The 57,671-nt window shown below is 43.4% G+C and carries 52 protein-coding genes and 1 pseudogene (1 of these 53 running past the window's edge); 38 read left to right on the forward strand and 15 right to left on the reverse strand.

Translation table 11 applies throughout. From position 1 onward, the window contains the following. The first annotated feature begins 238 nt into the window (after positions 1 to 238). The 7 genes from rsmH (at position 239) to NI469_RS06105 (ending at position 8,229) form a co-directional block, all read left to right on the forward strand. On the forward strand, positions 239 to 1,150 hold the full coding sequence (gene rsmH / locus NI469_RS06075; RefSeq protein ID WP_086044378.1) for a 16S rRNA (cytosine(1402)-N(4))-methyltransferase RsmH: 912 nt from the start codon (positions 239 to 241) through the stop codon (positions 1,148 to 1,150). A 76-nt stretch (positions 1,151 to 1,226) separates the two neighbouring features. Then, entirely contained in the window at positions 1,227 to 1,493 is a 267-nt protein-coding gene (ftsL, locus tag NI469_RS06080) for a cell division protein FtsL (protein WP_370940785.1), read from the forward strand. 15 nt (positions 1,494 to 1,508) lie between these two features. Next, positions 1,509 to 3,332: a penicillin-binding protein PBP3 gene (gene ftsI, locus NI469_RS06085; RefSeq protein ID WP_253146332.1), complete on the forward strand. Its 1,824-nt coding sequence runs from the start codon at positions 1,509 to 1,511 to the stop codon at positions 3,330 to 3,332. Between the two features lie 11 nt (positions 3,333 to 3,343). After that, a complete protein-coding gene (locus NI469_RS06090) occupies positions 3,344 to 4,840 on the forward strand; it encodes a UDP-N-acetylmuramoyl-L-alanyl-D-glutamate--2,6-diaminopimelate ligase (RefSeq protein ID WP_253146333.1) in 1,497 nt (498 codons plus the stop codon). An 8-nt stretch (positions 4,841 to 4,848) separates the two neighbouring features. Then, the gene (locus NI469_RS06095) at positions 4,849 to 6,252 is read left to right on the forward strand and encodes a UDP-N-acetylmuramoyl-tripeptide--D-alanyl-D-alanine ligase (RefSeq protein ID WP_253146334.1); all 1,404 of its coding nucleotides are present in this window, start codon (positions 4,849 to 4,851) and stop codon (positions 6,250 to 6,252) included. Next, positions 6,253 to 7,371: a phospho-N-acetylmuramoyl-pentapeptide-transferase gene (gene mraY / locus NI469_RS06100; RefSeq protein WP_004644946.1), complete on the forward strand. Its 1,119-nt coding sequence runs from the start codon at positions 6,253 to 6,255 to the stop codon at positions 7,369 to 7,371. A 54-nt stretch (positions 7,372 to 7,425) separates the two neighbouring features. After that, on the forward strand, positions 7,426 to 8,229 hold the full coding sequence (locus NI469_RS06105; RefSeq protein ID WP_253174606.1) for a putative RNA methyltransferase: 804 nt from the start codon (positions 7,426 to 7,428) through the stop codon (positions 8,227 to 8,229). Positions 8,230 to 8,279: 50 nt separating this feature from the next. Here the strand turns inward: NI469_RS06105 and ponA are convergent, their stop codons facing one another. Then, positions 8,280 to 10,805 carry a penicillin-binding protein PBP1a gene (gene ponA, locus NI469_RS06110; protein WP_253174607.1) on the reverse strand — a complete coding sequence of 842 codons (2,526 nt, stop codon included), beginning with the start codon at positions 10,803 to 10,805 and terminating at the stop codon, positions 8,280 to 8,282. A gap of 165 nt (positions 10,806 to 10,970) precedes the next feature. On the opposite strand from ponA, the gene NI469_RS06115 reads away from it, so the two are divergent. The 16 genes from NI469_RS06115 (at position 10,971) to NI469_RS06190 (ending at position 30,793) form a co-directional block, all read left to right on the forward strand. Continuing rightward, positions 10,971 to 12,029 (forward strand): pilus assembly protein PilM, encoded by a 1,059-nt coding sequence (locus NI469_RS06115; protein ID WP_004644949.1) that lies wholly within the window; start codon positions 10,971 to 10,973, stop codon positions 12,027 to 12,029. Then, a complete protein-coding gene (locus tag NI469_RS06120; protein ID WP_253174608.1) occupies positions 12,029 to 12,667 on the forward strand; it encodes a PilN domain-containing protein in 639 nt (212 codons plus the stop codon). Before NI469_RS06115 ends, NI469_RS06120 begins: the two co-directional genes overlap by 1 nt. After that, on the forward strand, positions 12,664 to 13,386 hold the full coding sequence (locus NI469_RS06125; RefSeq protein WP_180086805.1) for a type IV pilus inner membrane component PilO: 723 nt from the start codon (positions 12,664 to 12,666) through the stop codon (positions 13,384 to 13,386). Before NI469_RS06120 ends, NI469_RS06125 begins: the two co-directional genes overlap by 4 nt. Further along, positions 13,386 to 13,913 carry a pilus assembly protein PilP gene (locus tag NI469_RS06130; protein WP_253174609.1) on the forward strand — a complete coding sequence of 176 codons (528 nt, stop codon included), beginning with the start codon at positions 13,386 to 13,388 and terminating at the stop codon, positions 13,911 to 13,913. The genes NI469_RS06125 and NI469_RS06130 overlap by 1 nt, the downstream gene beginning before the upstream one ends. A gap of 17 nt (positions 13,914 to 13,930) precedes the next feature. Beyond that, a complete protein-coding gene (locus tag NI469_RS06135; protein WP_253174610.1) occupies positions 13,931 to 16,081 on the forward strand; it encodes a type IV pilus secretin PilQ in 2,151 nt (716 codons plus the stop codon). A 36-nt stretch (positions 16,082 to 16,117) separates the two neighbouring features. Then, on the forward strand, positions 16,118 to 16,654 hold the full coding sequence (aroK, locus tag NI469_RS06140; protein ID WP_253174611.1) for a shikimate kinase AroK: 537 nt from the start codon (positions 16,118 to 16,120) through the stop codon (positions 16,652 to 16,654). Positions 16,655 to 16,682: 28 nt separating this feature from the next. Next, positions 16,683 to 17,762: a 3-dehydroquinate synthase gene (gene aroB / locus NI469_RS06145; RefSeq protein WP_253174612.1), complete on the forward strand. Its 1,080-nt coding sequence runs from the start codon at positions 16,683 to 16,685 to the stop codon at positions 17,760 to 17,762. Between the two features lie 10 nt (positions 17,763 to 17,772). Beyond that, positions 17,773 to 18,651, forward strand: a complete 879-nt coding sequence (locus NI469_RS06150) for a hypothetical protein (RefSeq protein WP_253174613.1) — start codon at positions 17,773 to 17,775, stop codon at positions 18,649 to 18,651. Positions 18,652 to 19,100: 449 nt separating this feature from the next. Then, entirely contained in the window at positions 19,101 to 23,576 is a 4,476-nt protein-coding gene (gene gltB, locus NI469_RS06155; RefSeq protein ID WP_253174614.1) for a glutamate synthase large subunit, read from the forward strand. A gap of 72 nt (positions 23,577 to 23,648) precedes the next feature. Then, positions 23,649 to 25,070, forward strand: a complete 1,422-nt coding sequence (locus NI469_RS06160) for an FAD-dependent oxidoreductase (protein WP_005101370.1) — start codon at positions 23,649 to 23,651, stop codon at positions 25,068 to 25,070. Between the two features lie 182 nt (positions 25,071 to 25,252). Then, a complete protein-coding gene (locus NI469_RS06165) occupies positions 25,253 to 25,843 on the forward strand; it encodes a LemA family protein (RefSeq protein ID WP_253174615.1) in 591 nt (196 codons plus the stop codon). Between the two features lie 29 nt (positions 25,844 to 25,872). Then, positions 25,873 to 26,913 (forward strand): TPM domain-containing protein, encoded by a 1,041-nt coding sequence (locus tag NI469_RS06170; protein ID WP_253174616.1) that lies wholly within the window; start codon positions 25,873 to 25,875, stop codon positions 26,911 to 26,913. After that, complete coding sequence (locus tag NI469_RS06175) at positions 26,907 to 27,467, forward strand: TPM domain-containing protein (RefSeq protein WP_253174617.1); 561 nt, start codon at positions 26,907 to 26,909, stop codon at positions 27,465 to 27,467. The genes NI469_RS06170 and NI469_RS06175 overlap by 7 nt, the downstream gene beginning before the upstream one ends. 220 nt (positions 27,468 to 27,687) lie before the next feature. Beyond that, positions 27,688 to 28,212 (forward strand): pilin, encoded by a 525-nt coding sequence (locus NI469_RS06180; protein ID WP_253174643.1) that lies wholly within the window; start codon positions 27,688 to 27,690, stop codon positions 28,210 to 28,212. Between the two features lie 123 nt (positions 28,213 to 28,335). Continuing rightward, positions 28,336 to 29,070 (forward strand): TfpX/TfpZ family type IV pilin accessory protein, encoded by a 735-nt coding sequence (gene tfpZ / locus NI469_RS06185; RefSeq protein ID WP_253174618.1) that lies wholly within the window; start codon positions 28,336 to 28,338, stop codon positions 29,068 to 29,070. A gap of 88 nt (positions 29,071 to 29,158) precedes the next feature. Then, positions 29,159 to 30,793 carry a PglL family O-oligosaccharyltransferase gene (locus tag NI469_RS06190; protein ID WP_253174619.1) on the forward strand — a complete coding sequence of 545 codons (1,635 nt, stop codon included), beginning with the start codon at positions 29,159 to 29,161 and terminating at the stop codon, positions 30,791 to 30,793. Between the two features lie 47 nt (positions 30,794 to 30,840). On the opposite strand, the gene bfr is transcribed toward NI469_RS06190, so the two are convergent. The 6 genes from bfr to gmk all read right to left on the reverse strand — a co-directional run bounded on the left by bfr (position 30,841) and on the right by gmk (position 35,718). Then, the gene (gene bfr / locus NI469_RS06195) at positions 30,841 to 31,305 is read right to left on the reverse strand and encodes a heteropolymeric bacterioferritin subunit Bfr (protein WP_253174620.1); all 465 of its coding nucleotides are present in this window, start codon (positions 31,303 to 31,305) and stop codon (positions 30,841 to 30,843) included. Between the two features lie 236 nt (positions 31,306 to 31,541). Continuing rightward, complete coding sequence (locus tag NI469_RS06200; protein WP_253174621.1) at positions 31,542 to 31,736, reverse strand: bacterioferritin-associated ferredoxin; 195 nt, start codon at positions 31,734 to 31,736, stop codon at positions 31,542 to 31,544. A 220-nt stretch (positions 31,737 to 31,956) separates the two neighbouring features. Then, positions 31,957 to 32,340, reverse strand: a complete 384-nt coding sequence (locus NI469_RS06205) for a RidA family protein (RefSeq protein ID WP_004644973.1) — start codon at positions 32,338 to 32,340, stop codon at positions 31,957 to 31,959. A gap of 75 nt (positions 32,341 to 32,415) precedes the next feature. After that, positions 32,416 to 34,521, reverse strand: coding sequence for a RelA/SpoT family protein (locus NI469_RS06210; protein WP_253174622.1), 2,106 nt, complete (start codon positions 34,519 to 34,521; stop codon positions 32,416 to 32,418). A gap of 215 nt (positions 34,522 to 34,736) precedes the next feature. Next, complete coding sequence (gene rpoZ / locus NI469_RS06215) at positions 34,737 to 35,018, reverse strand: DNA-directed RNA polymerase subunit omega (protein WP_004281186.1); 282 nt, start codon at positions 35,016 to 35,018, stop codon at positions 34,737 to 34,739. A gap of 76 nt (positions 35,019 to 35,094) precedes the next feature. Next, on the reverse strand, positions 35,095 to 35,718 hold the full coding sequence (gene gmk / locus NI469_RS06220; RefSeq protein WP_005249796.1) for a guanylate kinase: 624 nt from the start codon (positions 35,716 to 35,718) through the stop codon (positions 35,095 to 35,097). Positions 35,719 to 35,851: 133 nt separating this feature from the next. Here gmk and ispH point away from each other — a divergent pair, with 133 nt between their 5' ends. From ispH to rplS, 12 genes are all read left to right on the forward strand, one after another. Next, positions 35,852 to 36,802 carry a 4-hydroxy-3-methylbut-2-enyl diphosphate reductase gene (gene ispH / locus NI469_RS06225; RefSeq protein WP_247143132.1) on the forward strand — a complete coding sequence of 317 codons (951 nt, stop codon included), beginning with the start codon at positions 35,852 to 35,854 and terminating at the stop codon, positions 36,800 to 36,802. A gap of 160 nt (positions 36,803 to 36,962) precedes the next feature. After that, positions 36,963 to 37,409, forward strand: coding sequence for a pilus assembly FimT family protein (locus NI469_RS06230; protein WP_253174623.1), 447 nt, complete (start codon positions 36,963 to 36,965; stop codon positions 37,407 to 37,409). Beyond that, entirely contained in the window at positions 37,409 to 37,915 is a 507-nt protein-coding gene (gene pilV / locus NI469_RS06235) for a type IV pilus modification protein PilV (RefSeq protein WP_253174624.1), read from the forward strand. Before NI469_RS06230 ends, pilV begins: the two co-directional genes overlap by 1 nt. Beyond that, a complete protein-coding gene (locus NI469_RS06240) occupies positions 37,916 to 38,920 on the forward strand; it encodes a PilW family protein (RefSeq protein WP_253174625.1) in 1,005 nt (334 codons plus the stop codon). Beyond that, positions 38,917 to 39,690 carry a pilus assembly PilX family protein gene (locus tag NI469_RS06245; RefSeq protein ID WP_253174626.1) on the forward strand — a complete coding sequence of 258 codons (774 nt, stop codon included), beginning with the start codon at positions 38,917 to 38,919 and terminating at the stop codon, positions 39,688 to 39,690. The genes NI469_RS06240 and NI469_RS06245 overlap by 4 nt, the downstream gene beginning before the upstream one ends. Before the next feature lie 15 nt (positions 39,691 to 39,705). Further along, entirely contained in the window at positions 39,706 to 43,281 is a 3,576-nt protein-coding gene (locus NI469_RS06250) for a PilC/PilY family type IV pilus protein (RefSeq protein WP_253174627.1), read from the forward strand. Positions 43,282 to 43,288: 7 nt separating this feature from the next. Continuing rightward, positions 43,289 to 43,732, forward strand: a complete 444-nt coding sequence (locus NI469_RS06255) for a type IV pilin protein (protein WP_253174628.1) — start codon at positions 43,289 to 43,291, stop codon at positions 43,730 to 43,732. Further along, the gene (locus tag NI469_RS06260) at positions 43,726 to 44,184 is read left to right on the forward strand and encodes a type IV pilin protein (RefSeq protein WP_253174629.1); all 459 of its coding nucleotides are present in this window, start codon (positions 43,726 to 43,728) and stop codon (positions 44,182 to 44,184) included. The genes NI469_RS06255 and NI469_RS06260 overlap by 7 nt, the downstream gene beginning before the upstream one ends. 143 nt (positions 44,185 to 44,327) lie before the next feature. After that, positions 44,328 to 44,585, forward strand: coding sequence for a 30S ribosomal protein S16 (gene rpsP / locus NI469_RS06265; RefSeq protein WP_085064356.1), 258 nt, complete (start codon positions 44,328 to 44,330; stop codon positions 44,583 to 44,585). Positions 44,586 to 44,615: 30 nt separating this feature from the next. Next, positions 44,616 to 45,164, forward strand: a complete 549-nt coding sequence (gene rimM / locus NI469_RS06270; protein WP_004281200.1) for a ribosome maturation factor RimM — start codon at positions 44,616 to 44,618, stop codon at positions 45,162 to 45,164. Positions 45,165 to 45,192: 28 nt separating this feature from the next. Continuing rightward, entirely contained in the window at positions 45,193 to 45,927 is a 735-nt protein-coding gene (gene trmD / locus NI469_RS06275; RefSeq protein WP_253174630.1) for a tRNA (guanosine(37)-N1)-methyltransferase TrmD, read from the forward strand. Between the two features lie 185 nt (positions 45,928 to 46,112). Continuing rightward, complete coding sequence (rplS, locus tag NI469_RS06280; RefSeq protein WP_004281205.1) at positions 46,113 to 46,487, forward strand: 50S ribosomal protein L19; 375 nt, start codon at positions 46,113 to 46,115, stop codon at positions 46,485 to 46,487. Positions 46,488 to 47,010: 523 nt separating this feature from the next. Here the strand turns inward: rplS and NI469_RS06285 are convergent. From NI469_RS06285 to NI469_RS06305, 5 genes and pseudogenes are all read right to left on the reverse strand, one after another. After that, positions 47,011 to 47,991: pseudogene (locus NI469_RS06285) on the reverse strand (esterase/lipase family protein). A gap of 69 nt (positions 47,992 to 48,060) precedes the next feature. Next, positions 48,061 to 49,029, reverse strand: a complete 969-nt coding sequence (locus NI469_RS06290; protein ID WP_253174631.1) for an esterase/lipase family protein — start codon at positions 49,027 to 49,029, stop codon at positions 48,061 to 48,063. A gap of 133 nt (positions 49,030 to 49,162) precedes the next feature. Next, entirely contained in the window at positions 49,163 to 50,134 is a 972-nt protein-coding gene (locus tag NI469_RS06295) for an esterase/lipase family protein (protein WP_253174632.1), read from the reverse strand. Positions 50,135 to 50,219: 85 nt separating this feature from the next. After that, on the reverse strand, positions 50,220 to 51,230 hold the full coding sequence (locus NI469_RS06300) for an esterase/lipase family protein (protein ID WP_253174633.1): 1,011 nt from the start codon (positions 51,228 to 51,230) through the stop codon (positions 50,220 to 50,222). A 390-nt stretch (positions 51,231 to 51,620) separates the two neighbouring features. Further along, positions 51,621 to 52,649: a lipase secretion chaperone gene (locus NI469_RS06305; RefSeq protein ID WP_253174634.1), complete on the reverse strand. Its 1,029-nt coding sequence runs from the start codon at positions 52,647 to 52,649 to the stop codon at positions 51,621 to 51,623. A gap of 187 nt (positions 52,650 to 52,836) precedes the next feature. On the opposite strand from NI469_RS06305, the gene truB reads away from it, so the two are divergent. The 3 genes from truB (at position 52,837) to NI469_RS06320 (ending at position 55,121) form a co-directional block, all read left to right on the forward strand. Beyond that, positions 52,837 to 53,742, forward strand: coding sequence for a tRNA pseudouridine(55) synthase TruB (gene truB / locus NI469_RS06310; protein WP_253174635.1), 906 nt, complete (start codon positions 52,837 to 52,839; stop codon positions 53,740 to 53,742). 12 nt (positions 53,743 to 53,754) lie between these two features. Then, positions 53,755 to 54,525, forward strand: a complete 771-nt coding sequence (locus tag NI469_RS06315) for a sulfite exporter TauE/SafE family protein (protein ID WP_253174636.1) — start codon at positions 53,755 to 53,757, stop codon at positions 54,523 to 54,525. A 128-nt stretch (positions 54,526 to 54,653) separates the two neighbouring features. Continuing rightward, positions 54,654 to 55,121, forward strand: a complete 468-nt coding sequence (locus NI469_RS06320) for a hemerythrin domain-containing protein (protein WP_253174637.1) — start codon at positions 54,654 to 54,656, stop codon at positions 55,119 to 55,121. 410 nt (positions 55,122 to 55,531) lie between these two features. On the opposite strand, the gene NI469_RS06325 is transcribed toward NI469_RS06320, so the two are convergent. The 3 genes from NI469_RS06325 to serA all read right to left on the reverse strand — a co-directional run. Then, positions 55,532 to 56,410 (reverse strand): EamA family transporter, encoded by an 879-nt coding sequence (locus tag NI469_RS06325; RefSeq protein WP_253174638.1) that lies wholly within the window; start codon positions 56,408 to 56,410, stop codon positions 55,532 to 55,534. 235 nt (positions 56,411 to 56,645) lie between these two features. Continuing rightward, positions 56,646 to 57,527: an EamA family transporter gene (locus NI469_RS06330; protein ID WP_253174639.1), complete on the reverse strand. Its 882-nt coding sequence runs from the start codon at positions 57,525 to 57,527 to the stop codon at positions 56,646 to 56,648. Positions 57,528 to 57,651: 124 nt separating this feature from the next. Beyond that, positions 57,652 to 57,671, reverse strand: the 3' end of a protein-coding gene (gene serA / locus NI469_RS06335; RefSeq protein ID WP_253174640.1) for a phosphoglycerate dehydrogenase. 1,213 nt of this gene lie beyond the right edge of the window; the window shows 20 of its 1,233 coding nt (coding positions 1,214–1,233); its start codon lies off the right edge, out of view; it ends in the stop codon at positions 57,652 to 57,654.

The following is a 57,671-nucleotide window of genomic DNA, read 5'->3' on the forward strand; positions in this document are numbered from 1 at the left end:
CAGATAAAGTCATAAAAAAAATGAGCGTATTGGCATACACTCATTTTTACTACATTTTTCTAATGTCTGCTTAACTGACTGGCATTACTCCGAAACCGGAGGCTTTTTTGTATTAAAAAAATGCTAAAACGGTTTTCTCTATGGAAAGTAATATTTATCTACAAAAAGTCGTTTGGAGCTTTGCCTAAACAGGGTGATAATGTGCAGTTAAATTTTTCCCCCTATTGATTGAGTTTTTATGTCACATATTTCTGTATTACTTCACGAAACGATTGATGCCTTGTTGGCGGGTCGCAATACGGGAACTTATGTGGATGGGACCTTTGGTCGTGGTGGACATACGCGTTTATTGCTGTCCAAATTAGATGAACATGCACGCGTTTATGCCTTTGATAAAGATCCACAGGCACTGGCGGTGGCGGCTGAACTCGAACAAGAAGATTCACGTTTTAAAATTATTCATGCCAGCTTTGCTGATCTGAAAGATGCATTGGCTGAGTTGGGCATTGAACAGGTCGATGGGGTGATGGCGGATCTTGGTGTTTCTTCACCGCAGCTGGATCAGGCTGAACGTGGTTTCAGTTTTATGAAAGATGGCCCGCTGGATATGCGCATGGATAACTCGCAAGGTCCAACTGCAGCAGAATGGCTGACCCAGATTGAAGAAGAAGCACTGGCGAATATCATTTTTAAATATGGTGAAGAGCGTTATAGTCGCCGTATTGCCAAAGCGATTAAAGCTGCCGGATATATTGATACCACGGCAAAGCTGGCTGAGATTGTAAAAGTAGCGCACCCGAAATGGGAAAAAAATAAGCATGCTGCGACCCGTACTTTCCAGGCGATTCGTATTGCTATTAATAAGGAATTAGAAGATATTGAAATCTTCTTGCCTCAGGCCGTTGAAATCTTGAAACCTGAAGCACGTTTGGCGGTGATTAGCTTCCATTCACTGGAAGACCGTTTGATTAAACAATTTATTCAAAAAGAGTCAACGCTTGAAGAGGATTCAGGCTGGGGAATGCCACAACAACAGAAAGATACGCGACGTTTAAAGAAAGTTTCTCGTGTTAAAGCCAGTGATGAGGAGGTTAAAGCCAATCCTCGTTCGCGTAGCGCATGGCTCCGGGTAGCAGAACGTTTAGCTTAATAGGCAGATCATGAAAACGGAAGTGGTTGATAAAAAAACAGAAAAATTGTGGCTGAAAAAAGTTACAATCTATCTCATGCTGATACTGATGGTCTTCATCAGTGCAGTATTTGTGGTATTTCAGGTATTTGAATACCGTCAGGACAACAGAAAGCTGAGTACCTATCTGCGTGAAAGGGATGACCTGAATGCAGAGTGGGGGCGTTTGCTGATTGAGCAGCAAACTTTCGGCGCGACGGCACAGATCGGTACGCGTGCAGTGACACAGCTGCGTATGTATTCACCTCCGGTTTCACAAAGTGTCGTGATTTCCTTACCACAAACTTCAGATGAGAAAAAATAAGGCTAGCGTTCCGACATGGTAGACAAGAGAAAGAAGCAACCGGTACGTAAAAAACAATCGGTCACCGACAAAAATGCCTCAAATGTTTATATCAATCGTTTTTACATCATGTGGGCGGTGGTGCTGCTGTGTTTTGTGACACTGATTTGCCGTGCTTTCTATGTACAGATTATTAATAAAGATTTTTTGCAAAATAAAGCCAATGCCAATATTTTAAGAACCAATACCATCAAGGCGATGCGTGGCGTGATTTATGATCGTAATGGCATTCCATTGGCGATCAGTACTCCGATCATGAAAATTGTGATTGATCCACGTGATTATTTTGACAATAAAAAACTCTATGACGAGACCATGCTGGCGCTGGAAAAAGAACCGAATAGCCGCAAGCTCAAACGTCAGTTACCCGATAAAAACCTGAATCTGGATGAGCTGGCTGATGCAGTCGGTATGGATCGGGCAGAACTGCGCAAAAAAATGGAAGAACGTCCGCGTTCACGTTATCTGATCCTGAAAAAAGAAGTTCCGCCACAACAGGCCGAACTGATCATGAAACGTAATTTTCAGGGCGTATATACCGAGAAAAACTATAAACGTTATTATCCGCAGCCGCAGCCAAACTCTCAGATTATTGGCTTGACCAATAGCGAAGGCAGCGGCATTGAAGGTCTGGAAATGCAGCTGAATAGCCGTCTTTCCGGAAAGGATGGCGAGCAGCAGATCATTCGCGATAAAAAAGGCAACCGGGTCAAAGAACCTGAAGTGATTAAAGAAGTTGAGCCGGGCGAAAATATTACCTTAAGTATCGACTCGCGTCTCCAATATATTATGTACCGTGAGCTGACGGCGGCCGGTGTTGCCAATAATGCCCGTTCAGCGACTGCGATTGCGGTAGATGTCAAAACCGGTGAAATTCTGGCGCTGTCCTCATGGCCATCCTATAACCCGAATGATAAAAACAGCCTGCTCAATAAGGATGCCATGCGTAACCGCGGTGCAGTCGATTCTTTCGAGCCGGGCTCGACCATGAAGCCGCTCACTGTAGCGATGGCCTTGGAAAGTGGCAAATATACGGCGAATTCAGTCGTGAATACCACACCGGGCAGTATGCGAGTCGGCAATCATACCATTCGTGATACGCATAACTATGGTCAGTTGACTTTGGGTGGCATTATCCAGAAATCCTCTAACGTTGGTGTGGCGAAACTGGCCTTGTCGCTGCCGTATGAAACCTTGCCGACCTTTTATAAACGCCTCGGTTTTGGTCAGCGTTCAGCGGTGAAATTCCCGGGGGAAAGTGCTGGTCTGATTCTGCCGCCAAGCAAATGGAATGTATCAGAAGTGGCGACCATGTCCTATGGTTATGGCCTGAATGCGACCGTCCTTCAGCTGGCTGACGCCTATGCCATGCTGGCCAATAAAGGCGTAAAAATGCCGCTAAGTCTGTATAAGCTGGAAGAACAGCCGCAGGGTGAACAGATGATCGATGCCAATATTGCCGATCAGGTGCTGATGATGATGGAAACCGCAACCTTGCCAGGTGGTACGGCGACTCGCGCAACCATTCCAGGCTATCGTGTGGCAGGTAAAACCGGTACTGCACATAAGCTGCGTGCTGACCGTAAAGGTTATTCGACCAATGAATACCGGGCTTTATTTGCCGGTGTAGCACCCGTCAGTGATCCACGGATCGCCATGGTGGTGGTGGTAGAAAACCCACAGGGCACCTACTATGGGGGTACCGTATCTGCACCGGTCTTTGCCCGCGTGATGCAGGAATCTCTGCGTCTCCTGAATGTCCCTTTGGACAAACCTTTAGAAACTCCCAAAGTCCAGTAAATAGGTGATCAATGTCTATTACATTTCAAGATATCTACACCTCTCATGAGGCCGCTGACTGGATGAAGCAATCCTTTCAGGGCTTCGAGCTGGATAGTCGTAAAGTTAAACCGGGACAGATTTTTATTGCCTTGACCAGTCTGTCACAACCGGAAAAAACTGCTCAATTTGCCCAGAAAGCTTTGGATCATGGTGCATTGGCTGTGATTTCAGAAACTGAGCTGGATGTATCTCCAAATTTGGTGGTGGCAGATGTACGTCATCTAATGGGGCAATGGCAAAAGCAGTATTTGCAAGCAACCCAACCCGTCACTGCTGCGCGTATTCTTGCAGTCACCGGCACCAACGGTAAAACCACGATTTCTCGCTTGGTGGTTGAATTCATCATGCTGCAAGGCAAAGCTTGTGCAGTGATGGGCACAACAGGTAACGGCATTCTGCCAAATCTGGAAGCATCTTCGCATACCACCCTGGATGCCTTGCAATTGCAAAATGCCTTGCATGGCTATGCGCAGGCCGGTGCGGAATTTGCCTCGATTGAAGCCAGCTCACATGGTCTGGAACAAGGTCGCTTGAATGGCTGTGATATCGAGATTGCGGGTTACAGCAATTTGAGCCGTGACCATCTGGATTATCACGGTACGTTGCAAGCTTATGCAGAAGCAAAATCACGTTTATTCCGGTTTGAATCTTTAAAAGTGGCTGTCATCAATATTGATGACGAACATGCACAGATCATGCTGGATGCTGCGAAAAATAATCCGGCACAGCCTAAAATTTTGACTTATTCCACCACACAAAAAGCGGATTATCAGGTTCAGGATATTCAGTACAGCATTTCAGGTGCGACCTTTAAGCTGAAAACTGCCTCTGCTGAATATGTGGTTAACAGTCCATTGCTGGGCCATTTCAATATTGAAAATCTGGTCGCCAGTCTGATCATGGCGGAACAGGCGGGATTTGACTTGGAAAGTTTGATTGCGACTGTGCCACAGCTTAAAGGTGCGCCAGGTCGGATGCAGGTGCTGCGTGATGGAGAGCGCCTGTTTGTGGTGGATTATGCGCATACCCCGGATGCTTTGACCCAGGTTCTGGTGACCTTGAAACGGCATGTCTCGCAAAATCTCTGGGCAGTTTTCGGCTGTGGCGGCGACCGTGACCGCGGTAAACGTCCACTGATGACTCAGGCTGCTTTAGACGGTTCGGATATCGCAGTACTCACTTCGGATAACCCACGAACCGAAGATCCGGCACAAATTTTTGCTGATATGAAAAATGATATCGACTTTTCCGGCAAAATCTATCATGAAATTCATGACCGTCGTGAAGCGATTAAGTTCGCCGTTAAACACGCACAGGCGGGTGATATTGTCGTAATTGCCGGAAAAGGGCACGAAAATTATCAGGAAATTGATGGCGTACGTCACTGGTTTGATGACGTGGTCGAAGTGCAAGCTGCGATTGATGCCCAGTATTGCAACACAGATTCAGCCTATTCAGCGCATTAGGATTCAATATGCATACCTCAACAACAAGTACTGCGGCGCTGGAGCCGTGGAGCATAGAACAATTACAGCAGGCTACTCAAGGTTACTGGTTGAATGATAAAAAGCCTGTAGGCCAGATCAAGCGGATTTTGACTGATTCACGTGATGCAGAATCAGGTGATGCTTTTCTTGCGCTGAAAGGCGAGCGTTTTGACGCGCACGACTTTATTGCTCAGGTGGCCGCTCAGGGCTGTGAAATTGCCATTGTCAGCCATTCGGTGGATGCTGATATTTGTCAGTTGGTGGTAGAAGATACCCGTCTGGCATTGGGATTGTTGGGTGCTTATCGCCGTCAGCAGAATCCTCAACTTAAAGTCATTGCCTTGACCGGCAGCAGTGGCAAGACCACGACCAAAGAAATGCTGGGGAGCATCTTGTCTCGTCTTGCGCCGACCTTGGTGACGCGTGGTAATTTGAATAATGACCTCGGCGTGCCGGTAATGTTGCTGGAGCTCCGTCCTGAACATCAATATGCGGTGATGGAACTCGGTGCGAGTCATCAGGGTGAAATTGATTACACCTCGAAAATGGTGCAGCCGCATGTGGCCGGAATCATTAATATCGGGACTGCACATTTAGGTGAATTTGGTGGCCGTGACGGAATTTGCCGTGCAAAATCCGAGATTTATGCACATATCTCTGAGACTTCGATTATTCCTGCTGCCGATGATTTTGCTGAAACCATTCGTGCCGCAGTAAAAACTGAAAAAAGCTTGAGTTTTGGTGCTGGTGGTGAAGTCTATGCCAGCGATGTAGTCCTTGATGCTCAATCTTCAACCTTTACCCTGAATACAGCGCAAGGCTCGAAAACAGTTCAGTTGCCGTTTGCCGGCGAGCATAATGTTGAAAATGCGACTGCAGCAGCAGCTTTCGCCCTAGCGATCGGTATTGGTCTAGATAATATCGTGGCAGGTCTGGAACAGGCAGTCGGTGCTAAAGGTCGTCTGAACTTTATTCCGCACAAAGAATTTTTATTTATTGATGACACCTACAATGCCAATCCGGGTTCGATGCGTGCAGCGGCTGAAGTTCTGGCGCAGCAGCAGGGTATCCGGGTCATGATCACCGGCGATATTGGTGAACTCGGTTCATCTGCCGCAATCGAGCATTACAAGCTCGGTCGGGATCTGGTCTCGGTAAAAGGCATTAATTTTGTGGTGGCTGTAGGTGAATTTGCGCCTGCCGCACAAGAAGGTGCTCGTAGTACACAATATGGTAAAAAAATGCAGGCTTTCCTGAATCAGGAGCAGGCATTACCGTTTTTAATTCGTTTGATTGAAACACATCAACCTCAGCCGATGTCATTCCTGTTTAAAGGGTCGCGTTTTACCCATATGGAAACATTGATGGCTGCATTGATGGAGAAACTCTAAATGCTGTTATGGCTCTTTGAACATTTGGCGGGCTTTGACAGCACGTTTCAGGTGGTTCGTTATTTAACTTTACGTGCTTTGCTCAGTGTCTTGACGGCATTGACCATCGGTCTGGTGCTCGGTCCTGTAATGATTCGCAAGCTTCAGGCGCTGAAATATGGTCAGGCAGTCAGCTCGTATGCCCCTGAAAACCATGCCAAGAAAATGGGCACGCCGACCATGGGCGGGGTGCTGATCCTGCTTTCGATTGGTATCTCAACTCTACTCTGGGCAGATCTTTCCAATCCTTATGTCTGGATTGTACTGGGTGTGATGGTGATTTTCGGTGCCGTTGGCTGGGCCGATGACTGGATTAAAATCCGTTATAAAGACAATGCGGGTTTGCCTGCGAAGAAAAAATTCTTCTGGACTTCAGTTGGTTCTTTGGGTGCTGGTATTGCTTTGTATGTGATTGCACAGCAACAGACCAATCCGGTGCATACCGCGAATATGCTGGATCTGTTGATTCCATTCTTTAAAGACCTAAGCATTCCATTGTCGATGATCCCATTGGGCATTGGTTTTATTATCTTTACCTATTTCGTGATTAATGGTGCATCCAATGCGGTGAACCTGACCGATGGTCTGGATGGTCTGGCGATTATGCCAATCGTGCTGGTCGCTACAGGTCTGGGCGTATTTGCCTATCTGGCCGGTGATGTGCGCTTTGCCAATTATCTGCATATTCCTTATGTGAAATACTCGTCTGAATTGGTGGTGGTCTGTGCGGCTATGATCGGGGCGGGTCTGGCTTTCCTTTGGTACAATGCCCATCCGGCTCAGGTATTTATGGGTGATGTCGGTGCTTTATCTCTCGGTGCGATGCTCGGTACGATTGCCGTCATGGTTCGTCAGGAAATCGTATTTGCGATTATGGCCGGTGTCTTTGTGGTGGAAGCGGTTTCAGTGTTCTTGCAAATCGGTTCATTAAGAATGCGCAATAAGCGTGTATTCCTGATGGCGCCGCTACATCATCATTATGAAAAGAAAGGCTGGCGTGAAACCCAGGTGGTGATCCGTTTCTGGATTATTACGATTATGCTGGTAGTTTTGGGCCTAATGACCTTAAAATTGCGTTAAGAAATGCATGAGAAAAAGTCGGCGCATGCCGGCTTTTTTGTTTTGGAGAAAATGATGAATTTACTCATGTGCCCAGTCTGTCGCCAGCAGTTGAGCTTAAATGAAAGAACATGGCGCTGTGAGAATCATCATAGTTACGATGTCGCCAAACAGGGCTATGTGAACCTGCATGTGGTTCAGCACAAGCACAGCAAAAACCCGGGAGATACACCTGAGTCTGTGCAGGCACGTCGCGCATTTCTCAGTGCAGGTCATTATGCGCCTTTGCAACAGGCTGTTGTAGAAAAGATTCGCGAGTTGCGGATTGAGAATCTTTTAGATATTGGCTGTGGCGAAGGCTATTACACCAATGCCATGCAGGCTGAAGTGCTGCAATGTGTGGGAGTTGATATTGCCAAGAATGCAGTTCAGGTGGCTGCCAGACTGAATAAAGACATTACTTGGGTCGTAGGAACCGGGGCGACTTTACCAGTATTAGATGAGTTGATTGATCTGTGTACCAGCTTATTTAGTCCAATTCCCAAACAGGAAATCCTGCGAGTCCTAAAACCAAAATCTTATTTGATGGTGGTGACACCGGCCCCACAACATTTATATGCTATGCGTGAGGCTTTATTTGAAGAAGTGAAACCACACGAGCCGCAGAAGTTTGTTGAGCAGTTACAAGATGAATTTAATCTGGTTAGTGAGCAGGTGATTGGTGCGCCAATGGTTTTGCCACAGGCTGATTTAAAAAACCTGATTGCCATGACACCCTATGCTTATAAGGCCAAGCCGGAACACCGTTTAGCACTCGAACAGCAGGATCAGTTTGAATTGCTGGCGCAATATCAGATTTATCTGTTCCAAAAGAAATAAAAAATGCATATAAAAAAGCCCTCAACTGAGGGCTTTTTTATATCTTCAGATTACTGGACTTCTTCGATCAGATTTTCCAGTGAGTCTACCCGGTTTGGCTGAAGAGGCTGTTCTTGAGGTGCAGAACTTTCATTATCTGGTAAACGAATCGGTTGATCCGGTAAATCCTCAAAGTCAGTTTCTGTACGTTTCGGGACGACCACAGGTGCAGGACGGTAAAGCGCTGTCGCCAGAGGCGGAGAAGACGGATCATTCTGTGCTTCATCAGCCTGAACCCCCTTGTTGCGATTTACCGGTGCCTTGGCATTGCGGTCTAAACGTACCCATGCTTCCGGCTGGCCTTTTAATGCCTTGCCCATAAAATCGGTCCAGATCGGTAGAGCTGCCACACCACCATATTCACGGCGACCTAAGGTGGTCGGCTGGTCAAAGCCTACCCAAGTCACGGTAACTAACTTACCATTGAAACCTGCAAACCAGGCGTCTTTGGCATCGTTCGTGGTACCGGTCTTCCCGCCAATATCGCTGCGACCAATTCTTAATGCAGCACGACCAGTACCATGTTGAATTACGTCACGCAAAATGTTGGCCATGTCATAGGCAGAGCTGGATTTTAAAATACGCTGTGCCTGACGATAATTACTGTCTTCGGCAGAGACTTTAGGTGGGGCCTGTTGTTGCTCTAAAGTTGTATTGTTGATTGCAATTGCTTCGTCATCTGCGGTAATAGGGTCAGTGGCTTGAACTGTTTCTTCTTTTTCATTAATACATGAAATACAGGCATATTCAGGCTTGGCTTCAAAGATGGTATTGCCATAGGCATCTTCAATACGGGTAATAAAGTGCGGCTGAATTCGGTAACCGCCATTGGCAAAGGTAGCATAGCCAGTCGCCATCTGAATCGGGAGGACCTGCGGGGTGCCTAAGGCAATGGTATAGTTACGTGGAATCTGACTGTCCTGTAAACCAAAATCCATGAATAACTGACGTGTACGTTCAATCCCGACGGCCTGTAATAAGCGCACTGAAACTGTATTACGTGACAGATAAAGTGCACGACGTAGCGGGATCATGCCCAGATAACGGCCATCCGAATTACGTGGGGTCCATTTGCCAATGGTAATGGGTGCATCATTGACCATTGTATGCGGTGTCATGCCACGTTCTAAAGCCAGGGCATAAACAAAAGGTTTAATGGTTGAGCCCGGCTGACGCCAGCCTTGGGTTGCACGGTTAAATTTCGACTGATAAAAATTATATCCCCCGACAATGGCTTCAATCGCACCATTATTTGGGTTGATGGCAATCAATTGTCCTTGCACATTGGGAATCTGCACCAATGACCAAGAGGTTTTATTTTCATTAGGTCTTAAACGAACAATGTCTTTGACTTTGACAATCTCGGACGCTTTGTTCGGTGCACCACCTACACTATTGACGTTACGAAAGCGACGTGCCCAGGACATACCTGACCAGGGAACAGTCACGCTGCTTCCGTCCTGCATGAGGGCTTCAAAACTGGAATTACCCACCTGAGTTACTTGCGCAGGATAAGTGTTGGCATAAGCACGGAACTTGTCGAGGGGTTGATCATGTGCTTCAGCACCACGCCAGCCATGTCGACGGTCATAGGCTTCTAAACCTTCCTGTACTGCTTGTTCTGCATAGGTCTGACGTTCACTATGAATGGTGGTATAGACTTTATAGCCGGAATCTACCGCCTGTTCACCAAAGTTTTGTACCAGTTCAGAACGTACCATTTCGCCGACATACGGGAATTTATTACGGGTACTCCGATCAGGCATATCTAAATTTACCGGTTCAGCAATGGCTTGCTGATACTGGCTTTGATTTAAATAGCCCAATTGCAGCATACGCCCCAAAATCCAGTTACGACGTTCCAATGCGCGCTTGGGATTGGCGACCGGATTGTATCGAGAGGGGGCTTTAGGCAGACCAGAGATCATGGCCATTTGTGCAATTGAAAGCTCTTCTAAACTCTTGTTATAGTAAATTTTAGCTGCTGCTGCGATGCCGTAAGCATTTTTCCCCAGGAAAATTTTATTGACATACAAGGTCAGAATTTCTTCCTTACTTAAGTTTTGCTCAATTTTACGGGCCAGAAAAATTTCCGTCAGTTTGCGCTTCAGCGTCCGTTCAGGACTAAGGTAATAGTTTTTTGCCACTTGCATGGTAATGGTCGAACCACCGGTCTGTACATCCGAGCCGGTCACCGTCTCACTGAGTGCGCGTCCCAAACTTTTAAAGCTGATTCCGCTATGCTCAAAAAAGCTGGAATCTTCAGCGGCGAGGAAAGCATGAATAAACTCGGGCGGAATTTGTTCATATTTCACAGGAACAGAAAGCTTGCCTCCATATTCGGCAATTAATTCATTATCTGAACTAAAAACTTGTAAAGGCTTTAATAAAGGGGCCTTTTTAAGCGTAGACATTTCAGGCAAAGATGGGGCAATATAGAGATACATGCCATAGAAACCCATCGGAATTGAGATCAGTATAATGATAATGATCAAAAAAAATGGATGAACAAGGCCTGAACAAGATAGCTTTTTCATAACAAGTAAGTTTTAATAAGAGCTAATGGCGAACTAATTACCGGTCAGTATATCCTGTCGATATCCATATTGTTAGATGAGTTATTGTATCTATATAAAATTATAGACTGGACCAATTGGTAAGTTAGATTGAATTGGGGACAAAAAAATAATAGGAAGTATATTGTGCGCAGGTTATATCGTAAACCAAATAAGGGGTTAATAGGAGTCGATATTAGTTCGACTTCTGTTAAGGTTTTAGAACTTTCTGTAAAAAGTGGCCGTTACTGGGTAGAGAGCTATGCTTTGATCCCATTATCGGAAAACAGTGTGGTTGAAAAAAACATCTTAAACCCAGAAGCTGTCGCTGATGCCCTTGGGCGTGCAATTAATTTGGGTAATACCCAGTCGAATCAGGCCGCTTTTGCGATTCCAACTTCAATGGTCATCACCAAAATCATTGAGATGGATGCAGACATGTCGGATGATGAACGTGAAGTTCAGATTCGTGAAGATGCAGAACAATATATTCCTTTTCCACTCGATGAAGCGAGTCTGGACTTTGAAGTTCTGCCAGACCGCCTTTCCAATCCGAACCGGGTCAATGTGCTGCTGGTCGCGACACGGATCGAAAATGTCGAAGCACGTTCTGAAGTTTTAGAGATTAGCAGTCTAACGCCTAAGATTGCAGATGTAGAAAGTTTTGCGCTGGAAAATGCCTTTAAGGTATTTTCGGACACTTTGCCGATGGGGGTCAATACGGTTGGTATTTTAGACATTGGTCATAGTATGACGACCTTGTCGGTGATGCAGAACAACAAGATTATTTATACCCGTGAGCAGGTGTTTGGTGGCAAGCAATTGACTCAGGAAATTCAGAATCGTTATGGATTGTCTTTTGAAGAAGCTGGACGTGCTAAAAAAACCCGTGCCTTGCCGGATGATTATGATATTGAAGTGCTAGAACCATTTCTGGATGCCGTCGTACAACAGGCAGCCCGTTCATTGCAGTTCTTCTTTTCATCTTCTCAGTTTAATGAGATTGACCATATTTTACTGGCCGGCGGGAATGCCAATATTCCAGGTCTGGCAAAATTATTACAACAAAAACTCGGTTACCGTGTCACGATCGCGAATCCATTTTTGCAAATGGGCTTTTCTCCTCAAATTGATATTAAAAAAATTGAAAATGACGCGTCATCACTCATGGTTGCATGCGGTTTGGCATTAAGGAGTTTTGATTAATGGCAAGAATTAACTTACTTCCTTGGCGTGATGAGCTAAGAATTAAAAGAAATAATGAATTCGTGGCAATCTGCTTGGGGGCGCTGTTCTTAGGATTAGCAGCAGCAGGTTCTACCTGGTTTTATTATGATCACAAGCTTCAGGATCAGGAACAGGCCAATCAGCTGATTCAAAGTACCAACCAGAATCTGGATGTGCAGTTAAAGGCGCTTGAAGGTTTACAAGAACAGCGTAATGCAATTGTTGAACGGATGAAACTGATTCAGGGCCTACAAACCCAACGTCCGATTGCAGTGCATCTGATTGATGAAATTGTGCGGGTGACCCCAAGCAATATGTATATCACCAAATTCCAGCGTATCGGTGATAAGTTTACCATTGAAGGTCGAGCTGAGAGTCCAAATACGGTAGCAGAACTGCTCCGTAATCTGGAAGCTTCATCTTGGTATCGGAATGCCTTTATGAATGCCTTCCTGGTGGCTGAAGAAGCAAAAGAAAAGGCACCGAGCTCGATTATTCCACGTGTGGAAGAATCTTATGGCAGTTTTACTGTAACTGTGGATCTGGATCAGATCGCTCAGCCAGTACTTAACGAAGAACAACAAGCAGTCGCTACAACTACGGGGGCATCATCATGAGTAATGAAGAATTCGATGAGTTCGGCCAAGATGTCGTCGCTGTACCCAAAAATAAAATGACTGTTGAAAAGTTTTTTCAGCAATTCAATACATTAGATCCAAATAACTATGGTAGCTGGCCTTTGTCGGTCAAAATTACCTGCTGGATTTTTATTGCGGCACTGGCATTTGCGGTGATTTACTTTGTCATGATCAGAAGCACGATTGAGTCAATTTCACAAGCCAGTGCTCAAGAACAAAACCTGCTGAATGAATTTCGCGAAAAAGAATCCAAATTACGCAATTTACAACAATATCAAATCCAGCTTCAGGAAATGGAAGCCCGTTTTAACCAGCAGTTAGAACAGTTGCCGAAAGAAACTGAAATTCCGGGTCTGGTTGAAGATATTAACCTGAGCGGTGTGAATTCAGGCCTGAAGTTTAAAAATATCCGTCTGGAACCTGAAATTAAACAAGAATTCTTTATTGAACAGCCGATTGCGATTGAAGCGACTGGGGATTATCACGCTTTTGGCTCTTTTGTCAGCAGTATTGCCGGCTTGTCGCGTATTGTAACGCTGCATGATTTCACCATTACCGGTACTGAAAATAAAGAGAAAAAATCTGAAATTCCAGTCATTGATTATGTGGTAAAAGCCAAAACTTACCGTTATGTCGGTAATGCTGAAGGTGCTGCAGCACAGCCTGAAGCTAATAGCACTACTCAGGGGGCGCAGTAATGAAGAACATTAAAATTACTTCAGCTTTAACACTTGGGTTTTTATTGTTGGGATGCGATTCACGCATTGATGCAGTCAATCAGGAAATGGCTAATATTCGTAATCAGCCACCTTTGCCAATTGAACCGGCTCCTGATTTTATGCCAGTTGAAACCTTCAACTATGCAGCACATCAGATCAAAAGCCCTTTTTTACCAAGCTCTCTGGCTGCTGAACTGAAAATTATGGCGGGGAAACGGGTTTATCCAAACCTATCACGTCAACTGCAACCGCTAGAAAGTTATCCGCTCGAAACATTGACCATGAAAGGCAGTATGCGCAATCAGGCAGGACAAATTCTGGCTTTAATCCAGACTCCTGATGGTGAGGTTGAGCGGATTCAGCGTGGAAGTTATATGGGGCTTAATCATGGTCGTGTGATTGGAATTACACCTACACAGATTGATTTGATTGAGATTATTCCAGATGGCCGTGAAGGATATGTGGAACGTCCGCGAAGTCTGGTTCTTATCGGGCCGGCGCCATAAGTTTTAAAGGAATAACAATGAATAAGAGTATTAAAGAATTTATTTTTGGGGATGCTAATACAATGAATCGTGTGTTTCGTCAGTTTTCAATGGGTGCTGTTGCGATTGCGGTGATGCAAGCGGCTAGTGCACAGGTTTCCATGACCAATGTGGTACCCATGCAGCTTCCTGGACAAGGAACTGAGATTCGGGTGATGTTCAATGGCCTGCCGCCACAACCACAAGCTTATCAACTAGAATCACCGTCACGCTTGATTCTGGACTTTGATAAAGCGCAACAGAATTTAAAACAAAATAATATTCCGGTTGCAACACGTGAAGCCAGTTCGGTAGATGTCACTTCGGATGCGCAACGTGCCCGTTTGACGGTTAATCTGACTGAGGCAGGAGCATTTACCACACGCGTGGAAGGCAATACCTTTATTCTTAAAATCAACTCCGTCACTCCAGTTGCAACAGCTCAACCTGTACAACAACAGGTCACTCAGGGCATTAGTAATATTGGTTTTCAGCGCGGTGCTCAAGGTGAAGGCCAAGTGGTGATTGATCTGGCAGGAAATAATACGCCGGTTGATGTACAGCAGCAGGGCACTAAAGTTATTGTGCGGACTTTAGGTTCCAAGATTCCTGCACATTTGACCCGCCGACTGAATGTCAACGATTTCGCAACGCCTGTATCGAGTGTGGATGCAGTGAATCAAAATGGTTCAGGGGTAATTACCATCCAGTCTGCGGAAAGCTATGAATATATGGCTTATCAAACGGATAATAAGTTGACCATCAGCTTGAAACGACCGGAAGTCAAAAATCCGTTACGTCCAAAAACCGTTGCTTATACCGGTAAGAAAATTTCACTAGATTTTCAGGATATCGAAGTTCGTCGTGTACTACAGCTCTTGGCTGATTTTACCGATATTAATATGGTAGCTGCAGATAGTGTGCAGGGTAATATCACTTTGCGCTTAAAAGAAGTACCGTGGGATCAGGCACTGGATATTGTACTGAAAACCAAAAATCTGGATAAACGCCGTAATGGCAATGTGATCTGGATTGCATCGGTGGCAGAACTGATTAAGGCTGAAGAGGAAGAAGCTAAAGCTTTGGCGCAAAGTGTAAAACTAGCACCAATTCAAACTGAATATATGCAGCTGAGCTATGCCAAAGCGGCAGAGATTGAAAAGCTGATTACACAAAATAAAGGCCCATCTAACTCAGGTGGATCAAGTGGTGCAAATAATAATGATAAAGAAAGTTTATTAAGTTCACGGGGGTCAGTATCAATTGATGCACGAACCAATACTATTATTGTGAATGATACCCAGCCCTTTATTGATAAGATCCGTAATATGGTGGATTTGCTGGATGTGCAGGTCAAGCAGGTAATGGTTGAAGCACGAATTGTTGAAGCCTCTACAGGTATATCGAAAGATATGGGTGTAAAGTGGGGAATTTTATCTCAGGGGGTAACAAACAATAATCACCTACTTGTTGGAGGAAGTGATACAACCCTTTGGGATCTTCGAGAACCTGAGTTTGATAGTGAGAGAGGGGCGTGGACTTATGAAATTCAAAGACCAGATAACCTCAATGTTGATTTAGGTGCTAGTGTTGAAGGAGCTGCACGTATTGCTTTTGGTTTGATTAGCCTCTCAGATTTTATGTTAGATTTAGAGTTATCTGCTTTGGAGTCAGATGGTCAAGCTGAAGTTGTATCAACCCCTAAAGTGTTAACTGCAGACAAGCAACCAGCCGTTATTACATATGGTGAAGATATTCCATATACAACAGTTAGTCAGGATGGCACTCAAACAACTATGTTTAGTGCTAAATTGAAGCTAGATGTAACCCCAAGTATCACCCCGGACGGAAAGGTATCTATGGAGTTACTTATAAATAATGATACTTTAGGAGCTTTAACTGCCGCAGGTTATCGAATAAATCGAAATGAAATCAAAACAAATGTTTTGGTTGAAAGTGGTGAAACTGTAGTTTTAGGGGGTATTTATAAGGAATCTAAATCCCAAGCAGAAAAGAAAGTTCCATTCTTGGGGGATATTCCCTATGTAGGTAATCTTTTTAAAAATACGAGTCGTACTAATCAAAAAGTGGAGCTACTGATTTTCGTTACACCTCGAATTGTTAATGACAGTGTTTCAAGAAATCATTAATATATTTTGAATTTAACAAAACGAATAGGTGACTCCTTGCCAAGCAAAGAGTTTGAAACCCTACCAAATATCTATTTGGTAGGGCCGATGGGGGCCGGTAAAACAACAGTAGGACGACATCTCGCAGAATTGTTAGGACGCGAATTTCTAGACAGTGATCATGAAATTGAACGTAAAACAGGTGCGACCATTCCCTGGATTTTTGAAAAAGAAGGGGAGCAGGGCTTTCGTGACCGTGAAACTGCTGTGATTGATGACCTGACCTCACGCTCTCATCTGGTTTTAGCCACCGGCGGTGGTGCTATTACTCAGACCTTAAATCGGGACTATCTGAAACAGCGCGGAATCGTGGTTTACCTGTATACGCCAGTTGAAATTCAACTACAACGTACTTATCGCGATAAAAATCGTCCTCTCCTCCAAGTTGAAAATCCGGAACAAAAGTTACGTGATTTACTGGCAGTACGTGATCCCTTGTATCGGGAAGTGGCACATCATATTATTGAGACCAATCAAGGGGCTGCTCGTGATCTGGCGCAGCGTATTCTCAATCTCATTACTTCCAAAAACTAAGTTCATTGAATCAAGTGGTTAATCAAGCATGCAAACCTTATATGTAGAACTCGGAGCACGTCGCTATCCTATTTTTATTGGAAGCGATCTGGATCCACAGGCCTTATTGGCGCCCTATATTCATGGCAAGCAGGTAATGATTGTAAGCAATACCACAGTTGCGCCACTTTATTTGCAGCGTTATCAAACTGCAATTGAAGCTTTGGATAAGCGTGTTGCAACCTGTATTTTGCCTGATGGTGAAAAATACAAGGATAGCCAGCATCTGAATCTGATTTTTGATGCACTGCTTGAGGCCGGGTTTAACCGGGACTGTACTGTGCTTGCGCTGGGTGGTGGTGTGATTGGAGATATGGCAGGGTTTGCCTCGGCCTGTTTCCAGCGCGGTGTGTACTTTATCCAAGTGCCGACGACCTTACTGTCGCAGGTAGATTCAAGTGTTGGTGGAAAAACCGGGATTAATCATCCACTGGGTAAAAACATGATTGGTGCTTTCCAGCAACCGCAAGTTGTACTGGCGGATATGTCGCAACTTTCTACTCTACCAGACCGCGAACTTTCAGCGGGTTTGGCGGAAGTGATTAAATATTCGTTACTTGGTGATGAGTCCTTTCTGGTCTGGCTTGAAGAGAACATGGATGCTCTGGTTGGCCGCGATGAAAAGTTGCTCGCTGAAGCAGTTTATCGTTCCTGTGCGCATAAGGCACGAATCGTGGCCAATGATGAGAAAGAGCAGGGTGAACGTGCTTTACTCAATTTAGGTCATACCTTTGGTCATGCGATCGAATCCTATATGGGGTATGGTGTCTGGCTACATGGCGAGGCTGTTGCCACAGGTATGGTGATGGCTGCGGATTTGTCACAACGTATGGGCTGGATTTCTGATGCAGATCTCGCGCGTACAAAAAAAATCATTTCTCGTGCCAAACTGCCTGTAGTTTGTCCTAAAATTCCTCTGGATGATTTTCTGGCCTATATGGCCCATGACAAAAAAGTCTTAAATGGACAATTGCGTCTGGTGTTATTAAAGCAATTAGGCGAAGCAGTGATTACCCGGGACTTTGATCTCGAGTTAATGAAACAGGCAATTTTAGCCAATCAGGCATAGGTTTAGTTTTATGGCAGCATTACATACTCCTTGGCAAAAGATTCAGCATTATTTCTGGCTGGTCTGTGGTGTATGCTGCCTATTTGCTGCCTTAGTCTTTTGGGCGGTGACTGATTCAGATGACGTCATCGAAATTGAAAAAAAGCCTGAAACTGAAGTTCAGTTGCAGATTCAACCAGAAAAAGTCGCCACAATGACCCATCTTGGTGCACTTTTTCAGGAAGTGAAACCACTGGACCTAAATACGCGTACCGTCGTGAATGCCAGTCATGAGCCGGAATTCCGTGGTACCAAATTTGTCAATGAAGCGAAAAACCAGCACGCCATTGAATTATTTCGTGTGACCAATGAAGCCATTTTAAAAAGTTTTCTTAAAAAACAGTCCGATCGTAAACTTTTTATTTATTTAAGAATCTCGGGTGAAAATCAGCCAGAACAATATGTATTGTTATATGGTCAATATAAGACGGCGGCGCAAGCCAATCAGGCTTTATCTACACTGAAGTTAAATTTACCGGCCTCAGTCAAGCCTGAAGTTGTAGCAATGCAGCAATATGTTAGTCTGGTCAATAATCTGGGTTCAGAGGAATTGGCTAGTAATCAAAAGCTTTACGAAATTCGTTTGAAAAATGTGCCTTTGCCGAAAGTAGATGAATCGGTACGACTTAGACAGCAGCAAACCCAAACTGAGTCCAAGCCGCGTAGCTCTGATGCTGCGACTACCAGTACCACAATTGTGCGCCGTGATTCATCGGGAAATGTAGTTGATGTGCAGAAATCTGAAAGTGCTGTAGAAGGTACACCTCAACCACAAAATAACAATAATCGACCTGCTCAGGGCAGTAATCCGCATCCTCAAAATAACGAGATTAGTGATCCATTTAATTAGTTCGGTCTAAAATAGCGCATCCAAAAAATTACAGAATTAAAAATGAGCGCTTTTGGTGCAAAAAATGCACATTAAAATTAACCCTTAGAGTGCTGTTCTGCGCTAAATCTTTGTCATCTGTATTGTTTTAATTTATGCGCTGTTTGTTGGCATGGAATTTGCTTTATTGGTGCATGAATTGAATTAATCTCCCTGTTTTAGCGCGAAAAATGATTCGATGACACTGTATGAATGTCATATTTATTCCAGATTTTTATGTTATTCATGAGCAGAATAAACTTTATTTGTTATGCATTTAGTCTAAAAAAAGACTAGTCTGAAGAAATAAAGAAAAATGCTTTTGCTCTACCAAGACGGTCTTCGAAAGTCCATTAGACGCCAGCGCAGAGAAAAATTTAGATTGTTTAATAGCCTGTTGAGGCTTAGTGAAAGAAGGGTACGCTATGCACATGCCATCGCCTAATAATGTAGCTCCCGCTCAAGGTTTATACCAACCGGATGAGTTTAAAGATAACTGTGGTTTCGGTTTGATCGCCCATATGCAGGGTGATGCAAGCCATGATCTCGTCAAGACCGCGATTCATAGTTTGAGTTGCATGACCCACCGTGGTGGTATTGCCGCAGATGGTAAGACTGGAGATGGTTGTGGTTTGCTCTTGGCAATGCCAAAAAAATTCTTCCGTGAAGAAGCAAAACGCTTAAGTGATACCACCTTAAGTGAAGTCTTTGCTGTAGGTTCAGTATTCCTAAATCTTGATCCTGCGCTTGCTGCTCATGCCAAACAGGTTTTAAACAAAGAGATTGAAGCTGAAGGTTTAATCGTTTTGGCTTGGCGTGTGATTCCGACTAATGTCGATGCACTGGGTGAAATTGCATTGCAATCGATGCCGGCATTTGAACAGATTATTGTTAATTGTCCAATGGGTGTGACTGAGGTTGAATTTAACCGTAAGTTATTCCTGGCACGCCGTCGTGCAGAGCAATTGTTGGTAAATGATACATCTTTCTACGTCACGACCTTATGTTCAACGGTGATCAGCTATAAAGGCTTGATGATGCCAGAAGCGATTGCAGATTTTTATACAGATCTGGCTGATCCACGTTTGGAATCACATATTGTGGTCTTCCATCAGCGCTTCTCAACCAATACTTTGCCACGCTGGCCGTTGGCACAACCGTTCCGTTACTTGGCACACAATGGTGAAATCAATACCATTACTGCGAATCGTAACTGGGCCATGGCGCGTGTACCAAAATTTGAAAATCCATTATTGCCGGGTTTAACTGAACTGAATCCAATTGTGAACCGTACCGGTTCAGATTCTTCAAGCCTGGATAACATGCTGGAGATTCTGGTTGGTGGCGGCATGGATCTGTTCCGTGCACTCCGTATGTTGGTTCCGCCTGCCTGGCAGAACGTGGAAACACTTGATGCTGATCTTCGAGCTTTCTATGAATTTAACTCAAAACATATGGAAGCCTGGGATGGTCCTGCAGGGTTGGTGATTCAGGATGGGCGTCATGCGATATGTATGCTGGATCGTAATGGTCTGCGTCCTGCGCGTTGGGTAATTACCAAAAATGGTTATATCACGCTGGCTTCTGAAATTGGCGTGTGGGGTTATCAACCTGAAGATGTGATTTCTAAAGGTCGTGTCGGCCCCGGCCAAATGCTGGTCATTGATACGCAAACCGGCAAGGTACTGGATACGCAAGATGTCAATAATCATCTGAAACGTATGCGTCCATACCGTGAATGGTTACGTGAAAATTCTGTACGTTTGCAAGGCAGTCCAGAGCTGGAAGAATATTTATGTGATCAAGGCTTAAAAGGCGATGGCCTGAAAGCGGCACAAAAAATGTTCATGGTGACCTTTGAAGAGCGTGACCAGTTGTTACGTCCGATTGCTGAAAGCGGTCAGGAAGCTGTAGGTTCAATGGGTGATGATACCCCAATGGCGGTATTGTCTCGTCAGGTGCGCCATGTGTCGGATTATTTCCGCCAACAGTTTGCACAGGTCACCAACCCGCCAATCGATCCGCTACGTGAATCGATTGTGATGTCACTGGAAACCTGTTTAGGTCGTGAACAAAACGTCTTTGAGCAAGGACCTGAGCATGCAGACCGCTTGATCATTTCCAGTCCTGTGCTGTCTAATTCGAAAATGCATCAGATCCGTACGCTGGGTCGTGCCGGTTATGAAATTGCAGATATTGACTTGAACTATGCTGAAACCGAAGGTCTGGAAGCAGCGATTGCGCGTATTTGTGAAGAATCTGCACAAGCCATTCGTGATGGTAAAACCTTACTGGTGCTTTCAGACAAGAAAATCCGTGAAGGTTACTTGCCTGCCAATGCTTTCATGATTACTGGTGCAGTGCATCATCACCTGATCAATATCGGTTTGCGTACTGACGCTAACCTGATTATTGAAACCGGTTTTGCCCGTGATCCACATCAGTTTGCAGTGTTACTTGGCTTTGGTGCGACAGCCATCTACCCATACCTAGCTTATGACGTGATCAATGATCTGGTCGCGAAAGGCGAATTATTGGGTGACCCAATCTATGCGCAAAACAATTTCCGTAAGGGGATTGAAAAAGGTCTGCTGAAAGTCCTGTCTAAAATGGGTATTTCTACGGTTGCTTCTTATCGTGGTGGTCAGTTGTTTGAAGCAGTGGGTTTATCTAATGAAGTGGTGGATAAATGCTTCATCGGTGTACCAAGCCGTATTCAGGGTGCTACTTTTGTCGATCTTGAAAATGACCAGAAACAGTTGGCGGATATTGCCTGGAAAAACCGTAAGCCAATCGATCAGGGAGGCCTGCTGAAATTTGTCTTTGGCAAGGAATATCATGCCTTTAACCCGGATGTGATCAACTCACTGCATAAAGCAGTACGTTCTGGGAACTACGCAGATTTTAAAGAATATGCAGAATTGGTGAACAACCGTCCGATCGCAACGATCCGTGACTTGTTCAAACTCAAAACAGACAACTCGATTCCAGTCGAACAAGTGGAATCTGTGGAAGAGATCCTGCCTCGCTTTGACTCTGCCGGTATGTCTTTGGGTGCACTGTCACCTGAAGCGCACGAAGCGATTGCGATTGCCATGAATACGATTGGTGGTCGTTCAAACTCGGGTGAGGGCGGTGAAGATCCAGCGCGTTACGGTACTATCCGTAACTCGAAAATCAAACAAATTGCATCGGGCCGTTTTGGTGTGACGCCTGCTTATTTAACATCAGCAGAAGTCCTTCAAATTAAAGTCGCGCAAGGTGCAAAACCAGGTGAAGGTGGTCAGTTGCCGGGTGGTAAAGTGAATGGTCTCATTGCCCGTTTACGTTACTCTGTACCGGGCGTTACCCTGATTTCGCCACCTCCGCATCACGACATCTATTCAATTGAAGATTTATCACAGTTGATCTTTGATTTAAAACAGGTTAACCCACAGGCGATGGTGTCAGTTAAGCTGGTTTCCGAACCGGGTGTCGGTACGATTGCGGCAGGTGTGGCGAAAGCGTATGCCGATTTCATTACCATTTCTGGTTATGATGGTGGTACAGCGGCTTCTCCACTTTCTTCAATTCATCATGCAGGTTCACCGTGGGAACTTGGTCTTTCTGAGGCGCATCAGGCCCTTCGTGTTAATGACCTGCGTGGTAAAGTTCGCGTACAGACAGATGGTGGTTTAAAAACCGGTCTGGATGTCGTAAAAGCAGCAATTCTGGGTGCAGAAAGCTTTGGCTTTGGTTCAACCCCAATGATCGCATTGGGTTGTAAATACCTGCGTATCTGCCACTTGAATAACTGTGCAACCGGTGTTGCGACTCAACAAGATCATTTACGTCAAGAGCATTATATTGGCGAGCCACAAATGCTGATTAACTTCTTCACTTTTATTGCTGAAGAAACCCGTGAATGGTTGGCGGCACTCGGTGTATCGAGTCTGAAAGACCTGATTGGCCGTACGGATCTGCTGGAAGTCTTGCCAGGTGAAACTGCAAAGCATGCACACCTTGATTTAAGCAAACTGCTAGAGTCGCATCCGGCAGCTGAAGGTAAAGCACAGTACTGTGAAGTTCAGGGCAATGCACCGTTTGATAAAGGTATTCTGGCAGAGAAAATGGTAGATGAGATTCTACCTGCCATCGAAGCAGGAACTGGCGGTGAATATAGCTTTACGATCGGTAACTGTGACCGTTCGATTGGTGCCCGTCTGTCTGGTGAAATTGCGAAACGTTATGGCAACCTGAGTATGGAAGCCCATCCGGTGAAAGTTCACCTGAATGGTACTGCAGGCCAGTCACTGGGTGTCTGGAATGCCGGTGGTTTGCATATCAGCCTGGAAGGTGATGCCAATGACTATGTCGGTAAAGGTATGGCCGGTGGTCGCATCTCGATCTTCCCGCCAAAAGGTTCGCCATTCCAGACGCAAAATACCGCGATTATTGGGAATACTTGTTTGTACGGTGCGACTGGCGGTAAGTTATATGCAGCGGGTACAGCGGGCGAGCGTTTCGCGGTGCGTAACTCGGGTGCATTTGCCGTGATTGAAGGTGCAGGTGATCACTGCTGTGAATACATGACCGGCGGTATTGTGACGGTGCTGGGTAAAGTTGGGCATAACTTCGGTGCGGGTATGACTGGTGGTTTTGCTTATGTACTTGATCTGGATAATGACTTCGTTGATCATTATAACCACGAATTGATTGAGCTGAACCGTATTTCCACCGAAGCGATGGAGGAGCATAAAGCCTTCTTGGGTCGTATTCTCGATGAACATATTAAAGAAACGGGTAGTGCTTGGGCGTACAAGATCCGCCACGAGTTTGACTTCTACAGCCGTAAGTTCTGGTTGGTAAAACCAAAAGCAGCCAACTTGCAGACGCTGTTGAAAACAACTCAAGCTGATCCACAATAATTTCACTACTGCAGAAACATAGGCAGATGTAAGGCAACTGTGAACCCCTTACATCTCCCCACGGAGAGAGACATGGCAGAACGCCTGAATAATGACTTTCAATTCCTGGATGTCGCACGCCAAGATCCAGAGAAAAAAGAGATTGATGTCCGCAAAGCAGAATTTGTGGAAATTTATAAGCCTTATACCGCGGAAATTGCTGCCAACCAGACGCATCGCTGCCTCGGCTGTGGTAACCCGTATTGTGAGTGGAAATGTCCGGTACATAACTATATTCCTAACTGGTTGAAACTGGTGTCAGAAGGACGTCTGTTCCAGGCGGCTGAACTATGTCACCAGACCAATACCTTGCCAGAAGTCTGTGGTCGTGTCTGTCCGCAAGACCGTTTGTGTGAAGGGGCGTGTACCCTCAACGACGGTTTCGGTGCAGTGACGATCGGGAATGCCGAAAAATATATCAACGACACTGCCTTTGCATTGGGCTGGCGTCCAGATATGTCCAATGTGCAATGGACCAATAAGAAAGTCGCGATTATTGGGGCAGGTCCCGCAGGACTTGGCTGTGCGGATATTCTGGTACGTAATGGGGTAAAACCTGTGGTCTTTGATAAACGTCCGGAAATTGGTGGTTTGCTGACTTTCGGTATTCCAGAATTCAAAATGGAAAAAGACGTAATGAAGCGCCGCCGTGAAATTTTCACGGGCATGGGGGTGGAATTCCGTCTGAATACTGAGATTGGTACAGATGTGACCATCGACCAGTTACTTGCCGATTATGATGCGGTATTTATGGGTATGGGAACCTATACCTATATGAAAGGTGGTTTTGCCGGTGAAGATCTGGATGGTGTGTATGATGCACTAGATTTCCTGATTGCGAATGTCAATCGTTGTCAGGGCTGGGAAAAAGACCCAGCTGAATACATCAGCGTGGAAGGCAAGAAAGTCATTGTTTTAGGCGGTGGTGATACTGCCATGGACTGTAACCGTACTTCGATCCGTCAAGGTGCCGAGTCAGTCGTCTGTGCTTATCGTCGTGATGAAGAAAATATGCCAGGTTCACGCCGTGAAGTGCAAAATGCGCGTGAAGAAGGGGTGAACTTCCAGTTTAACCGTCAGCCGATCGAAGTTGTTGGTGAAAATGGTAAAGTAACCGGTGTAAAATTTATTACTACTCAGCTGGGTGAGCCGGACAGTCGTGGTCGCCGTAGTCCAGAGCCGATTCCGGGTTCAGAAGAAATTCTTCCAGCGGATGCAGTCCTGCTTGCTTTCGGTTTCCGTACCAGCCCAGCAGACTGGTTCACCGATGTGGAAATCAATCTGGATGGTTCAGGTCGTGTGCTTGCTGCTGAACAGCAGCAATACAAATTCCAGACCTCAAATCCGAAAATCTTCGCTGGTGGTGATATGGTGCGCGGTTCAGATCTCGTTGTAACCGCAATCTGGGAAGGCCGTCAGGCAGCTGAAGGTATCCTGGATTATCTGGATGTTTAACAGTTAAAAATTCACTGAAGCCATTCAAACAACCCGCTACGGCGGGTTTTTTATTTTTGAGTCTGATCTAACGGAAAGACAGTCCATTAAAAAATATTATAAAAAGTAACAAAACTTTAGAAAATACTGTTTAAAATCAAATTAATTAAATAAATATCAATAAATAATTGAGGATAAACATCATGCGTCTATTAAAACAATCTTTAATAACCCTGATGCTGGCCAGTACTTTGACCCTCACAGGATGTGGCTATAACACTTTGCAGGTGAAAGATGAAGCGGTCACCGCATCATGGTCTGAAGTGCAAAACCAGTATCAGCGCCGTGCCGATTTGGTGCCTAATCTGGTCAATGTGGTCAAAGGCTATGCCTCGCATGAAGAGCAGGTCTTAACAGAAGTGACCCAAGCACGTGCCAATGTTGCCGGCCTGAAAGTAGATCGTGAAGTACTAGAAGATCCTGAACTATTCCAACGCTATCAGGAAGCACAGGCGCAAATGACCAGTGCCTTGTCTCGTCTTTTAGCCGTCACTGAGAATTATCCAGATTTGAAAGCGAACCAGCAGTTCCGTGATTTACAGGTGCAGCTAGAAGGAACTGAAAACCGGATTGCAGTGGCACGTAACCGTTATATTACGACAGTACAGGACTTCAACTCTTATGCGCGCCAGTTCCCGCAAGTCATGACCGCCAAAGTGATTGGTATGGACACCAAACCGAACTTTAGCGCCGAGCAAAGTGCACAGAAAGCACCAACGGTTTCCTTTGAATAAGTAATATCTGTAGATAAGTGAGAGATCAGATGCCTGAAATACTGCTGAAATACTGTGCTAGTTTGATTCTTATGTTGGGCATGGGAATGACAACACTTGTTTCAGCAGAAACGGCGACGGCTACAGATACTGAAGAAGTCATCGTAGCCCGTGAAATCTTACAGCCTAAAAATAATCAAAATACTCCAGCCCAAAATACAGAAACTGCAGCAGCATCACAGCCGCAAATTGCCAATGACATGGCGGAAGGGCAGTTTCAGCGCGACTTACCAAGCCTGAATGAACCGGTCATTGATCAGGCAAATTTACTTAGTCCCACTGAAAAACAGCAACTCAATCAGCGTATTCTGAAACTTTATAATGAAGGCAAAGGGCAAATAGGTGTGGTCATTGTTCCAACCACAGGGCAGGAAGATATTTTTGATTACTCTATGCGTGTCGCTGAGGCCTGGCAGCTCGGCTCGGCCAAACGGGATAATGGTTTATTGATGACCATTGCCATCAATGATCGCCGCATTCAGATCTTGACCGGTTATGGTCTGGAAGGCGTGCTGCCCGATATCGTGGCAGGTCGTATTATTCATGACACCATCACGCCGTATTTTAAACAGGGCCAATATGCCCAAGGGATTGCTGCAGGTCTGACTGAAATTGAACGGATTTTGAATCTGGATCCTGAAATTGCAGCACAGGCGGCGGATGAGCTGAAAGAGCGTCAGGAACAGGCTTATAAAACCCAGCAAGCTTCTCAAGCAACTTTTGGTACTGTGATTTTTATCATCATCGCAGGTGTGGTTGCTTCGATGATTTTTGGCAGAAAACTCAGCGCTGCAACTGCCGCAGTTGCAGGCACAGCTGCCGGTCTGGTCAATGGCATGGGTTTAATTGCCAGTTTAATGATTGGTGCCGGGGTATTCTTTTTACTAGTCACCTCGCTTGCGCAGCTGATTTTACATGCCTTTATGGCAGGTGGTGGCCGCGGTGGTAGTGGTCGTGGTGGTTTTGGGGGCGGCGGCTTCGGCGGTGGCGGTGGTGGATTTGGTGGGGGAGGAGCATCAGGCTCATGGTAACAACTACAGATACGACAGAAATTGTCACGCGGCCGAAGCTGGAAGAGCATGCGCAGCCGAGCTTTAAGCGCTGGTTCAAGCATTTCTTTTATATGCCAGCAACCAAACGCTTTTTCTCCAAGCAGGATCAGCATGCGATTGCAGTGGCGGTGGAAGAAGCTGAGCATGGGCATGTCGGGGAGATTCAGGTGGTGATTGAAGGCTGTCTACCTTCACGATCTGCTTATTATCAGGATACTTTATGTCGTGCCCGACAACTCTTTGCTGAACTTGGGGTTTGGGATACTGAATATAATAGTGGGGTACTCCTGTATTTGAATCTGTGTGAACATAAGGTTGAAATCGTGATTGATCGTGGAATTAAAAATGCCACGACCCAGCAAGTTTGGGATGAAATCTGTCAAAACATTATTCAAAATCTGGTTCAGCAGAGGTTTAAAGAAGGTGTCATTGAAGGTGTAAAGCAGATTGGAGAAGTATTGGATCAATACTATGATCGTAGAATAGATGATTTAAAGAATGAATTAGGAAATAAGCCAATCATTCTGGGGTGATTTTAGTCAACTAACTGACATTTTTTGTCAGTTAGTTACACAAAAGAAAACATAATAATTACAAAAATAAAAATATTTTTTTAAAGTGCTGTTTTTTCTCTCAATTTTATTATAATAAAACTTGGCACACTTAGTGCTAAATATAAAATTAAGCTAAATGAGCTTTTTCTTTAGGCTTATAAATAAACAAAAAACATTTGTGGAGAATGTTATGAAAACTATGCAAAAGGGTTTCACCCTTATTGAATTAATGATTGTTGTAGCAATTATTGGTATTTTGGCTGCGATTGCACTTCCTGCTTATCAAGATTATACGATTCGTACACGTATCACTGAAGGTTTAACAGTGGCTGGCGATGCACAGAAACAAATTGCGAGTGCTCCAACTTTGGTTGACTTGAAGGTTGCTGTAGATACTTGGAATGCACAAGCAGGTAATACTGGTGCAAAATCTAAATATGTAGATTCAGTAAAAGCGGTTAATACAACAGGTGTAATTACAATCACTTACAATCCAACAACAGTGGGTGTAGCGTCAACAGAAAATAAAATTGCTCTAAGTCCATATGTACAAACAGGTGCAACTCCTGTTCCAACATTGGCTGCAGCCTTAGCTGCGGGTACAACTGGTAACGTAGACTGGGCTTGTGCTTCTGCTACAAATGCTACTGCAACTGCTCAAGGTTTACTTACTCCTACAGCAGGTACTTTACAAGCAAAATATGCACCAGCTCAATGTCGTTAATATTTTAATTGTATAAAAACAGCCTGCGGGCTGTTTTTTTATTGTTATATAGTTAATTAAAACTGGATTAGGTCATATAAAGTTTTATTAAATGATAATTTTTTAAATATGATTGGGAAAACTATGAAAACAGCAAAATTTAGATTCGTTGCTACCCATTTTGCAATTTCTGTTTTTATTGCATGTTGTGTAGCCTTGGTCGTATTTTTGCTATGGTACCCTGTACCCTTGAATACTGCAGTTGGAGTGACCTATATTTTCCTGATGATGCTCGGTATTGATATGGTACTGGGTCCTTTTTTTACCTGGTTAGTCTATAAAGAAGGTAAGAAAAGCCTGAAGTTTGATTTAACCATCATTATTTTGATTCAGGTCTTAGCATTAGGATTTGGTTTATATAAAATAGCAGAGGGACGACCAGTCTGGATTGTATTTAATGTGGATCGTTTTGAGCTGGTTAAAAAAAATGAAGTAATTATTCAGCATATAGAAAAAACTCCTGAGCCATTTCGTCAGAATAGTTATCTAAAGCCAAAATTCGCAGCAACTCAATTTGCTAGTGATGCAAAAACACGTACATCTGACTTAATGAATGAAATATTAAATGGAGTTTCTATTGCTCAGCGTCCAGAACGTTATATTCCGCTTGAAAAAGCAAAGAATCAGATTTTAAAGAGAAGTCAGCCACTGAGTCTATTAAATAAATACAATACTAGACAGCAGGTACGGCAGATTTTAAGTCAATATCCTGATGCAAAAACGTATTTGCCTTTATCTGCGACGAAGCAGGACATGACGGTACTTCTCAATCAACAGGGTGAGGTCATTAAAATCGTCGATCTCCGTCCTTGGAGCTAAATAAAATTAAAGTATCTAAAAAAGCAGATTAACCTTTAATCTGCTTTTTTGTTTATCATGTGCCCAATCTCCACTGCCTGAAATTTCTATGAAATTCACGCTCGCCCTCGTTGCAGCTATCCTCATCTTCCTTGCATGGCTTATGCCCGTACACTACCGCCCTTGGGTTACTTATACAGGTGAGCTGTATGCCTTTTTTGCGCTATTTGCCTTGGCTGCCATCTGCTTAAAAGAAAAAATAAAAATCCCAGCTATTAGCTTACCTTTATTGCTACTTGCTGGTGTACCGCTGATCCATTTTCTAACAGGACAAGTGTTTTTCTTTAGCACCGCCATGATGGGCTTTATCTTTGTCTTTAGCTTTTGGCTGGCCAGTGTTTTAGGCTATAACCTTTCAACAGGAAACTATAACCGAGAAGAAACTTTCGCCAATCTGAGTTATGTATTTTTGGCTTCAGGCACAGTCACAGGTATTATCGCACTTTGCCAATGGACTAACTTGGACGCGACTTTGCCGGGTATGGTGAATATCAGTGGCAATCAGCGGCCCTATGCTAATTTCGCTCAGCCCAATAATATGTCAACTTTTTTAGTCATGGCATTGATGAGCTGCCTGTACCTCTATGAAAAGAAAAAAATTCAGACCAAGTGGCTCTTTGCCTGCGCTGCAGTAATTATTATGGGAGTTGCTTTAAGTCAGTCGCGTACTGCTTGGGTTGCTGCGACCGTAATTATGCTTTATCTGGCTTTTTATCAATATAAAGGTATTATTCGCCTGAAATGGTATTACAGCACAGCTTGGTTCATTTTCTTTATTTCCTGTATTGTGGCTTTTCCATTACTCAGTCAGCTCGCTGCACAAGTAATGGATACGGACGTCGTACAAAGCAGGGATGTGGTATCTCGTGCTACCGGAGATATGTCGCGTATTGCGATCTGGCAGCAAATGATTGCCGCGATTCAGGCACAACCTTGGTTTGGCTATGGTTGGTATCAAACTAGCGCAGCGTTCGTTTCAATCAGCGATACCGTACAAGGCCCGGTGTGGATCCGAAGTGCGCATAATTTTATTCTAGATTTTTTGCTCTGGAACGGCTTAATTATTGGTCTGCCATTTCTGGCATACTTTGGTTATTTGGGCTATCAGTTACAACGCTGGGTGAATACGCCAGAATCTGTCATCGGGATCTTGATGATCGGGGTATTTGTCACGCATGCCATGTTTGAGTTTCCACAGCATTATGCTTATTTCCTGCTGCCAGTAGGTTTTATTCTGGGTACGGTTCTGGCACAAAATCCAAAAATTAAAACAGTGGTTATGCCATCAATCGGCATGCAATTCACTTTTGCTGTTGGGTTACTTCTATTGATTGTGATTTATCGGGATTATGATGTTGCTGTGCCAAAACTTGGGCAAAGTATTCGTTATGAAAAACAGCCGGAAAAAATCACCAATGAAAAACCAATTTATCTTCTGACTGAGTTTAATCATCGTATTGCCTGGATTCGTCTGAATCCGTATAGCAAAGCGTCTGCTGAACAGATTCAGGAAGGTGAACAAATAGTCTTGAGTTATCCGACTAAATATAACCTGATCAAATATGCCAAATTCTTAGCATTTAATGGTTACGAGAATAAGGCTAAGCATCAGTTGCAGCGCTTAAAAGTGATCCAGAAAACTGAAATGAGTTATGAAGATTTAACGCAGGATATACCGCGCTAAATACAAAAAAGCCAGCAGATGCTGGCTTTTTGGGCTTAATTTTAAGTTTAGAGCTGACTTTGAATATAGTTTTCGATGCCAATATTCTCGATCAGATCGATTTGTGTCGTGGTCCAATCCAGATAGTTTTCTTCTTTCTCTAGGATTTCCTGTACCAGATCACGCGTTACATAATCCATTTGGGTTTCAGCCAGCGCGACTGCTTTCTGGATGGCTTCAATATTTTCTTTAACTTTGCGCACATCACAATGCAGCACTTCTTGAGTATGCTGACCAATATACAGTTTGCCCAGATTCTGTAAATTCGGCAGACCTTCCAAAAATAAAATACGTTCAATAATTTTGTCGGCATGTTTCATCTGAACAATGGATTCTTTATATTCTGCCGAGCCCAGTTTCTCAATGCCCCAGTTATTAAACATGCGCGAATGCAGGAAATACTGGTTAATGGCAGTTAAGTGGTGATACAACACCTGATTGAGCTGATTAATCACATCACGATTGCCTTTCATCGCATAACTCCATTTGGACCTGTTTTATCTTTCTAAGAAAGCGCTCTAATCCTGATAGTAAAGCAAGTCAGGGGCAAATGGCGAGTAATTTATGGAACAGCAAATGAAAATCGACATCGAATCGATCCAGACTCAGATGAGTGGCAATAAAAACCCGCCAGAGTCAAAGGCGGGGGAGGAGTAATGATCGAAGATCATTGTTTTTCATTATGCTTATAAGGAGAAATATTTTTAATTTATGCTGCAACGGCCAGTCGTGCTACAATTTGTGAAACTTCATCACTGATAATCATACGAGCTTCTGGTACACAGCGGCCACAGCAAGTTCCCAAGTCCAACATATCGCGGACATCACGATAACTTTCAGCGCCATTTGCAATAGCATCTTTAATGTCTTGATCTGTAATGCCACGGCATAGACAAACGTACATAGGACACAACCACAGTGATTAAATAAGATAAGTAATATTATTGATAATTGTTATCGTTTGTCAATAAAAATCATTTGAAATAGCTTTTATCATGATTGATGATTTAGATAAAAAATCACTGCCTGAGCGGAAATCCAAGTACTGCTTAGATTTCCGCACAAGAGTGATTTGTGATTTAGAATGAGATATTGCAGGGCGGGAATTAAGTGGTTTTTATAACTTATTGATTAATGATGACAATACCATCCATCTCAACCAAGGCATCTTTAGGCAGGCTTGCGACACCTAAAGCGGCACGTGCTGGATAAGGCTGGGCAAAATACTCGCCCATAATCTGGTTCACAAGTTGAAAATGAGATAAATCGGTCAGGAAAATATTCAGTTTGGCGATATCTGCCAAAGAACCACCAGCGGCTTCACAGACTGCTTTTAAATTATCAAACACCCGGCGAATTTGAGCTTCAATGCCTTCAACCAGTTCCATACTATAAGGATCCAGGCCAATTTGACCTGATAGATATAAGGTATCACCCACTAAAATGGCTTGCGAATAAGTACCAATCGCAGCAGGGGCATTTTCAGTATGGATTACTTGGCGGGACATTAATTTCTCCTTTTATCATCGACATACATCATATTCGATCAATTCGGCCGATCAAAGCACTATCGTTTTAAATGATTAACTCGCTTTAGAGGCTTCACTAAAAACGACGGGCTGTGCCAGACGGATAATTCGCGGGAAACCGAAATACATGCGTAAATCCCGGATAATCTGCGCAATCTGTTTACGGTTATGCACCACGATATTGACATAGGTTTTGTCATCCTGAGTACGCACCATTTCCACCCCGGAATGCGCTTTACGGCATTGGTAAATCAGGTCGGAAATCTGCTCGTCATTCATGTCTAGGTCAATGCTGAGGTAGGCAGTAAAGCTGATATCTTCCAGATCATCCGAGGTCCACTGCAACAACATGATATTTTCTGGATGCTGATGCTGTTCATGCAACAGGTTATGGCAGCGCGCACGATGTACAATCAGACCACGACGGGTTAAATGACCCTGAATCGGATCACCCAGCACAGGATTACAGCAATGTGCATATTTGACATCGACACCTTCCGTTCCCTGAATCAGACGGTCTGAGCTGGCAATATTCTGATGCTGATCTTGGGCAAATAAATGGTTGGCCACCAGTTGCGGTAATAAATCACCGACTGCAATCTGTTCAAAGAGCTGTTCTTTGCTGGAAACATGGCGCCATTCCAAGAGGTTTTTCCAGTCTGCTTCAGTTAGATCGCGAATCGAACGATGGAACAGTTTCAGTGCACGATTGAGTGCCTGTTGTCCGACCAGACGCTGCTCGTCTGGATCCTGATCGCGCAGAATATTCTGAATAGCACGACGGGCTTTCTGGGTATTAATAAAACTGAGCCAATCTGGGTTCGGAGTCGCAAGAACATCAGTAATGATTTCGACTACCTGACCACTGACTAAAGGTGTTGAAAGTGGCTTGGTTTCATTATTAATTTTTGCACCCACCGCATGGTTGCCTAGGAATAAACTCGCGGCATAAGCAAAGTCAACCGCCGTGGCGCCTTGTGGCAATTCATGTAAATGGCCGTGCGGAGTATAGACCCAGATTTTTTCTTGGTGCAGATAGTCCAGTAATTCACTAAAAGTCGTTTTGGCGCACTCACCATCGACTAGGACATTCAGGTTTTGCATCGAGGCCTGAATCGCAGAACGACAGGCCTGCGGGGCACTTTCACCGAGCACGACACCAAAACGTGCTGCTTTACGCATCAGTTCGGTTTGAATGGTCAAAGACAAAGTGGTCTTTTCGCCTTTCAAACGCATCATCAAGGACTGGTTGCCTCCCGGTAAGGGGCGGCGGATATGATCTTCATAACTCTGGATTTTAAAACTTTGTGTCAGGATTTCTGCCAGTCGGTCACAGTCCGCGATGCTCTGTAAAATAATTTCAAAAGCATGGCTATGAGTTAATTCTTGCAGGTCGATGTCATTTTTAACGAAGTGGCGGAGTAGCTCAATATTGTTATTTTTCTTCTTAATCCGGCCTTGAATGGCATTCTGTTGCAGTAGTTCGGTCAGGTTCTTTTCCCATTTTGCCTGATATTCACAGCGTTTTGGCTTGGTTTCCTGTAGTGCGGTCTGAACGTTATTGTACATATCCAGATCAAGATTCTGATAGCACAAATGTTCCAGATTGTCGGCCATTTCATTCATGCCGACAATACGTGCCATTGGAACAAAAATTTCAAAGGTTTCGCGGGCAATACGTGCCCGTTTGTCTGGACGTAGTGCATCCAAAGTGGTCATATTGTGATAACGGTCGGCCAGTTTCACGATAATGACACGTGGATCTTGTAGAGTCGCTTGCAGAATTTTCCGGAAAGAAGCCGCTTTATTATATTCTTTATCACTGGAATGACTCAGTTTGGTGACACCATCGACCAGTTCAGCGACAGTAAAACCAAAAATCTTGCTAATATCCTCTTTGTTAAATTCGGTATCTTCAATCACATCGTGCAGCAGGGCGGCCATTAAAGTTTCAGTGTCCAAACGCATATGTGCCAAGATACAGCTGACCGCAATCGGATGTAAAATATAAGGTTCACCACTTTTACGCACAATCCCGTCATGCGCCATATCTGCATAATCACAGGCCGCAAGCACACGTTCGACATCGCTTTCATTTAAATACGCATCGATAATGATCTCTAACTGCTGCTTGGCTTGACTGACCTGTGGGCCTGGCATAAAACACCTTTTTCAACTGAATTTTTTACAAATAAAACGTGAAAGCATTCTAGAAATGTGAATTTCCTGGCTTGATGGTTTTTTGCTGCTACAGAGCAGAAAACCAATACAAACTTGATAGCTAACCCTTATGTTATAACCGTTCTGGCATAAATATAAAAGTCACATAACAAAAAAAGCCTAGTTTAGAACTAGGCTTTTTGAGTGACGATCTCTTATTGGAAAGAAAAACCGTCTAAGTTTAGATTATTTGCAGAAAGTGCAAGATCCAAGCTTGATGTTTGATAATCTTGATCACGTTGTTTCAAAATGTCTTTTGATACATGACCTGAAGCGATTTCACGTAAAGCAACAACAGTCGGTTTGTCATTGTCCCATTCTACAGTTGGTTCAATACCTTGACGTGCCAATTGACGCGCGCGCTTGCTTGCCACTAGTACAAGCTCAAAGCGGTTGTCTACATGGTCTAAACAATCTTCAACGGTGACGCGTGCCATAAGAATTCTCGTTTGAATAATAAATTTTAACAGACTGCACAGTATAAAAGGCTTTGTTTATAGACTCAAGTTTTAATCACTGCTCAGTTGGGGTAATTAGTTTCTGAATCAGTTTTTCATGACGGTTGGCCTGTTGCGACAGGGTTAAGCGGTTGGCGATAATTACCGCTTCCAGGTCATGCAGCGCTTTATTAAAGTCATCATTAATGATGATATAGTCAAAGTTGCTATATTGTTGCATATCTTCTACCGCGCAGCTTAGACGATGTTCAATCACATCCACAGCATCAGTACCACGGTTAGACAGGCGTTCACGCAGGTCAAACTGGCTCGGCGGCAGAATAAAGATTTGTTTGGATTCAGGAAAAAGTCGACGAACCTGTTGCGCACCTTGCCAGTCAATTTCCAGTAGAACATCATGACCTTTGGCCAGTTGCTCTTTGACTGTGGCTTGCGCAGTACCGTAGTAATTACCAAATACTTCGGCGTATTCGATAAAACCGCCTTCATTGACCAGATTTAAAAAATCTTCTTTATTGGAGAAATGATAGTGTACGCCATCGAGTTCGCCAGGTCGTTGACCGCGTGTAGTGTGTGACACAGAAACGTGAAGATTGTTGACACGCTCAAGTAGGGCTTTAACAAGGGATGTTTTGCCTGTTCCAGACGCTGCAGAAACGACAAACAAGAGACCCGACATGATATTTTTCCTGATATGATAAAATATCTTCTCTATTTTAGAGTAGAGCGGCTTTAAACTAAATAGTTGTCAGTCGATTGTTTACATTTATTTCAATTGAACCGCTAAAAATGGTGTGAGTATTGAGGATTCTATGGAAATTGTTTTAGCCAATCCGCGTGGTTTTTGTGCTGGTGTAGATCGTGCCATTGCGATCGTGAACCGTGCCCTAGAATGCTTTAACCCACCAATTTATGTGCGGCATGAAGTGGTGCATAACAAATTTGTGGTCGATGACTTGCGTCAGCGCGGTGCGATTTTTGTCGATGAGCTCGACGAAGTTCCTGACGATAATATCGTGATTTTTAGCGCACATGGTGTTTCTAAAGCGGTACAACAAGAAGCTGAACATCGTGGTTTGAAAGTTTTTGATGCGACTTGTCCCTTGGTGACTAAGGTGCACATTGAAGTGACCAAATATGCCCGTGAAGGTGTGGAAGCGATCCTGATTGGTCATGAGGGCCATCCCGAAGTTGAAGGCACCATGGGGCAATATGACAAAAAAAATGGCGGTGAGATTTATCTGGTTGAAGATGAAGAAGATGTCGCCGCTTTAACGATACGCAATCCTGAAAAAGTGGCTTTTGTCACGCAAACCACTTTATCAATTGACGATACAGCGAAAGTGATTGATGCTCTGCGCCAGAAGTTTCCGCTGATTCAGGGTCCACGTAAAGATGATATTTGCTACGCCACACAAAACCGTCAGGATGCAGTGCGCGATCTGGCTGAACGTTGTGATGTCGTACTTGTGGTAGGTTCTCCAAACTCTTCAAATTCAAACCGCCTACGTGAGCTGGCGGAACGTATGGGGAAAGCAGCTTACCTAGTTGATAATGCTGATGAGCTAAAACAGGAATGGTTTACAGGAAATGCCCAGATTGGGGTAACAGCAGGCGCATCTGCACCGGAAATTTTAATTAAGCAGGTCATTCAGCGTTTACAGGATTGGGGTGCACAAGCGCCCAAAGAGTTGGATGGCCGAGAAGAGAATATTACCTTTAGCCTACCCAAAGAGTTACGTATTCCTGTAACACAGGCTTAGAGTGTTAACTACTTAACATTCTGTTTCTTATTTAAAAATAAGCAGATAACTGGGAAATGACAGTTATCTGTTTTTTTATGCCTTTTATCTGCTCTGTGTAGGTTTTGTAACTTTAATGCGTATTATTTTAACTGGGTCAAAGTTTTGCCTAGGGGGGAGTATGCAAAAAGAAAAAGGATTTACCTTAATTGAGTTAATGATAACAATCACTATATTGGCAATCATAGCAATGTTGGCGGCACCTTCTTTTGGCGACATGATAATTCAACAAAATATGAAAAAAAGTACCAATGAGTTGATTGGTGTCTTAAATCAAACTCGTGCTCGTGCTGCCCTAGAACGTAGAGATATTGAAGTTCAGCTTAGTCGAACGGAAGTTACTACATTGCCGCAAAACACCGATACTGTTCAATATTGGATGCCTTATGGATCCGTAACATTAATGCCTATCAGCCCAGTCAGTATTACTTACGGTATAAATGGGGGAATTGTTGGTGCAATTGGTGACACTAATTTTATATTGTGTTCAACGCCTGGCGGTATATCTCAAACAATAAGTATTTCTAGAATGGGTACGGTTCAGCGGGTCATTGAGGGAACATGCTAATGATCAAAATGCATAAGCAACAAGGTGTTGGTTTAATAGAAGTATTGGTTGCACTTTTAGTGCTAGCGATTGGTGTGATGGGGTTTATTGCATTGCAATATCGTGCAGTAGAAGCAACTGCAGAAAGTGGTTCTCGTATTCAGGCAATTAATGTAGCGCGTGATTTGGCAGAAAGAATGCGAATCAATCGGGGGGCTGAAGAAGTTTATGCTTACCATCTGAACACTGCAAGTGCACAACGATTATTTAAAACTAATTGTTTTACAACAAATTGTACGAGCGATGATTTAGCTGATTTTGATGTGGCTCAAATTTCTAATAGAGCTAGAACAATTGGAATGGCAGTCAACTACTTACCTTGTTCTGGAAATACGGATGGTCGCCGCTGTATCTATATAGCTTGGGGTGATACCGCACCCACAAATGGTAATGTCGGTGAAGGTAACTGTACTTTAGGAAATAGTTATGATCCAAATTCTACCTGCTTAATTATGGAGGTCTACTAAATGAATCAATATAAACAAGTAGGCTTTACATTAGTTGAGTTAATGATTGCGCTAGCCCTTGGATTAGTAATTTCTGCAGCAGCAATAATGTTGTTTTTAACAGGTTCGCGTAGTCAGGCCTTACAGCAAGGACAAGCGAGCTTGCAAGATGATGCTAACTTTGGTTTGAGTTACATTGTTAAAGATATTCGTTTAAGTAATTTAAATACAATTTCATCTAGTATCAATGATTTAACTGCAAAAGGGGGGCTGGTTTTTAGATCATCTGAAAATTCAATTACAGTTGATGGAATAGAGTTAGCAAATTTGCCAATTACCCTAGTAGGAAACACTGTCGCTGAAAATTTATTATCTAGAAGCCATGGTTTAACAGCTGGCACTGCTCCTCAATGGACAGGAGCATCCAATGTAAATGATTTTTTAAGTGATCAGCTCACGGTCCAATATCGGCCAGAATATATTATAGATCAAGATGGTGATTGGTATGGTGGGTTTGATTGTGAAGGTAATGAACTTAAATTTACTCCAGCTAAAGGACGACGCATTATAGTTCAGCGTTATTTTTTGCGTGCAGATACGAATAATTCTATAAATGAACCCAATCAACCGTTGTCATTAGTGTGTGATGCGGGACATTATCCACTAGATGGTAACCCTGCCTCTATTACAGGGTTTGGTGGAGCGGGTGAGGTTATTTTAAAACGAGCAGACCATTTTAGAGTGTTATATGCCATTCAGGCAGGAAATAACCATCGTTACGTAGATACAGCAACATATTTGGCTTTGAATCCTCGTCCAAGAATTCTTGCTGTCCAGATAGGAATTTTAGCGCGTTCTAATCAATCAGTAGGTAATGATTCCATGTTTTCTAATGAGCAAGTTTTCCAAGTGCTTGATCAGGCGGTTACAGTTAGAACTCCAACAGGTAATCCTCCTAAATATGCTCGTCAAGTTGTCGCCCAAACTATCGCACTACGTAATACATTTGGAGAGAGAGGACAATGATTAATCAACAAAAACAGCGTGGAGCGACTTTAATTGTTGTCTTATTTTTATTGCTCGCAATTATTGTATTAGGCACGCTAGCAATTCGACAAAGTTTGGTAGGGTTGAGTATTGCAACTAATAGTCAAGCACAACAATTGTTGCTCCAGAACTCAGATGCAGCCTTTTTTAATGCTGAGCGTGAAGAAAATATCATTCAATCATTAAGCTCGAGTGGGATGTTCGGTTATATCAGTGGCGCCACCGATAAAGATAAAGAAATGGTCTTTTGTTTTCGTGGAGAAGAAAACAGCTTTTTTGATATCAATCGCGCTAGCATTATTTACTGGGGGGCTGGCCAAACAGCACCAACAAATAATGAGTTTGGTACTGATGGATATTGCAATGCAAGCAAAACAATAACGACGAATTTTTTCACTAGTGGGCGTAAGGCGGTTATGACACAAGTGGCAGTGAAGTTTTCAAGTATATCTGATAATGATCCTTTTTTTGGAGAACAGTTTGGTACTGATGGTGAAACTGTGAAGTTTGACCGAGCTAAGCCTGTGAAATTGTTTGCAGTTTCTGTCATGCCAACACTAACCAATGCAGATCCAAATGATATTAACAGTTGCTTTAGAAATCATATGAGTGAAGTTACTATTCCTCAAGGTACAACCGTAAGTGCAACAGCGAATAGTAGAAAATCTATAACCGAATGTTTAAGTGACTTAAATGTGCCTTACTCATCGTATGTAAGTGAATATGTCATTGTGCAAGACTTTGTATAGGTTTGGGGTAATGAAATGAAACAATTAAAAAATAATTTTCTAAGTTCATGTCGTTATAGAGTACTTGCTGCGAGTGTTGCTGCATTATCAACGGCATTGGTTACAACGAGTGTAACTCAAGCAGGCGATATCGAAATTTATCAGAATGCTAAATCTGGTGATATCACTTTAATGTTTATGCTTGATATTTCTGGCAGTATGGGAAGTACTGATGCAGGTGTGTCTGGCACTCGTCTAAAACGTGTGCAAGATGCGATGAGTGATTTACTTTCTGGTAATACAGCTAAAGGCATTACCCGTTTAGACGATGATAAAATTATTGGCTTGGCTACTTTTGATTATTCTGTTGGTCACGTGAGGATACCTGCAAGACGCTTAGGTGATATTGTAAGTGGAACTACTACGCAACGACAGCTTTTACTTAATTTTGCAACTAACTTGCCAGCAAATAATGGTACAACGCCGACGGCGAATGCCTATGCAGATGTCGGTGCATATCTGATGGGTACCACAACTAAAGGTGTAGACCGCAGTGGCTTTAGCAATGGCAGCACAACAGGAAATAATAAAGTTAGAGATAACGATAAGTACATTCAACCAGTTAGCCTGCAACAAACAGAAGAGGTTAAAAAGTGTAGTGGTCAAGGTATATATGTATTAACAGATGGTGAACCAAACCAAAGTTCACCGACTATCGCTAGTAATTTAATGAAAAAAGCATTAAATGTAAGTAGTTTTAGTTGTTCTGGAAGCTTTTTGCCAGAAGTAAACAATCCAAGCTATGGCCAAACAGGAGCATGGAGTTGTATAGGGAATTTTAGTCAAAAACTTCTAAATGCGGATCAAAATCCCGCTAAACTAAAAATAAAAACAGCCGTAGTTGGATTTGGATCGACTTTCAATGGATTGCCAAGTTATGATCAAACTCTAACACAAGAAGAAAATCTTAGAAATATTAATAATGCTACGATTAATTCAACGATTGCCAATGACATTAGAAATGCTGCTAGATGGGGTATTTTAGGTGAGGGCGGGTGGTACTCAGGTAATAGCTCTCAAGATATTGTTGATAGTGTCAATGATTTTATTAGTAATTTATCAAAAGAAATTCCTTCTGTAACCACAGGTTCACCAACGATTCCTCGTGATGCGTTAAATCCAGCAGAATTGCAAGATGAAGCTTATTATCAAACCTTTCAGCCTACACCAAATACCAATTATCAATTATGGTTAGGTAATCTCAAAAAATTTGAGGTCAGTGAAAAGGGTATATTGAAAGGAAAAAATGGATTAAATGTTTTTGAAAAAGATGGTCGTTTAAAAGAACCAACTTATGACGAAGACACGGGTAATATTATTACATATGTTGAGGATTATTGGGCAAAGGCAGTTAATCCGTCTGTAGCCAATAGTGATGAAGATACAGTAGGTAGTAAAAAATTTGCTGCACGTGGTGGAGCATGGTCACAGATGCTTTTAGGCGCGACTGCACAAAATACGGCAGAACGTAAATTATTTACAAACCGTAAAGCAATTGTTTCAGGCGGCACTACTACTTTTGGTGGCACAGGATCTCTACGTCAAATTGAATTGGCAGATATTGAGAATACAACATATAAAAATGATCCAAATCGCGGTTATTTATTATCTCTTTTAGGGTATAACATTGATCTAAGTAAACTACCAACAACAGTTACTAATTTAAAAGCACAACCAGCTTTGCGGCAAATGGGTGCAGTAATGCACTCTTATCCAGTATTGGTCACCAATAAAGGCAAATTAGAATATAACAAGTCTAAAAAAGCGATGGAGGCCAAAGATCGTGAGGATTATATTTTGTTTGGCACAACGCAAGGTTTATTACATTTTGTAGATGCAGAAACGGGTGTAGAAAAGTTCGCATTCGTTCCAAATGAAATGGTTGAAAATCAGAAGGATGCATTCCGTTTATCCAATGTGACAAATGGTGGAATGCAAAAGCTTTATTATGGTGTCGATGGTCCTTGGGCATTATATACCCAATATGTGGTTGATAGTTCAGGTAATTTGGTTGTTGGTTCGGGGCGTACTGCGAGTCAAACAGGTATGCAAATAGCATATGGTGGTTTGCGTATGGGTGGACGCAGTTACTATGCTCTAGATTTAAGCAATATAAATAAGCCAGAACTTAAGTTTCATATTGATCCAGCGAGTCAGAAAGTATATAGCGGATCATCAAGTAAGACATTCTCTCAATTACAATATATGGGACAGAGTTGGTCCAAACCTTCAATTACATGGGTGAATTGGGGTGGCACTCGTAAGCGTGTGATGTTTGTCGGTGGTGGTTATGATGCAGGCGGTGATGACGGCGATGCACGCACTAATGGGGTTAAAGGTTCCTATGCCGGCTATGAAAACCATGATTATCCCCAAACTAATAAAAAAGGCGCTGGTGTTTACATGTTTGATGCAGACAGTGGCGATTTGTTATGGTGGGCAAGTGATAATGTAAGCAGTACTTCTGCTGCCAGCACTAATTCCGGTGTAATTTCAACTAAACATGCTGAATTAAAATATAGTGTGGTAAGTGAAATTCGTACTGTAGATCGTGATGGTGATGACTTAACTGATCATATCTATTTTGGTGATCTGGGTGGCCAATTATTTAGAATTGATTTTGATAATAAACAAAAAACGATTGGTGCGGTACCTCAAACACCTATCAAACTTTTAACTTTGAATGCGGGAGCGAAAAGTCCACGTTTTTATGATATGCCAGGTTTCTCTTTATATAATCAAAATGGTGATACATTCGCTGTAATTTCAATTGGTAGTGGGAATCGTAGTGAGCCCCTAAAGGATTTTACATCTTCAGATACAACATATGATTATGATTCTATTTATAATATATATGACAAAGACGTTGCTCGACGTGATTTGTTTAATAGAACATCACCATTAAAAACTCAAAATCTTAAAAAAGAAAATTTAGGAGAAATTACGGAAGGAAATCGATTTTCTAATACTGATCCAGTTGCCTCTTATGATCGAAAAAGTGGTTGGTTCTATCGCTTTCAAAATTGTACTGTAGGTGTGGATGGTCAATTAACTAACTGCAGTAATTATAAGAAACAAAGTGAAAAAGTGTTTGGTACGCCACTCGCAATGAACTATAAATTATACGTATCGACCTTTGATGCAAGTAAACCTGGTATTTCTGGTGACTGTGGTGCAGGTGTGAAAGGTGAAAGTATGCTAACTTCTTTCTGTTTGCCTTTTGGTCAATGTGCTTCCCGATTAGAGCCTTCACGTAGTGTAATTGGCGTCGGAATTCATACTGTCACTGTCGGTGGTAAAAAAGGTGGTGGTGGTGGTGGTGGTGGTGGTGGTGGTGAAGACTGTACAGGCGATAGTTGCCCACCTAAAGACTGTGAAGGTGAAGCTTGCCCGCCAGATGCTACTGGTGAAACAAGTGCAAAAAATTACTGTATTAATACCAGTGGTCGTATTGCATTAACTGTGACAGGTGGTTTTGGTGATGGTGAAGCAACTGAAATATGCTTAATTCCACAGCGTTGGTATGAAAAACTTGCACGTAAAGCATCGTAGGTGAAATATGAAAAAAAATAGTTCACTTGAGCAGGGTTTTACACTGATTGAATTAATGATTGTTTTAGTAATTGTAGCGATTTTTGCTGCAATTGCTATTCCTTCCTATCAATCATATGTACGTCGTGCCCATGCAAGTCAAGCTCAGGATCAATTACAACAGATTGCAGTAGCGTTAGAACGACATAAGTCTAGGAACTTTAATTATTTAAACTTTTCACTACCTACGAATTTAACCGTATCACCTAGAGGAGCAACGGGTTCTTCAGTCAAATACAACTTTACTGTAGAAACAGGTTCGGGGCAGTCTTGGGTGATTTTGGCAGCAAGTACCGATACACGCAATTTTAGCTATCTAATGTCAAGTACAGGAGTGCGTTGCCGAAACACAACTTTAAATAATATTGATACGACGACTGTTAGATGTGGGATGGGGCGTGAAGAATGGTAAAACAATTTAAAGGATTTACTTTGATTGAGGTCATGATAGTTATTGTAATTATTGGAATCCTAGCCGCAATAGCATATCCATCTTATCAGGAGTATGTACGTAGTACCAAGAGAGCAGATGCACAAGCGCAAATGCTTGAAGTTGCCCATCGTTTACAACGCTTTAAAGTAGCCAATTTTTCTTATGTGCCGATTGTAAATAATATTGATGAACCAGTAACGCTTGTAGAAATTCAGCATTCAGGCTTTTTACCGAGGCCTGGAGATGCTTTATATACACTCACTTTGACTAATGTGACACCAACTACATGGACGCTTACTGCTAGACCACTCAGCGGAACTTTAATGGCGAATGATGGTGTAATATGTTTGAATCATCGTAATCAAAAATTTTGGGCAAAAGGTGCCTCAACGTGTTTGCTTACAGAGACTTCCAACTGGGACGGTCGCTAGCCTAAACCCAAAATTGTAGCCAAACACTTTTTGATCTTTCATTCAGGGCAAAGTTCAAGTAAAATACTGCCCTTTATGAAAGGGGTTTGAGCTGTATCGATGGTCGGTACAAGGATAATCCGTAAAAACTATAAGGTTCTATCATGGTTGTTATTCGTCTTGCACGCGGTGGTGCTAAAAAACGTCCGTTCTATCAAATCATTGTGACTGATAGCCGTAATGCACGTGACGGTCGTTTCATCGAACGTATCGGTTTCTTCAACCCTACAGCTCAAGGTAAAGCAGAGAAACTTCGTTTAGATGCTGAACGTTTTGCTCACTGGGTTTCTCAAGGTGCTCAACCTTCTGATCGTGTTGCTTCTTTAGCTGCTCAAGCTAAAAAAGCTGCAGTTGCTGCATAATTTTTCTATAAATTAGGTAGTAGCTTGCCCATGACACCAACACAGAATGTTCCCGAAGATCGTATTCAGATTGGACAGTTGCGTTCAGCATATGGATTAAATGGGTGGCTCTGGGTCTATTCCAATACAGAACCTATGAGCAACATATTTGACTATCTGCCTTGGTACATTGAGACCAAAGCAGGTTGGCAAATTGTCGATGTAAAACGTTGGAAACCACATGGTAAAGGACTGGTTGTTTCGCTGAAAGGTGTGAGTGATCGCACTGGCGCAGACGAACTGGTTGGCTCCAATGTCTGGATCTCTAAATCGCAACTGCCTCAAGCAGGCGTAGATGAGTACTATTGGTCTGATTTAAAAGGTCTAACTGTGTTAGGTCTGGACGATGAAGAGCAAGAAGTCAATCTCGGTCAAATTTTTGAGCTGTTTGAGACAGGTGCTAACGATGTGATGGTGGTTCGCGCAACTGCCGACAGCATCGATGGCGAAGAGCGAATGATCCCATGGCATAAAGATGTGGTGCAACGCGTTGATCTTGAAGCTGGTCGTATCTACGTCAATTGGGGCGTAGACTACTAAGAATTTTTCGGAAATACGGGAGTCTGCGATGTTCTTTGCAGTCATTACGCTTTTTCCTGAAATGTTTGAAGCGATTACAGCCTATGGTATTAGCGGGCGCGCAGCAAAACGTGAGTTGATGCAAGTTCATTGTATCAATCCTCGCGATTATGCGACGGGCAACTATAAACGGGTGGATGAGCGTCCATTCGGTGGTGGTCCGGGTATGGTGATGATGGCTGAGCCTCTGGCAAAAGCAATCCAGCATGCCAAAGAGCTTGCAACGCAAGCGGGTGCAGTTCAGGTTCCTGTGGTGTATATGTCACCGCAAGGAAAGACCTTAAACGAAACTGCGGTACAGGATTTTGTCAAATATGATGGAATCATTGTACTGTGCGGACGTTATGAAGGCGTCGATGAACGTTTGATCCAGCAATATGTTGATCAGGAATGGTCAATTGGAGATTACGTGTTGTCAGGTGGTGAACTTCCTGCGATGGTTTTATTGGACAGTATTATCCGGAGACTTCCGGGTGCCATGTCTGATGAGCAATCACACGTACAAGACTCATTTGTGGATGGTCTTCTAGATAGCCCACAATATACCAAGCCAGATCATTTTGAAGGTTTGGATGTGCCTGAGGTGTTAAAGTCCGGGCATCATGCCAATATTGAAAAATGGCGGTTTTTGCAGCGATATCAGCGTACACTTGAACGCCGCCCAGAGTTGGTGGAAAAAGTCGAACTGACCAAGCAGCAGAAAAAATGGCTAAAAGATTTGTAAGATATTGATGAGTGATCATTTCTATCTTCAAGCAAGTACTTAAAATGATTTAAGTATTCTTTAATAGGCTCTTTATGGTTGAGATGGTCAACCATAAAGGGAAAGATAATCGGGTGTATGCGCTTTAGCCTCTATACCCAGCGATGATCAGACCTCTTCTGACTCGCACATATTGGAGATACCCCATGAGCGGTAAGCATCCTTTAGTTCAAGTAATTGAAAACGCACAATTGAAACAAAACATCCCTGCTTTTGCACCAGGTGATACAGTTATTGTTCAAGTTAAAGTAAAAGAAGGCGACCGTGAACGTTTACAGGCGTTCGAAGGCGTTGTAATTGCTAAGAAAAACCGTGGTTTGAACTCTGCGTTCACAGTACGTAAAATTTCTAGCGGTGTTGGTGTTGAGCGTGTATTCCAAACTCACTCTCCAATCGTTGCTGGTATTGAAGTGAAACGTCGTGGTGACGTTCGTCGCGCTAAACTTTACTATCTACGTGAATTGTCTGGTAAAGCTGCACGTATTCGTGAAAAATTACCAGCTCGTAAAACTAAAGCTTAATTTTAAGCTTTATACGAGTAAAAAAATGCGCCTTTGGGCGCATTTTTTATGCCTGATTTTTATTTGGATTTATTCGAAATGTTCCTGCAAAGGCAAGATCATGGCATCCAAAATATCCAAGAAAATTTTATGAATAAACATCAGGAATAATACAAAATATCCCCAAGACTGGAATCCTGCATTAAAAAGTTGAATGCAAATAAAACATTGTGTGATAACCAGTAAAATACTGATCCATACATTTGCGATAATATGTCGATGACAAGAGGGGCAATAATAAGGCTCATATTTTTTAAATTGAAAAGGATTAATGACTTTTCGTTTGCAGCAGGGGCAGGTTCTTTTAAATTTGTTTTTGATTTCTATAGAACGTATCTGCATTTATTTTATTTCACACTTATTTTTTTATATTTGATGAATATTTTATATGCAGTTTGATCATGATTAACAAGTAAATTTTAAGAAAAAAATTAGCGAAAAATAAGATAGAAAAGCCTCTGGATGAATAGAGGCTTGGGTGGTTTTATAAACCTTGCAGTTTTAAGCGATTGGCATGTTGACGATAGGCAGCAACCGGATCAGGTGCAAAGGTACCTTTAATGCCAAATAACAAGTTGATTTCATCCAGATGATTCCATGGATAATCATCCCGAATCGTTTTACCAAATTTGGCACTACACACCGACACGATTCCATCATTCGCGCCAGCCTTACTCGCAGAAAGCAGATCCAAGGCTTTCATGGCGGCATCGCTGACATCTAGGGGATTGGTCACGGGTTGATTGCCCGTCATTGAATACAGCGCAATGCCTTGGTCTTTATATTTGCCCTCACCACATAGACTCAGCGAAAGCCCGAGTTTAAAACGCTGGTTAAATTCGACTGTCCCTTCAATCGACGTGCTGTGTCCTGCTGCCAGAGCATTATGTGGGAAAGCTTGACCATCTAAGCCTTGTGCCCACATGATGACGTTGCCAAAACTGCTGATCAGGGTATTGAGCAGCTCAGATGTTCCGGTTTGATTGGCAAGTCGCATAACATCAGAGGCGACAATCGTCCCTTGGTTGGCGCCGCCCACAGTCATCACTGAGGCTACATGTTGCGGCATCACCCCGGCTGCATAACGCACGCTATGCGCACCATGACTATGACCAATTAAATTCAGTTTTTTGGCGCCCGTGATCGCCATGACTTCTTTGAGTTGCTCCACATATTGTTCACCTCTGATTTCGCTAGAATTGAAAGGTGAGATGAGGGTGGCAAAGACAGTTGAACCATTATGGGCTAAATCAGGCAAAATTTGATACTAATAGTCCATGCCTAAGGCATCAAAACCAATGCGATTAAAGCCGACCATGCCATGTGCAAATACAATCGGGTATTGTGTTTTGGCATAATTGGACACGACAAATCTGGATTCTGCTTGCTGCAAATTGGAAGCCTGTACATATTGGCCCGTAAATAACACGAAGCATAAGGTTATCAAATGCGTTTTAATTTTCATAAAGTTCCATTTTGGCGTTTTAAAAATTAAAAAATCCCTGCACATTGTGATGACAGGGATGAGATTGAATTACAGGCCTTGCAATTTGAGCCGGTTGGCATGCTGGCGATAAACATCGACTGGGTCTGGAGCAAAGATATTCTTTAATCCGAGGAACTGGTTCACTTCATCCAGATGGTTCCAGTTGTAGTTATCTCGAATGGTTTTACCAAATTTGGCACTGCAGCGGGAGACCAGACCATCATTTTCCTTGCCGCCATCAATGAGCAGGGCTGTAACTTTGAGTGCTGAATCAGGATCGAGCGGGTTGGTGACTTGACCTATACCTGTGAATGAATAATGACGAATATCACCGTCTTTTTCCTTACCTTCACCGCAGGCGGTGGTTGGCATACCGAGCGGATATTTCTGGTTGAATTGAGCGGATCCTGCCAGGGTCAGGCTGCGACCACCGGCCAGGGAGTCATGCGGGAAACTGTTCGGATCCAGACCTTGTGCCCAGGTGATGGCCTTAGACACCAGGTTGATACCACCCACTAAAGGCCCTTGTATCGGTGTGCCTTCTGCCTGAAGAATCAAGTCTGCAACCGGGGAGCCTTTATGCGGAGCACCGACGGAAGTCAGGGAAGCAACCAGATCAGGTCTCACACCTGCAACATAACGAATGGTCGGACCGCCATGTGAATGACCAATCAGATTGACTTTGTCTGCACCGGTAATGGCCTGAATTTCTTTGACTTGCTCTAAAAGTTGTTCACCCCGAATTCCTGATGAGTTAAAAGGTGAGACACGTGTTGCCCAGACATTGCCGCCATTACGCGCCAAATCCGGTAAAATCTGATACCAGTAATCCAGTCCAAACTGGTCGGTACCGACCCGGATAAAGCCTGCCATACCATGTGCGAAGACAATTGGATATTGGGTCTTGGCATATTGTGAACTGGCTTTTGCTGTGACCTGACTGGCTTGGGTGGATGCCTGAGTGCTGAGGCATGTACCCGCCAGCAGCAGGCCGGTGATGAATGCTCCGAATTTCATTATATTTTCCTCACTTTTGTTGTTTTAACGGGATGATCCTCATCCGGTTCCGCAAAGTCCCCTTGTGTAGCAGGGACTCAGTTTCCTAAGCTTTTCTATTTAAAATGATGATCTATTCATAAAGATGAGTGATTTATAAGCCTTCTAATTTGAGCCGGTTGGCATGTTGGCGGTAAAGTGCAATCGGATCCTGCGCGAAAGGACCCAAAATACCGAAAAACTGGTTTACTTCATCAAAATGATTGTGGACATAGTCCTGACGAATGATCTGGCCATAGCGTCCGCTACACAGCGGCAGAGCACCATCATTGGCTTCTCCTTTCAGGAAACTGTTACCTAAAGTCACGACTATAGATTCAATCGCATCCAGCGGATTGGTCGCCTGCCGATTGCCCATCCAGGAATAGTGATAAATTCCATTTGGCGTGAGTTTGCTGCCCTTAGACTGACAGTCTTTGGGAATGGCAGAGGAGCCATATTTCACATTGAAGGCCTGAATCGCCTCTGGATTCATGGCTTGCAGTGCCTCGATAATACTGACCGGATACTGGTTAGCTGTAACCAGATTCATGCTATGGCCCAAAATTGTACCAATGGCATGGATAAAGGGTTCAAGCAGTGGCGTCTGGCTGGCATTGACAAAAACCGGGGTGCCTTGCATCGCCCCGGCAATGGCGGTTAAAGAGGCGGCTTTATGCGGTGCAACGCCCTCGATATATTGAATTGTTGGGCCACCTTGGCTATGCCCAATCAGATTGACTTTCTTCTGGCCCGTCAGTGCCAGTATTTCATCAATTTGCATCAAGAGCTGTTCACCGCGCAGTTCATTGGACGCAACAGCAGACAATTCGGCAGAAAACACCCGTGCACCATGCCGGCTCAGGTCTTGGGGAATCTGATACCAATAATCTAAACCGATGTGATCTGTTCCAATCCGGTTAAAACCTAGACCAAAACCATGAACAAAGACCATCGGGTATTTTGTCTTGGCATAACTCGAGAGGACAAAATTGCTTTTATATTCCTGTAATGCCGAGGCTTGCACAGGACCAGTTAATAGGGAAACCAGTAGCAAAAAGCTTAAGTAAGATATTATTTTTTTCATTGCAGCTTCCCGATCGCGGATAGGTCAAATAAAAAGAACCAGAAAAAAAGCCTATATTTCAGCTGAAAATACAGGCACTCTGGGGTTATAAACCTTCTAATTTGAGTCGGTTGGCATGCTGGCGGTAGAGGGCGACCGGATCTGGTGCAAACACGCCTTTCAGACCAAACATCATATTGGCCAGGTCCGTATGATTGAGTTTGTACTGGTCATGAATGACCTTGCCCATGAAAGCGCTACAACGTGACACCATGCCGTCATTGTCTTTACTGCCATAAGATAAAGGGCCGAGCTGCATCAGGATCGTGTCAATATCCAGGGCATTGGTGGCTTGGGCCACACCCGTCCATGAATAATAATGAATGCCTTTACTGTCTTTCTGTTTTAAATTTTTATTGCAGTTTTCTGCGGACGCCAACACGCCATCTTTGACTACCTGTTGTGCCACTGTGGCATTAAAAGTATTTGAGCCGGTCTGGGTTAGGGATTTCATGGAAGCATCAAAATCAATTTCCAGTTCAGGCTTAAACTGACCCAGTGCAATCAATGGACCAATAATATAATCACCTAAAATGTTAAAGGCGGTACGCGTCAGGCTATTGTTCTGAATATCATCTGCCACTTTGGAGCCATGGTAGGTTCCTGCAACGCCAGTAATAGAGGCGATATACTGCGGCTGGGTCGCTGCAACATACAGCACTGTTGGTCCGCCATGAGAGTGACCAATCAAATTCAGTTTTTTCTTGCCGGTAATTGCCACAACCTCTTCAACCTGATGAACTAGTTGTTCACCGCGATGCGCCGTTGTATTTGCTGGAGACAATTGTGCCGCAAAGACGGTTGAGCCATTACGTGCCATATCTGGCAGAATCTGATACCAGTAATCCAGCCCGATACTATCGGTGCCAATGCGTGACCAGCCTAGCCAGCCATGCACCATCAAGATCGGATATTGGGTCTTGGCATAGTCAGACCGACTCTTTTCGATGACTTGTGTTGCACTCGCTGCGGCCTGAGTCTGTGCAGACCAGCTGAGTCCCAGAGTGGTCGCTAAAGCCACAGTCAGTAACTGGGCTGTCTTGCTGAAAGTATGCATAGCTGTCCCTTTTTAAATTTTATCGTTATTCAAGCAATCATTGCTTTTTGTATAGTGTTGCAAGCCACAAATCAGACGATGAAAATACAGTTTCGGCCTTCAGTGGCTGAGCAATTTTTCTTTTGAAGAAGCGGTATTTTTTCATTTCAGTGGTCTAAAACCATGTCATTTGGGGACATGCAGGACAGGAGGGATTTACATTGTAAATATATGTTTTATTAACAGATATATTTAAATAGAAAGTCTTTGAAATAATTGAAATTTTTCTAAGTTATTTTGTGTAAATTCGAAACATTTAGAAACAACTATAAAAGATCATTTTGAGAAAAAATATAAAGTTATCAAAAGGGCATTTATAAAAAAGCCATCAACAGGTGATGGCTTTTAGGCTTAGTCAGCAAAGGGCAGCTTGGCTCCCTGATCATGAACCTGTTCAAAGGTTTCTACTCGCAGCTGTTCTTGCGGTGTATTAAAATGTTTGCTGCGAAGTTGGGCAATGGCTTGCTGTTTAGCAGTATCGGACATGCTGGATTGGGTAATCTGATCCCGTTCATCTAAATAGCCAGTCACCCGATTTTTCCAGTCGCTACGTTGTACGTCCAGTTGTTCCAGTCGTTGTGTGGCTTCAGGACCGACCAGATTTATCCGCATCTGCCGGATTTCATCACGGGAACCGCCCCGGGCTTTAATATCAGCAGTGAGTTTGCGCAGATCTTCCAGTTTATTCAGTTGTTCCAGATTTTCCTGCCAGTCCTGCGGGAGTTGCTGAAACAGTGCTTTGAGCTTTTGAGCTTTTTCAGTCTCGCTTAAGCTCTTGTCTGCCAGCACGCCCATCCGGTTTAGCGTATATTCATGATAGGCATCTTCTGTACCGAACAAGCCTTCGATTTCATACTTGGAGAAGTATTGCTGGCGCAAATTTTGGGTACTGGTATAAATACTGCGGTAATAGGCCGGATCTTCCTGATTCAGCCCAGCCGGTGCAGTGAGCTGGCCCAAACCTTGACGGTACTGGATATAACGATCCCATAAATCCAGAATTTGCGAGAGTGCTGGTTCTTTATGATTCTGGCGAATATAGGCTTTGAAATCCTGCCGGATCTGCTGCAGATTTTTTTCACCGAACTGGGTAATAAAATATTCAAAACAGTTGCGGGTCTGTTCATTCACAATCAAGCGACTGCTGGTATCGAGCTGCATCTGACAATTGATTTCGGTATCTTGCTGGCTGGCACTCGGAAATGATGCATTGGCTGGGCCATTGGCCAGAAAAGCGCTTTGCTCTGCTTTATTTTCAGTGAAAGATGTTTTCGTTCCCGCCTCTGTCTGGGTAGTTTCTTTTGGAGACAGCCATAAGATCAGCGTGAGGATGCACAGCACCAGCAACGCCAGAATGATCCATATTTTGTATTTCTGCATATCCTATGCACCTATTTTCTCGTTATTTCATTATTTTTAGATGTTCAAACTTTTAGCTATTTAAAGCTTTTTGATGTTCAAGCCGGCTCAATATGCCATAAAAATCATCAGATACTATAGAAAAGTTGTAAATCATCTCGCAGGGTTTTACCATGGCGCCAATTTATAAAATGTCTGATTTTTTGCCATGAAAGCATCCTCTCCTAAAATTCAGCGTCGTCATCTCAGCGGTGTCTTCCTGCTTAACAAGCCTTTAGGTATCAGTTCCAATGCTGCCTTGCAAAGAGTTCGCTGGTTGTATCGTGCACAAAAAGCCGGCCATACCGGTGCGCTGGATCCTTTGGCATCTGGTTTATTGCCGGTATGTTTGGGGGAGGCGACCAAGTTTTCGCATTATTTACTTGATTCGGTCAAGCGTTATCAGACCACTGTGTTTTTGGGTCATAGCACCACCACGGGCGATGTAGAAGGTGAGGTACTTCTGGAAAAAGCGGTTCCTGAACTCTCGGAAGCCTTGATTCAGGAAACACTGGCACAATTTGTGGGAGATATCCAGCAAGTACCGCCAATGTATTCGGCGCTAAAAAAAGAAGGACGGCCGTTGTATGAGCTGGCGCGTAAAGGCATCGAAATTGAACGTGAAGCACGTCCGATTAACATTTTGGCGATTGAGCTTTTATCCTTTACTGAAAATAGCATTATCCTGGATATTACCTGTTCTAAAGGGACGTATATCCGGGTATTGGGCGAAGATATTGCCAAAGCGCTGGGCACCTATGGTCATCTGACTTATCTGCACCGCATCAAAACCGGTCATTTTGATTTGATTCCAAGCTATACCCTTGAATATCTGGAAAGCCTGAGCGAAGTAGAGCGTGATGCCTTGTTATTACCAGTTTATGCGCCAGTACAACATTTCCTACAAGTGCAGGTACCTGAAGGTCGGGCAGAATATTTTAGTCGTGGTATGGAAAGTAATATCGAACACGAAGAGGCTGAACAGGTGCTGGTTTTTGATGGTGAAAAATGTCTGGGTCTGGCTGAAATTACCGATCGCAAACGTCTGGTACCTAAACGCGTCCTGAACCTCTAATCGAGTCACTATATGGAAATTGAGATCATCATCAGTCTGGTTGTCTTTGCGTTTTTTGCAGGGGCAATTGATGCAGCCGTTGGCGGTGGTGGTCTGATCCAGATTCCGGCGATTATGGGAAGTTTGCCGCATTTACAGCCTGCTACGGTCTTTGGCACCAATAAACTCGCATCCATTTTTGGTACTGCTTCTGCGGCATTTTCCTATCTGCGTCAGGTGAAACTGCCTTGGCTACTCATGGGCATTATTGCAGCTTGCAGTTTTATTAGCTCGTTTATTGGAGCAGCCAGCGTTACGCTAATTCCGGTCGAAATCCTTAAACCTTTTGTACTGGTGATGCTGATCGTGATCGCCATCTATACCTTGATGAAAAAACAGTTCGGTCAGGTGCATCGCGAACAAAAACTGAATCGAAAAATGTTGATTCTGGCCGCTTTGGGCAGTCTGGCGATTGGCTTTTATGATGGTATTTTTGGCCCGGGCACCGGCAGTTTCTTTATTTTCTTTTTTATTCGCTATTTAAATGTCGACTTTCTGCATGCGTCGGCGCTTTCGAAAATTGCCAATTTTACCACCAACTTGGCAGCCTTAAGCTTTTTTATTCCGAGTGGCAATGTGCTGTTTATGGTCGGGGCGATGATGGCGCTGGCCAATATCTGTGGTTCCTTACTTGGCGTACGTTTGGCCTTTAAATATGGCAGTGGCTTTATCCGCATTTTATTCCTGATTCTGGTCAGCCTGCTGATTTGCCGGATGGCATATCAGATGTTCATTCTAGCCTAGAGCCGATGTAAATCATTCTCGATATTAAAATTTCTTAACAAATCACTTTATAAACTGTGTCTAAACCTCTTCTGAAAATCTTCTAGAATCAATGATATGAAAAATAAAACAATCGGAGAAATATCGGAATGATGACTATTTTTGAAGCATTAAGAGAGAGTCATGAGATTCAGCGCGATCTTGCAGAAAAACTATTACAGACTTCCGGGGATACACCAGAACGCCGCGAGCTGTTCAAGCAACTGAAAAATGAATTATTTGCCCATGAAGCTGCGGAAGACCGTTATTTTTATATTCCCTTGATGATGACCGATTCGGGCCTGAATATTACACGGCATGCCTTGGCCGAACATCATGAAATGGACGAAATGATCGAGGAATTAACTGCAACTGAATTGAGTAATTCGGGCTGGATTGCCATAGCCAAAAAACTTTCCGAAAAGGTGCATCATCACTTAAAAGAAGAGGAACATGGTTTCTTCCAGCAGGCCGGTAAAATTCTGAGTGAAGAGCAGAAGACCGCTTTAGCAGTACAGTACAAGAATGAATACCAGCGTTATAAAGACATGAAAAAAGATATACTGGTACAAAGCTAAACATCGAACAGCTGACATTTGATTAGCTACTTTTCCATAATTTATAACTCAAATTAGATGTTTGAGTTAATCGCTATGCATGTTTATCTTCAGAAGCTTGTACAGCCTCATTTTCTTAAAAATTTAAATGCTTTTGTGTAGGCAATCTCCCTACTTTGGAAAGACCCAAAGTAGGCAAAAGTCTTTTGTTACCCATACACGACGTCCTGTCGTGATGGGTAACATGTGGCATCCTTGCCACACTCGCGTATCAAAAATATCTTCACTGCAACTATGGCATCTGATCATCTTTTTATCTGGAGATATGGGATTTTTATCCATTCATCTCTTTTTTTGTATTTATCTCAAAGGAAGAAAGTGAAAGAATTAATGCAAATATTTAGTCAGTTGTTTAGATTCCAATAAGCCTTTTAGGTATTCTTTTCTGCCGATCCTTGACGGGCGGCACGTACAGTCACGCCGACTGATGCTAGCATGATACAGATCAGTGCCACGGTCTGAAGAAGTGTAATTTTTTCGCCCAATAGTATAAAACCGGTCAGTGCGGCCAAAGCCGGAGACAGGCTGGACAGGGTGCCATAGCTGGTTTTATTCAAATGCTGAAGTGCCTTTAAATCCAATGCATAAGGAATCGCTGTAGCCAGCACTGCAATGATAATTGCCTTGCCCCAATGTTGCGTATCAATCAATGCGGGCGCGTTGTTGTAGAGCCCAATTGGAAGCAAACACAGAGCTGAAATACTGATCGCAATAGTCAGTGCATGCATGCCAATATTTTGCTGCACCACACGTTGGCCAAAGAAAATATACAGTGCCCAACATAAACCCGCACCTAAAGCACAGGCGGCGCCTACCAGGTCGAAATTACTGCTATTAGCCTGTCCCCATGGCACCATCAGTGCGATGCCTAAAATGGCCATCAATACCCAAATATAATCACTACGATTTTTAATCGAGAGCAGGGCCAGACCCAAAGGACCAATAAACTCCAAACCAACTGCAATCCCTTGAGGGAGTTTGCCCAGAGACAGATAGAATAAAATATTCATCACCCCTAAAGCGGCGCTATAGCAGAGCAAATCTCGCCATTTCAAAAAAGGTAAACGGGAAATAATTTTCCAGGAACGGAACATTACACCAATAATCATTGCTGCAAAGCACAGCCTTAAAATGGTCACAGTAATCGGATCCAGCACACTAAACAGCTGTTTGGCAAAAGATGCACTGATCTGGTAGGAAGTCATGGATAAGACCATGAACAATACAGCAAGGAGTTGGGCGTTTGGCATGTAAGCAGCTTCTACCCAGAATGGGTAAAAATGAGGAATAGGGGGAAAGTGAAATTATAGCAAAACGGTTAATTTTTGATGAGTAGGGGATGGAAGTAATTTAAAATTACTTTTAAAAAGAGAAAGTTTTGATCTTAGAAGAATATTAGACTGAATCAATCGGCTTTGAGTAGGCTTTTCCAGCGAATATTTTTAAATTCAAAGTGAATAGTATTTCTTATAACAAACTTTAAATTTAAAAGTGCTCAACTGTATTTTTTCTTCTTTGACTGGTGACTGTACAGCCTACCGAAGCACTGATAATCGTGGCCAATGCCAGCCATTGTGTCCACAATAAAGTCTCGCCTAGAAAGACCAGCCCCGAGAGCGCGGCAATGGCGGGTTCCAGACTCATCAAAGTGCCGAAACTCAAGGCAGTTAAATTGCGCAGGGCAATCATTTCCAGAGTGAAAGGCAGGGCACTGGCCAGTACTGCCAAAGCCATAAAATATAACAAACTCATCGGTTCAAAAGTATGTGCCGGCATTCCTGCAAAGAGCGCAATCGGCATCAGCACCAGCATGCCGACAAACATGCCCAAGCATACAGTATGATTGCCAGAAACACCTGAAGGTCTTTGGCCGGCAACGATATATAAGGCCCAGCAGGCACCCGCACCCAAGGCGAATGCAATCCCGATCGGGTCAAGCGGCTGGGCAGCCTGATCAAAAGGGAATAGCAGAATCAGGCCCAGAATCGCCAGTCCGACCCAGACAAAGTCGAATTTTTGCCGCGCATAAAATAGGGCGACACTTAAGGGCCCAATAAATTCAAAAGAGACGGCAATCCCCAGCGGCAGGCGATCAATCGACAGGTAAAACAGTAGATTCATGCCAGCCAGGGCAAGACCATAACTGATAATGGCTGGCCATTTGATCTGTCTGAAATGGATTTGCCAAATTTTAAAAATCAGTGCCAAAATCATAGCGCCTAACAGCAGACGCATTGCGGAAACAGTCAGAATGGGAAATTGACCGAACAGATATTTGGCAAAGGAACCACTGCTTTGCATACTGATCATGGCGATCAACAGAATCAGCGGCGCTTGCACAATAGGTGCAATTTTAAAATTCAGCATGACTAAATAGGTTTCGATTTCTCGAATAGCGGAAGAGCAGCATAAGCTGAAAAAGGTTTAAAAATACAAACCTTAAAAACAAAAAACCACAGCCCGAGAGCTGTGGTTTTTCTACAATATTGAATTAGAACAATACGCGTGCGC

This window comes from Acinetobacter lwoffii (assembly GCF_024129735.1).
Taxonomy (GTDB): domain Bacteria; phylum Pseudomonadota; class Gammaproteobacteria; order Pseudomonadales; family Moraxellaceae; genus Acinetobacter; species Acinetobacter lwoffii_H.

Coding starts and splice junctions, on each gene's coding strand:
- rsmH (WP_086044378.1), top strand. CDS start 239: ATGTCACATATTTCTGTATTACTTCACGAAACGATTGATGCCTTGTTG.
- ftsL (WP_370940785.1), top strand. CDS start 1,227: ATGCTGATACTGATGGTCTTCATCAGTGCAGTATTTGTGGTATTTCAG.
- ftsI (WP_253146332.1), top strand. CDS start 1,509: ATGGTAGACAAGAGAAAGAAGCAACCGGTACGTAAAAAACAATCGGTC.
- NI469_RS06090 (WP_253146333.1), top strand. CDS start 3,344: ATGTCTATTACATTTCAAGATATCTACACCTCTCATGAGGCCGCTGAC.
- NI469_RS06095 (WP_253146334.1), top strand. CDS start 4,849: ATGCATACCTCAACAACAAGTACTGCGGCGCTGGAGCCGTGGAGCATA.
- mraY (WP_004644946.1), top strand. CDS start 6,253: ATGCTGTTATGGCTCTTTGAACATTTGGCGGGCTTTGACAGCACGTTT.
- NI469_RS06105 (WP_253174606.1), top strand. CDS start 7,426: ATGAATTTACTCATGTGCCCAGTCTGTCGCCAGCAGTTGAGCTTAAAT.
- ponA (WP_253174607.1), bottom strand. CDS start 10,805: ATGAAAAAGCTATCTTGTTCAGGCCTTGTTCATCCATTTTTTTTGATC.
- NI469_RS06120 (WP_253174608.1), top strand. CDS start 12,029: ATGGCAAGAATTAACTTACTTCCTTGGCGTGATGAGCTAAGAATTAAA.
- NI469_RS06125 (WP_180086805.1), top strand. CDS start 12,664: ATGAGTAATGAAGAATTCGATGAGTTCGGCCAAGATGTCGTCGCTGTA.
- NI469_RS06130 (WP_253174609.1), top strand. CDS start 13,386: ATGAAGAACATTAAAATTACTTCAGCTTTAACACTTGGGTTTTTATTG.
- NI469_RS06135 (WP_253174610.1), top strand. CDS start 13,931: ATGAATAAGAGTATTAAAGAATTTATTTTTGGGGATGCTAATACAATG.
- aroB (WP_253174612.1), top strand. CDS start 16,683: ATGCAAACCTTATATGTAGAACTCGGAGCACGTCGCTATCCTATTTTT.
- NI469_RS06150 (WP_253174613.1), top strand. CDS start 17,773: ATGGCAGCATTACATACTCCTTGGCAAAAGATTCAGCATTATTTCTGG.
- gltB (WP_253174614.1), top strand. CDS start 19,101: ATGCCATCGCCTAATAATGTAGCTCCCGCTCAAGGTTTATACCAACCG.
- NI469_RS06160 (WP_005101370.1), top strand. CDS start 23,649: ATGGCAGAACGCCTGAATAATGACTTTCAATTCCTGGATGTCGCACGC.
- NI469_RS06165 (WP_253174615.1), top strand. CDS start 25,253: ATGCGTCTATTAAAACAATCTTTAATAACCCTGATGCTGGCCAGTACT.
- NI469_RS06170 (WP_253174616.1), top strand. CDS start 25,873: ATGCCTGAAATACTGCTGAAATACTGTGCTAGTTTGATTCTTATGTTG.
- NI469_RS06175 (WP_253174617.1), top strand. CDS start 26,907: ATGGTAACAACTACAGATACGACAGAAATTGTCACGCGGCCGAAGCTG.
- NI469_RS06180 (WP_253174643.1), top strand. CDS start 27,688: ATGCAAAAGGGTTTCACCCTTATTGAATTAATGATTGTTGTAGCAATT.
- tfpZ (WP_253174618.1), top strand. CDS start 28,336: ATGAAAACAGCAAAATTTAGATTCGTTGCTACCCATTTTGCAATTTCT.
- NI469_RS06190 (WP_253174619.1), top strand. CDS start 29,159: ATGAAATTCACGCTCGCCCTCGTTGCAGCTATCCTCATCTTCCTTGCA.
- bfr (WP_253174620.1), bottom strand. CDS start 31,305: ATGAAAGGCAATCGTGATGTGATTAATCAGCTCAATCAGGTGTTGTAT.
- NI469_RS06200 (WP_253174621.1), bottom strand. CDS start 31,736: ATGTACGTTTGTCTATGCCGTGGCATTACAGATCAAGACATTAAAGAT.
- NI469_RS06205 (WP_004644973.1), bottom strand. CDS start 32,340: ATGTCCCGCCAAGTAATCCATACTGAAAATGCCCCTGCTGCGATTGGT.
- NI469_RS06210 (WP_253174622.1), bottom strand. CDS start 34,521: ATGCCAGGCCCACAGGTCAGTCAAGCCAAGCAGCAGTTAGAGATCATT.
- rpoZ (WP_004281186.1), bottom strand. CDS start 35,018: ATGGCACGCGTCACCGTTGAAGATTGTTTAGACCATGTAGACAACCGC.
- gmk (WP_005249796.1), bottom strand. CDS start 35,718: ATGTCGGGTCTCTTGTTTGTCGTTTCTGCAGCGTCTGGAACAGGCAAA.
- ispH (WP_247143132.1), top strand. CDS start 35,852: ATGGAAATTGTTTTAGCCAATCCGCGTGGTTTTTGTGCTGGTGTAGAT.
- NI469_RS06230 (WP_253174623.1), top strand. CDS start 36,963: ATGCAAAAAGAAAAAGGATTTACCTTAATTGAGTTAATGATAACAATC.
- pilV (WP_253174624.1), top strand. CDS start 37,409: ATGATCAAAATGCATAAGCAACAAGGTGTTGGTTTAATAGAAGTATTG.
- NI469_RS06240 (WP_253174625.1), top strand. CDS start 37,916: ATGAATCAATATAAACAAGTAGGCTTTACATTAGTTGAGTTAATGATT.
- NI469_RS06245 (WP_253174626.1), top strand. CDS start 38,917: ATGATTAATCAACAAAAACAGCGTGGAGCGACTTTAATTGTTGTCTTA.
- NI469_RS06250 (WP_253174627.1), top strand. CDS start 39,706: ATGAAACAATTAAAAAATAATTTTCTAAGTTCATGTCGTTATAGAGTA.
- NI469_RS06255 (WP_253174628.1), top strand. CDS start 43,289: ATGAAAAAAAATAGTTCACTTGAGCAGGGTTTTACACTGATTGAATTA.
- NI469_RS06260 (WP_253174629.1), top strand. CDS start 43,726: ATGGTAAAACAATTTAAAGGATTTACTTTGATTGAGGTCATGATAGTT.
- rpsP (WP_085064356.1), top strand. CDS start 44,328: ATGGTTGTTATTCGTCTTGCACGCGGTGGTGCTAAAAAACGTCCGTTC.
- rimM (WP_004281200.1), top strand. CDS start 44,616: ATGACACCAACACAGAATGTTCCCGAAGATCGTATTCAGATTGGACAG.
- trmD (WP_253174630.1), top strand. CDS start 45,193: ATGTTCTTTGCAGTCATTACGCTTTTTCCTGAAATGTTTGAAGCGATT.
- rplS (WP_004281205.1), top strand. CDS start 46,113: ATGAGCGGTAAGCATCCTTTAGTTCAAGTAATTGAAAACGCACAATTG.
- NI469_RS06290 (WP_253174631.1), bottom strand. CDS start 49,029: ATGAAATTCGGAGCATTCATCACCGGCCTGCTGCTGGCGGGTACATGC.
- NI469_RS06295 (WP_253174632.1), bottom strand. CDS start 50,134: ATGAAAAAAATAATATCTTACTTAAGCTTTTTGCTACTGGTTTCCCTA.
- NI469_RS06300 (WP_253174633.1), bottom strand. CDS start 51,230: ATGCATACTTTCAGCAAGACAGCCCAGTTACTGACTGTGGCTTTAGCG.
- NI469_RS06305 (WP_253174634.1), bottom strand. CDS start 52,649: ATGCAGAAATACAAAATATGGATCATTCTGGCGTTGCTGGTGCTGTGC.
- truB (WP_253174635.1), top strand. CDS start 52,837: ATGAAAGCATCCTCTCCTAAAATTCAGCGTCGTCATCTCAGCGGTGTC.
- NI469_RS06315 (WP_253174636.1), top strand. CDS start 53,755: ATGGAAATTGAGATCATCATCAGTCTGGTTGTCTTTGCGTTTTTTGCA.
- NI469_RS06320 (WP_253174637.1), top strand. CDS start 54,654: ATGATGACTATTTTTGAAGCATTAAGAGAGAGTCATGAGATTCAGCGC.
- NI469_RS06325 (WP_253174638.1), bottom strand. CDS start 56,410: ATGCCAAACGCCCAACTCCTTGCTGTATTGTTCATGGTCTTATCCATG.
- NI469_RS06330 (WP_253174639.1), bottom strand. CDS start 57,527: ATGCTGAATTTTAAAATTGCACCTATTGTGCAAGCGCCGCTGATTCTG.